We start from the raw sequence: 57,671 nt of genomic DNA, 5'->3' as shown, positions 1-57,671 counted from the left end.
CTGTCTTAACGCTTCATAAATTAAGATCGCTGCTGTGTTCGAAAGATTTAATGAACGAACATGCTCTGTCATTGGCAGGCGCAAGCATCTGTTCATATTTGCCTCCAGCAAATCCTTTGGCAGTCCGGTTGTTTCCCGTCCGAACACAAAGAAATAATCCTTTTCAACATCACTATAATCAAATGTTGTATGTGGCTGCTTGCCGAATTTTGTTAAAAAGAAAAATTCTGCATCCTTATACCCCTCAAATAATTCATCTAAAGAATCATGATAAATCACGTTAACAAATTCCCAATAATCCAATCCGGCACGTTTTAACATTTTATCATCTGTTGAAAACCCTAACGGACGGATTAGATGAAGAGTTGTATTTGTTGCTGCACAAGAACGAGCAATATTCCCTGTATTTGCAGGAATCTCTGGTTGATATAAAACTACATGTAAAGCCAATTTTTTCACCTCATCTACATTATGTGGAAAGGGGGATGAGCGCATGCTTTAAAGCTCGCTTCGCTTGCTCCACCTTTGGACGTTTAAAAAGCAAAAGTCTGCTTATTATTGTTACCAAATGAAATTATACCATTGTTATTTCGAACTCGTATCATCTATGATACGAAAAAATGTATATTTTATATTCGGGGTATAAGCGGTTGAATCCTCATAGGCCCAATAACGCATCCGGCTATTATACGTTTGTGCATTCACCAGCGGCATATTTCCCTGATCCTTTGCGACAACAAAGGTTGTGTGATCATAACGGCCATCACCCTGAAAATCATAGCATATCACATCACCTGGCATTAATTGTTCTGCTGAATCAACAACCTCTGCCCTTAACCCAGTTTTGGAATGGAGAAAAAAGCTCCTCATTGAATTTGCCACTGACCAACTAAAGCTCCAATTATTCTGCTGCATCCACCAGCCGGAGGAGCGATTTGGATAGCCGCGCATTTGTGCTCCGCCTGCATGAAGACACTGAGAAATAAAATTTGTGCAGTTGACATCAAAATTTTTATAAGCTGGATTTGCACTATTCCACCAACGCTCCGCATACTGTACAGCTGCAAGCCTGTCATAAACAAATGATTCCTTGCTTCGCTGGTCGTCGGCAGAAGGTGCTGGCTCATTTCCTATCTCATTAAAATCAACGATCCGATCGTCAACAAGCTCATCGCGATAAAAACGAGCTTTACGATGCTCGATTCGTTCTTCAAGAAAAAAACGGTCATACTGTTTATTTAACCATTTATAGTGACATGTATACAAGGCATTCTTTAAATCCATAGATTGGTCTTCAATCTTTGTAATTCTTACTGTGGTGCTCCCCTTTACAATTTCAGTTTTCCTTTTATCATTTGATTGAAGCCTTCTCTCGAACGCATGGAATTCTTCATCATTCCGATCATTTTTAATCGGTTTTTTATTGATAAGCATTTGAAGCTTCCTCTCATGTAACTCAAAAAGCTTTTGCTTCATGATCTCACCACCATCCTTATTTACTAAAGGGTATGTGAATGCTGCTGAGAAATTCGTTAAAATCATTAATAGGTAACAATCAGGTTGTCCTTATCCTTTTTTACCTTTATACTAGGGTCGGAATAAAAACTAGAGGTGAATACATATGTTACAGGAATTTAAAAAGTTTGCACTGAAAGGAAATGTGTTGGATTTAGCGGTGGCCGTTGTTATTGGGGCGGCGTTCGGTAAAATTGTTACCTCCCTCGTAGAAGATATCATCACGCCAACTGTTGGGCTATTAATGGGCGGGATTAATTTTAGCCATCTTTCCTTAACAGTAGGAAAGGCTGCTATAAAATACGGGGAATTTATTCAGTCAATCGTCGACTTTCTCATCATCGCCTTTTCGATCTTTTTAGTTGTTCGATTCTTTAACCGTTTTAAAAAGAAAGAAGAAAGTGCAGCACCGGCAGTTCCGGAAGTAGATAAGAAAGAAGAGCTTTTAACTGAAATTAGAGATCTTTTAAAAGAAGAAAAGAAATAAATAAAAGGTGGCGTCTTTGCCACCTTTTTATTTTTCTTCAACAAAGGCTAAGCCTTTCTTGATTTCTTTTTTTACATCTTCATCCATCTCTTTTTCATAAGCTTGATGCAATTCTTCAGCAACATCATTTCCGCCTATTTTTCCAATAGCCCATGCTGCCGTTCCGCGAATGACTGGTCTTGGATCTTCATGCATTAATTTGATGAGTTCCGGAAGTGCCGTTGTGTCTTTAAAATGAGCAAGTGCAAGGATCGCATTGCGTTGCAGCGGTTTTTTCCCGCGCCATGCACCAGAGATATGGCCGAATTTTTCTTTAAATTCCCTGTTGCTCATCGTAAGCAGCGGTTTTAATTTTGGCTTGGCGATTTCCGGATCCGGTTCCATTTCCTCGTGAAAATGAAAATCCTTCCCTTTATTCACAGGGCAGACGGTTTGGCAAGTATCACAGCCATATATCCGATTCCCAATTTTCGTGCGATATTCATCAGCTAAAAACCCTTTCGTTTGCGTTAAAAATGCGATGCATTTTGTAGAATCAAGCTGGCCGCCTTGAACAAGAGCGCCAGTCGGACAAACATCAAGGCATTTTCTACAGCTGCCACATTGATCCTCCATCGGTGTATCAGGAGGGAAAGGAAAATTCGTAATCATTTCTCCTAAATAAACATAGGAACCAAATTCGGGCGTGATAATCGAGCAGTTCTTCCCGCTCCAGCCGATTCCCGCCCGTTCTGCAACAGCCCGATCTGAAAGCTCACCAGTATCAACCATTGATTTCACCTGGATATCCGGCACTTTTTCCTTCAAAAAGCTTTCCAGTTTACTTAACCGATCCCGTAAAATCGTGTGATAATCCTGCCCCCATGAAGCACGGCAAAAAATTCCGCGCCGATCCTCTCTCGTGCTTTTAGGAGCATTTTTCATTTTAGAAGGATATGCAAGAGCAATGGAAATAATCGAACTTGCTTTTGGCAGCAGCTTAACAGGTGTGACTCGTTTCTCAATGTCCGGCTCCTCAAAGCCTGATTGATAGCCCAACTCCTGCTGTGTGATAAGCCGCTGCTTCAGCTCCTCAAACATATTGGCACTTGTAAACCCAATTTTATCAATGCCGATTTCTTTACTATAAGCAATCACTTCTTGTTTAAATTGCTCTATATTCATTCCTTTCCCTCCTTTCTTTTAGTTGATGCGGATCAGACGATTCCTTCCTCTCATTATGGTAAAATAACTACAGTACCATGTGGAGGTTAAAATAATGGAAATTCAAATTAGTGATGAAGTAAAGCAAGTAATACCTGATTTTAAAATTGGCATTGTCCGTTATCACGATATTCAAGTCTCTGACTCTCCGCAAATGCTAAAAGGCAGATTGCGATTATTTCAAGAATCCCTTTATTTTGATTATGCAGATAAAAAAGTCACTGACATTCCGGCAATAAACGAATGGAGAAAATTGTTTAAATCTGTTGGCACAGATCCAAATCGCTACCGACCATCTAATGAAGCATTATATCGCCGTGTACAGAAACAACAATTTTTACATAATGTCAACTCAGCAGTGGATCTGAATAATTTTCTTTCTCTGCAATATCAAATCCCATTAGGCATTTATGATGCCGATCAGCTTGATGGAACTATCCTGATTAAAATTGGAACTGAACAGGATTCATATATAGCGATTAATGAACGCGAGGTTTCCTTAGCAAAGAAACTCTTATCTGCTGACCAGCAAGGACCGTTTGGAAGTCCATATGTTGATTCAAAACGATCCGCTGTGACCGAAAACACACGTAATGCGCTTCATCTCATTTATTTCCAGCCATCTCTTCAAAAAGACGAGGCTAACCAGCTATTACAAGCATTGTCAAGCATGTTCACGCAAATACATGGCGGCGAAGCGGTTTATGAGGTTCTTGGGTAGAATGCATAGTAAAAAGTATTTAGGAGTTTGTGTCTAGCTCCGAAGCACAGGACGTGCAAGTGCAGTTAGTGCGACAGGACGTCGCGTTTTTAACTGCCAGCTCTAGCGACTAATGAACTTCCCCCTCCTCGCATGAAGCGCCTTGCTCAGCGACGTAGAAAAAAGAGCACTCCGTATGAGATAAAGCGAGACTACCATCAGTAGTGTTTTTCCTACTGATGGTTAGCGAGACTTATCGGACCTTTACGGGCAGTTTTAATCAATATTTTTCTAAGGCATACACTCTTACTGCCCGTTAAGGTGCGGTAAAGGAAACACGAAGAGCGATAGCGATTCGATGTTGACTTCTTCCGCTTTTCTAAATTAAAAAACGCAATGCCTCGTTTATCTGAGAAACGAAACACTGCGTTGCACACGATTATTATGTATGGAGCGGGTGAAGGGAATCGAACCCTCATCATCAGCTTGGAAGGCTGAGGTTTTACCACTAAACTACACCCGCAAGAACATGATCTATTATAACAAAAAAAGAAAGATAATTCAACAATCTTTTTGATAAAATTGTCGAAGCATGTCGATGACAGTCGGAAAAGTTACTTAATTAGTATATAATCTGTTCACAAAATTATCAAGGGGTATTTTGAATTTTCTTTTTCAAACTGTCGGGGTAAAGGGCGAAAGTCTTATTTCGTTTAAAAAGGTATGCTTTTCCAAGCTTTTTAGCTTAAAATAGAAAGGTAAAATTTCTAAGGAGGCCTATAATATTGAGCAGAGAACCACTTTTTTTTAATCCAATATTTAAAGATCGCATTTGGGGTGGAACACAATTAACTTCCTTTCATTATAATATCCCTTCAGATACTACTGGTGAATGCTGGGCTTTCTCCGCACATCCAAACGGACAAAGCGTGGTAAAAAACGGACAATATGCAGGAGTTTCCTTAGGCGAACTCTGGGAAAAACATCGTGAATTATTCGGAAATATTGAGGGAGACCGCTTCCCGCTATTAACGAAAATCCTTGACGCCAACCAGGATTTATCTGTCCAAGTGCATCCCAATGACGAATATGCTAAGGTCCATGAAAATGGTGAACTAGGAAAAACAGAATGCTGGTACATAATTGATTGCAAAGAAGGCGCGGAAATCATTTACGGTCATCATGCACAAACGAAGGAAGAGTTAGTCAACATGATTGAAAAAGGAGAATGGGATCAGCTATTACGTAGAGTAAAAATCAAGCCGGGCGATTTCTTCTTCGTACCAAGCGGAACAATCCATGCAATTGGAGCTGGTACGATCATCTTAGAAACACAGCAAAACTCTGACACAACCTATCGTGTTTTTGACTTTAACCGTAAAGATGCAGAAGGAAACCTGCGCGAGCTTCATATTGAGAAAAGCATTGAGGTAACAGAAACACCATCCTCACATACTGAAGTATCACCAAAAACCGAACAAATTGATGATGCAGCCATCACAACATATGTAGAATGTCCTTATTTTACCGTTCAAAAATTGAGCCTATCCGGTACAGTTTCACTAACTCAGGACAAACCATTTACATTAGTTAGTGTCATTGAAGGCGAAGGTGAATTAACGCACCAAGGATCAACCTATTCCTATAAAAAAGGCGATCATTTCCTATTACCTAATGGCTTTGGTGAATTCAGCCTAAAAGGGAATGCTGATTTTATCGCTTCTTATCTATAAAAAATTTGGGAAAGTCCCCCTTGTTATTGGGGAACTTTCCCTTTTATTATTTCGACATAACCGATACCCTATATTCATTCGGCGTCAGTCCGACAATTTTTTTAAATACTTTACTGAAATATTTTTCGTTTTGGTAGCCGACTTTAAAGGAAATTTCATATATTTTCAAATGCGGATTTTCCAGGAGCTCCTTGGCCTTTTCAATTCGGATGGTTGTGAGATAGTTTGTGATTGTTTCATTGTATTCGGATTTAAACCTTCTTGAAATATATTCGCGGCTTAAATAAAAGCGATCGGCGATTTCTTGTAAGGTGATATCACGCTCATAATTGTTTCTGATATACGCTTCGATTTCTTGAATGCTGTTTTTTTCTTTTTGGTATTTAACACGAAATAAAAAATGAATAAGTTCATGAAATTCCTTTCGCTTCTCATCCTTAAACTTCTCAAACGAAAAGGAGCCGTCCTCTTCCCAATAGTCCTTGCTATGATAGAAGGAAATGTCCTCGTTAATTTGATATTCCTTTAACCAATTCTTTCTTAATAAATCAAATTGATTTTCCCACGCTTGTATTTGCTCAAGGGAGATAATATGGGCGGTTTGAAGGGTTGTAAAGATTTTGTTCAGCACCTGATCCATTTGCTCAATACTTCCGCTTTGTAAGGCCCACATGATTTCCTGCGTATAATCTAATAGATGAAGCAATGAGCTTGAGCGAATCTCTTCATAAGAAACAATTCTCTTTTTCGCAGCTGACAGCAAATCATGCTTCAGCATTGTTTGCTGAGCAGATTGATACGATCCATGTAGCTGCTGTGATGAATGACCTACTGCAAATATAACATTCATCTGACAACACGTTAAAATACATGTTTGGATTTTCTGAAGTAATCCCTGCTGATCTGTTTGCTTCCACAAAACAATAACAATTTCATCTTCCTTATTAACATTTCTGAAGGATACTCCACTGCGATTGGACCAAACGATTTCATTGCATATATTTAAAATAGTAAAAAACGCCAAATCCCTATCCCCAGCAAAGCTCTTTGATATAATCGGATGAATGGAACCCAATACGGTGGTGAAATTTTCCTTTGTAATATCAATTCCAAATTCTTTTTGAACCCTTTCCCTCGCTTCAGAAGGAATCGTTGGTTTATTGATCATCCCAGTGAATAAATGATCCCAATATAATGGTTTGATCTCATTCATTACCTTTGTATTTTCTAATGTGGATTCCCTCATCAGGGCTTGCTTCTTCCAGTCCTTAATCGCCCTTTCCAAGGTTTCATTTAAAATTTCCGGTTCGATCGGCTTTAAAATATAATCGAAGCTTCCATACGTAATCGCATTTCGCATATAATGAAAATCATCATAGCCGCTTACAACAATAATTTTGCTCGTAATTTTGGATTCATGCAGCCATTTTAAAAGGCTGGTTCCATCTAATTTTGGCATATTCATATCGGTAAAGATGATTTCAGGTCGCTGCTCTTTAATCATGATTTTCGCTTCTTCCCCATCTTTCGCCTCAAAAATTTCATGAATGCCAAGTCGTTCCCATTCTCCCAGCAGCTTAATGCCGTCTCTTACATGGTTCTCATCATCAATAATAATTGCTTTCATTTAGTTAACCTCCCTATCAACTGGAAGTTTAATTGTCACGAAAAGCCCTCCGCTATCAAGATTTTGCAAATGAAATTCAGCTCGCTCATCAAAATACAATTTTAGACGAAAATAAACATTTCTTAGCCCAATATTTGTTCCCTTGTTATTCATCTTTTGTTTTTCTTGGTTAAAGGACTGATAGATTTCTTGAAGCCGGCTATCACTTATTCCTTTTCCATTATCACGAACGGCTATAATGAGTGTATCACCTTCTACCCTTCCGATGATCCATAATTGGCCTTTTGTATCATCGCTGCCATCAAAGCCATGTTTAAAATAATTTTCTATGATTGGCTGGAGAATCATCTTTGGAACCTTTATTGCCAGGGCTTCAGGTTCGATCTGTAAGGAATACTCGAATTGCTCCCCAAACCTTTCCTTTTGTAATAATAAAAACGCCTTTATATAATCGATTTCTCTTTTTAAAGGAACAAAATCCTCATCCATATTCATGCCATATCTCATAATTTTCGAAAGATGTGTAACAAGGGTATACACCTGAGGTACATTATTCTTTAAGGCCAAGGTGCCGATTGATTGCAATGAATTATATAAAAAATGCGGATTTAGCTGTGATTGCAATGCCTTTAATTGATTTGTCTTATTTTCAATCTCAAGCTTATATTCCCGATTAATAAGGTGATTGATTTTACCGATCATTTGGATAAATCTATCCCCTAACACACCGATTTCATCATTTCCAAGTGATTCAAAGTGGACATTCATATTGCCTTCTTCAACCTTTTTAATATTTTGAAGCAATACTCGAATCGGCGAAGTGATTTTAAAGGAAACAAAAAATGTCGCCAGAATGACAAGAATTAACCCAACAATCCCGAACATAATATTGATTTTGGCAACACTCAAGGCGCTTTCAAACACCGACGTATACGGAATGCGCTTGACCAAAATCCAGCCTCCCGATGATTCAGCAATCTTTTCATAAATCATCAAGCCCCGAAATTTATCTTTTTGCCATTCCATTGTTCCATTTGGCTGCGACATATTAATTAACTTTGTAATCCATTCTTCATTTTCCGATACTTCGGAATTAGAGCGAAAAATAAGCTCTCCTTCCGGACTTAAAATATAAAATTCCTCTTTGTCTTTTACATATAATTTCTCACTTATTTCCGAAATTTTATATGGTGCGATATCCAATGAAATATAGCCTAGCAAATGATCTGAAGGAACATCAATTAATGCCCGGTGCAAGGTAAATACATCCCTTCGCTGTTTTTGATCTTCCTCAGTACGATCGGCTTGCAAAATATGCATAGGTTCGATATAAATATAATTCGGATTATTTCTTGCCTTTTGAAAATTTTCTCGATCCCCGTTTTTTAATGAAGAAAACACGACACCAGATCGTTTTGAAACAGACACATTTTGGCGATCTTCCTCAATTGCTATATTCACTCGATTAATATTCTTTTCGGCATAAAGCATGGTTAGCATCACATTTTTGACACTTTCCTTTGCCAAGTAATCATCTTCTTGACCGGGATTTCGCAGGTAACTCATAAAATCTACATTATTATAAAACGATATGGTTAGATTTTTTAATTCCTCAATATAGCCTTCCAAATTTAGCTTTCCCTGATAGAGAAGATTGACATTTTCCTGAACAAACTCATCTTTTAACGACTCTTTCGTATATAAATAGGTGATGACAATTGAGGTTCCAAATGGAACGATTGTAATGAGTAGGAGAAGAACAATCAGCTTTTTGCGTATGCTCGTTTTAACCATGAAGAACCTCCTTATCTTCAGAATGGCATGATAAGCTTTTATTATCCTTATTATAGCTAAAAAGCATGCCCATAAAAGACATGCTTCCCAACATTCACTTTACTTCATATTATCCCAAGTTGCTTGGAATTTTTCTAATGCTGTTTCATAATCGATTTTACCTGCTGCATATTCTTGAATCGTTGCTGCAAACTCTTTATTTGCACCATCCGGCCATTGGAACCAAGTCCAAGGAATTGTTTTTTCCGCTTTTGAATAGTCAAGGATGGATTGACCTAAATCACCTAATCCGGATGCTTCAATATTATCGAATGCTGGGATAAAGGCAAATTCTTCTGTGATATAGCGTTTACCTGTTTCAGAAGAGACCATCCAATTTAAGAATGTTTTTGCTTCTTCAAGGTGCTCAGAGTTTTTATTAATTACCCAGTTATTAGGTACACCTACAGGTAAAACATCTGCATTCGCATCATCATTAAGCGGAATTGGCAAGAGTCCCATATTGATTTCAGGATTGATTTCATAAATCATATTTTCTGTCCAGTTACCTTGTTGCAGCATCGCTGTTTCACCGGAAGCAAATAGGGTTACTTGTGTATTGTAATCTGTTGTTAATGGGTTTCCGTTCGCATATTTAACTTCCATATCAATGATATCTTTGAATTGCTTAAATTGCTCATTTCCAACAAATGAAGCGGAACCGTCATACAAACCTTTAATAAATGCTTGTGGATCATCCTGCTGTGCAAATGGGATATTTAATAAATGCTGTCCAATAACCCACCATTCGCCATAGCCTGCGGAGAATGCTTTAATTCCTGCAGCATCAAGCTTTTTCACAGCGTCTTTTAACTCAGAAAGAGTTTTAGGTGTCTCAGTAATACCTGCTTTTTTAAATAAATCCTTGTTATAAACAAATCCATATCCTTCAAGATTCACTGGCATTCCATATAACTTGCCATCTTCATCTGTCATTGGAACTTTACCAATCGGGAGGACATGCTCAGCCCATGGCTCATTTGATAAATCAGCTAAGTGCTCCTTCCAAAGATCAAGTTCTTTAAATCCGCCATTGTTAAAAATGTCCGGCTCTTCACCTGAGGCAAATTTAGCCTTTAACGCTGCACCATAATCCGCTCCACCGCCAACACTTTCAAGCTTTACTTTAATGTTTGGGTGTTCCTTTTCAAATTCATCGATCATTGCTTGAAGCTGATCTGCGATTTCTACTTTAAATTGGAATAAGTTTAGTGTAACAACCTCTCCATCACCTGAACCAGAATCTGCATTTCCGCTTGTGTTTTCCTGTGTTTTATTTGATGCACATCCTGCCAATACCCCTAATACTAACAGCATTGACATACATAATAGAAAGAACTTCTTCATTACGTATTGACCTCCTTAGTCTCTATGCTTTTTTCTATTTTTATATAAACGGGATTGTCTCATTCGTATTGAAACAGCCCCATTTTATATCCCTTTTGATGACTCCTATTTAATCGAACCTGCTGCAATCCCTTTAATAATATGCTTTTGCAAGAACAGGAAGAAGACAATGATGGGCGCAATCCCCAGCACCAATGCGGCCAAGCCCATATCCCATTGTTTTGTGTACTGGGCAAAGAACGAGCTCGTTGCTAACGGAATCGTTCGTAATCCTGCATCCTGCAGCACAAGCAGCGGCAGTAAGTAGTCATTCCAAATCCATAGCGTATTTAAAATGATGACGGTTACAGTAATCGGTTTCAATAATGGGAAGACAATTCTCCAAAATACGCCAAACTGGCTGCAGCCGTCAACTCTAGCAGACTCTTCAATTTCCTGCGGGATTGTTTTTATAAACCCGTGGAATAAGAAGAGTGATAACGAAACGCCAAATCCAAAGTACATGATGATGATTCCCGGTATACTGTTCATAATTCCAAGCATTCCGCCAAGCTTCATAAGTGGAATCATAACGGTTTGGAATGGAATAACCATTGCTGATACGAAAAGGATAAATAAGAATTTGCTCGTTTTTCCTGGTGTTCGAACCATTTTCCAAGCGGCCATTGAACTGATCACTACAATTCCCGCAATACTAAAAACCGTTATGATCAAAGAATTAAGGAATGCGTCTTGGAAGCTAATAATCTCCCAAACCTTGGCATAGTTACTAAACAAGATTTCCTTAGGCAATGCTGCTGCATCAATTAAAATTTCCGAAAACCCTTTTACTGAATTGATGATCACAAAGTAAAACGGTACAAGGAAAAGTAAAGCAAGAATGATCGCAAAAATCTCAAGGAGGAAGGTGCCAGCCGAATAGTTCTTTTTCATTATGCTTCAACCTCCTTCTTCTTCGTAAACATAACTTGGCATGTTGTAAATACTGCGACAATGATAAAGAATAGAATGGACTTTGCTGTACCTAATCCATATCGATTGTTCATAAATGCTTCTTGATAAATATTAATCGCTACCGATTCTGTTGAATTAAATGGCCCGCCGCCTGTTAAAGAAAGGTTCAGGTCAAATATTTTAAATGCCATTGAAATTGTTAAGAAGAAGCAAATGGTAAACGCCGGTAAAATTAACGGAATAATGATTTTCCTTAAAACAGACAAGTTTGATGCTCCATCCATTTTTGCCGCTTCAAGCAACGAGGTATCTACACCCTGCAAGGCTGCAATATAAATGACCATCATGTAACCGCTCGTTTGCCATGCAAACACAATGACAATTCCCCAAAATGCAGTTGCCTCATCACCCAGCCATGGCAGCTTAAAGAATCCTATGTCCGTTAAATTCCCTATTGATGCAAAGCCTTTTACAAAAATGAACTGCCAAATAAATCCTAGTAAAAGTCCGCCGATTACATTTGGAATAAAAAAGACTGTCCGCAAAATATTTTTCGTTTTTAATGCTGCATTTAACATTAATGCCAGCCCAAAACCAATCACATTACTGATGATAACTGCTGCCAGCATAAATTTTGTCGTGAATAGAAATGAGTTAAAAAACTTAGGATCATCGGTAAAGATCGTCATATAGTTTTCTAAGCCAACCCACTCTACGACCGAGCTAACACCATTCCATGATGTAAACGAGTAATAAACCCCCATAAAAAACGGAATAATTTGCACGAATAGAAAAAATAAAAGTGCTGGTCCTACGAAAGCTGCATAAGACAAGATCTTATTTAGCTTTACCTTTCGTTTTGCTTGCATTTCTACATTTACATAATGTTCCTTTGTATCTAGTTCATTCGTATTTAATTTTGTACCCACTTCATTGACACCACCCAACAACTAATTTGCAAGCGCTTTCCTACATCTAATTATATGGCCCATCAGCAAATGTTTGGATCAACTGTGTTGACTAAAAAGGTGCACATTTTTGACCTTTGACTTTCTCTTAAACAAACAAGCTGTGATTTTCTTTTATCGATTTGAAGTACGGATCGTCGGAAATATGATGGGAAAACAGAAAAACGCTTCTAGCTAATGTAGTGGGTTTTATTCAATGATACTTTTCATCTATTCATTATGGGGGCGGCATTTAGAATCGCTCTATTAGACATTTTCTTTTTATTCAGTGCCGGATTTGTCCTTTATGCCTGCTCTATTAGACAATTTTCACCCATTCATCGAGAGAGTTGTCTTTTAGAACCGCTATATTAGACACTTTCCATCTATTCATCGAGGGGATTGTCCTTTAGAACCGCTCTTTCGGACACTTTCCATCTTTTCATCAAGGGGATTGTCCTTTAGAACCGCTCTTTCGGACACTTTCCATCTTTTCATCAAGGAGATTGTCCTTTAGACCTGCTCTAGTGGACATTTTCAATCTTTTCATCGAGGGGATTGTCCTTTAGACCTGCTCTATTGGACAGCTCCTAGCCATTTATCAAGGGATTTGTCCTATTAAAGACTCTTTTTTCCATTATCAACGAATTCTTTCTTTTGAAAATTTTTCGGGAATGTTGAGAATAAGGTACTTTTTACCCTGATTTTATCCAATTAGTTTGTAAGGCTGGTTGTCCCTTTGGCAATAAATTTAATAAAAAAACACCTTTGAATTTAAGGCGCTTTTTCCTATTTATCTAGTAATTTCGAACAAAAATAATAATAGCCAGTAGTAGACAAAGTGTTGAAGGAATAGCCATGGCAAGAGCTTGGCGTACTCTAATAATGTGAGTATAGATCGCTCCAAGCATTAACACGATGATAATTGAACATCCAATAAGTGCGTAATAACGATTCCAATAACCCAGTATTAATGCAAGAGAAGCCATGATCTCCATTATGCCCGTCACCGTCATAAACCACATTGGGTATTGATAAAGACTCCAATGTTCAATCTGAAAAGTTGGTTTAATGATTTTGATTACTCCACCCAGCCCTATAAACACCATTAATACAAGTTGAAGGATCTTTATCGCCATATTCCTTTTCACTCCTTGTTCAAATTATGCTGAGCCAAATTCCATCATGCCGCTCATCACCAACTTCACAACCTCTTCCGCTAATTTTTTGGGATTGCTCTTATTTTTTAATAAACACTGAAAAATTAGTTGCTCAATCATCCCAAAAATACAGACAGCTACGATCTCCATCGACAATTCTAAACGAAATGTTCCTGAACGCTGCTCAAAGTGTAGGTTGTCCGCAAGTAATCTTATTAGTTTTTCTTTAAATATCTCTGAATCAGGGGCGAGTACTAGACCAATTCGGGTTAAATTTGGGTCCTCAGCAAAAAATTCAAATAATTTTTCTATAGATGCAGTCATTTGCTTAATAAGTTCATCTTTTTCCATTAGCGGAGATAACCGCTGGGTTTCAATTAATTTCCATAGCTTCGTCCGAAATTCATGAACAAGCTCATTAAAAATGGCATCCTTACTAGAAAAATAGAGATAGAACGCAGGCTGTGTTAAGCTTGCCCGCTTCACAATGTTACTGATTTTTGTCTGATGAAATCCATGTTTAGCAAACTCACAGGCGGCGGCTGCTTTAATCCGTGCTTTACTCTCTTTTCCTTTTAATCCTTTTTCTTTGGACATACGAGCTCCTACTTTCATATTACTTACCAATAATGTTACTCATGAGTAACATTGTATAATTTTATAGTACTGGTAAATAAATACAACGTCAATATTTTTTCCAAAACTTAACTTTATAAAAATACTCGTAAATACAAAAAACGACCTAGCTTAATCGCTAGATCGCAGAATAAAATAACTCAATTATGCTTTCGATTGATCTCCAGCACTCAGTTGTGCTTGTTTTACCTTCTCCAAGCTATCCCAAATTCCTAAAATATACATAATGCCAAGGGCACGATCATAGAGTCCGTAACCAGGACGGGCCTGTTCACCCAGATCATCCGTCCGTGATCAGGACGAATATAGCCAGTAAATCCGGTATCATGCAATGCTTTTACGATCTCTTAGAGGTGAGAGCTTTCAACAAAATCACCATTTTCATAGATTTTCACTTTGCGAATATGGGCGAATGAAATCCGTCCCATTGCTGAAAAATGCCTCATGATCGAAGGAATGTCATTCTCCGGATTGGCCCCAAGCGACCCTGAGCATAAGGTTAACCTATTGTATGGACTATCTACTAGTTTGACAATTCGTTCTAGATTTTCCTTACACATATGGCGATCCTTGGTAAGCCGAAAATGGACCATGGCGGATCATCTGGGTGGATTGCCATTTTGACATCATATTCTTCCGCAACCGGGATAATTCGTTCTAAAAAGTATCGCAGATTCTCTAATAAATCTTCCTCGGTTACATCTTTATAGAGCTCAAATGCGCGCTTTATGTTTTTAATGCGCTCTGGTTCCCATCCTGGCATTGAAAAGCCTTTTGACGAGTTTTCAATTTCTTTTATGATAACCTCAGGGTTAACCCCCTCCACCTTTGCTTTTTCATATGCGAGAACAGTAGATCCATCTGGTAACTCCTTAGCAAAGCTCTAATCTCGTCCAGTCAAATACAGGCATAAATTTATAACAAATAACCTTGATACCAGTTTGTGCCAAATTCGATCGTTTCCTGATAATTTTTTATATAATAGTCGCGAGTAGGAAGTCCCAGCTTGATATCCTCATGGACATTGACACTTTCTATTACTTCCAAATTCAACCCTTTGTCTTCAATCTCTTTCTTTAAAGCAAGTATTTGATCAAGCGGCCATATTTCCCCGGTAGGAATATCATGCAGACCACTAACGATCCCATCCATCCCAGGGATTTGCCTGATTTGATCGAGTGTAACGGTATCATCTTGATTGCCAAACCATCGAAATATGATTTTCACATAAAAAAACCTCCCTTTCTTTTGATAAAGGTTAGTCTGCAATGTTGAAAAGTGATCTTTAAATAAGTTTTGGTAAATCTCCAGTCATAAAAATTGAATAGGATGCTTTTCAGGAATAAAGTGAATTGGAAGGCTTGGAAATAAGGATTTCATTCTTTCTGCAAGATGCTTCATTCCTGGTTCCTCGCTAGCGGCATGCCCAATAAGAATAGCTGCATTTTTTCTGTTTTGAACATGCGCATCCCGAATATATTCAGGAGTCTCCCACTCAGGCCCCTCACCGTAAATAATCAAATCAAGATGTTCTTGCTCAATTAATGGTATGGTCAGGTTCCCTCCACCTCTGTATCCTGCTAACAATCCGATTCGAGTGCATCTTAATGACAAATCGCCAATTACACGGACAAACGGAATTCCAAGTTTTCCTTTTATATACTCAGCAATTTCTTTAACGGTCATTGAAGGTATGACCAGGATCGTAGATGTTGGATGATTTTTTTCAATTGATGCATTCCAATCTAATGCTTGAAGGAGACCCTCCATAATGCCGTCTGGCTGGTATTTATGCACATAATCGTGAAACCGGTAAATCGCAGTACCCGATTGCTCAATAAGCCTTCTTTTTTCCATATATACCGGATCATCCTTCAAATGCTCAACATTTTCATGATGACTGTAAAAAATTCCTTCATGGCTGATAATTAAATTTGCCCCCAAATCAATTGCATGCTGCAGAACATAATGTGAAGCCACGAATGTAACGATGATCCCTTTCACTTCTGTGGAGGGATTCCCAAATAAAAGCTTATCAACGGTTGTTTCAAGCTTTTCAACAGGTTCAGTTAGTTTATCCAGCACATCTTGAATCAAGATGGTCATGCCGCTCAACTCCTAACAGATGTACTTTGCTTTGCTAATTTTCAGAGCCTTTCTTTAAAAAATTCATTTCTATGTCCTTGAGCATTTCTTTCATATTCAGCATCATAAGGAAGGCAATAATACTTGCTGTAAAGACAATGAAAAAATCAGTCGTCATAACTGATAGAAAAGCGACGATAAATAGGATCAGCAAATTCCCAATCGTATGTTTAAATTTCATAAAGCTATAATAGACGGACAGCTTAAAAACATCCCTGACCCTGAACTTATAACGGGAATTTATGATAAGAATGTTTAAGCAGAGCATCGTCCATACGATTGTAAGTATGAAAATAACAATGGATAAGATTTGACTTGTTTCAGATGCTGACTGGCGGAGATATTGTAAGTCTACTAATAAGATGAAGTAGACAATGAGTATTGGCAGCCACACAGAAAAAGTATCTTTGATGTTTTTTCGATAACCATAGAAAAAATCACGTGTCGGTGATAGTTCTTTTGTTCGTACAAGCTTTTCCATTGAATAACAAAGGGATGCAAGCGCTGGCCCCGTTGGGATTAACGCTAAAAAGTAAACAATAATATTAGAGAAAGAGGGTTTTAATGTCATAAAGAAAAAGATAAACAGGCTATTTGTTAAGATGAAATAAAGATTGGTTACTAGCAGCCAATAAATGTAGTTTGTCGCAATAAATAGGATCCCTTGACCAAATTCTTTTTTTTCTTCCATGATCATTCCCCCTCTTTTCCTTACTAGTAAAATCAGGCTGTCCCTTCACTCTCGAAGGGACAACCCTATCTGTTCATGCTTACTTAGACTTTTTATATTCTTGGTACGTTTTATTCGCAATATCCAAATATTGCTGTAATCCTTGACCTTCTAATTCTTTTACAAAGGCATCAAATTCACTTAAATCACGCTCACCTAAGATGAACTTAAGTGTATTTTGATCTGTGTAATCTTTTAGCGGTGTGCTTAATAATGTAACCTGTTCACGATCTTCGATTGTATATGGAATTGGCGGTTCAGCTGGAATCGTTGTTTTTGTTTTTGCCATATCCTCTTGGAATTTGATTTCTTCTTCACTAAACATGGAGTGTAAAAGCTCAGTTGTACCACCGTAAGCAAATACACCGCCGGAGAATCCAAAGTCAACACGTAGATCCTTCGTACCAGCCGGGTTTAAACCATTGTAATTGATATCGTCTACTAATTTTCTTACCCCATCAGTTTTTGTGAACGTTTCTCCTTCAACACCCCATTTTGCAAATTCTTGCCCTTCATCACTGTAATATAACCAGTCAATAAATTGCAGGATCGCTTCGAAGTTCTCACTTTCTTTAGCCTTTGCAGAGATCATCACGCCATTTTCTAATCGCGAACCTGACATAAGCTGACCTGCAGGGCCGCCTGGGACCGTAATTTTTGAAATCGAGTAATTTCCTTTACCTAAGTTTTTATCCATGTCCGCTCTGTGTAAAACAACTGTTTGTGAATTACCGTTAATAATAAACGATTTACCAGTAACAAATTTTTGAATCGCCTGATCATCTTCTTGTGTGAAGCTTTCTTTATCTAATAGGCCTTCCTCTACTAACTTATTAAAATACGTTAACATGTCTTTATATTCATTCGTTGTAGCGGCATAGACAAATTCATCTTTTGATTCATCATATTTTAAACCATTTCCAAATCCCCAACCAGCTTTTGTGCCAAATCCGGTAGCAGCGATATTAAGAGTACTAAGGAAAGTGAATCGATCGGAGAACGGTGTCACATCCGGATATAATTCTTTTAATTTTTTCATCGCTACATATAACTCATCCCACGTTTTTGGAATCGCTATATTATGCTTTTCAAAAATATCAGTACGGACAATTAGGGTATAATCTGGCCAAACCTCTTCATGTAAACCTGGAAGCAAATAGAATTTACCATCATTTTGACGTAAGCCCTCTAATTCATCTTCCAGCTTCCATTTTTCCACTTTATCTTTAAAATGGGGCATTTTATCAATATAATCACTAATTGGCAGAATAGCTCCGGAAGAAACAAAAGCTGACTCTTCCCCAGGGTAGGTTTTCGGGATGATTAACGGAGCGTCACCTGAACTAATTAATAAACTTCTTTTTTGTGCATAATCACTCATTGGGACAATCGTAGGTTTTAGTGTAACATTAGTGGTCTCCTTGATTTTGTCCCATAGCAGCCAATCTTTTTTATATGGATAAGTTGGTTGATCCATATATAGAATAGGTAATTCAAAAGCTTCCTCTGCTTTAAAGGTATCCCCTACACCATATGATTTCATTGCACTTTTGGATGGCTTAATTTCTGTGCTTTCACTCCCAGTTTCGTTGCTGGAACAGCCTGCAATAATCATTACAAGTACAACTAGTAAAGTAAAAAAAGACATCAACCTTTTAGAAGCATGTTTCATTTCTCTTCCTCCCCTTTGTTTCTATTATTTATTAGAAAAGCGTTAGCTCCATTTCAGCATCTGTCAACGAAAATCACTATACGCTTATCCTCCTGAGTATCATTTACCCCTGACTTTACTTAACAGATCCCAGCATGACGCCTGATACAAAGTACTTTTGCACAAACGGATATACGGTTAAAATCGGTAAAATCGTAAGCACCATCGTAACCGATTTTATGTTTGATGAAATTTGGGTTAAGTTATCTGCAGATGTTGCGCCAGCTGAGGTGCCCCCAGTCACACCGGCAATCAAGTTTCTAAGATAGATGGTCACTGGAAATAACTCTTTTTGATCGAGATATAGGAAGGCTGGAAACCATGAATTCCAGTGTCCTACTGCATAGAAAAGGACCATTGTGGCAAGAACTGCCTTACTGAGCGGCAAGATGATTTTCACTAGAATGCCATACGTATTCAAACCATCGATCGATGCGGCTTCTTCCAGCTCCTCAGGCATATTTTCAAAGAAGGATTTCATGATGAGCATGTTGTAAATGCTGATTGCACCCGGAATTACGATGGCCCACATTGTATTATCAAACCCTAAGCTATTAATCAATACATAGTTTGGGATCAAACCGCCATTAAAGAACATTGTAAAGACAGCGAACAGTGTTAAAAATCTGCGGCCAACCAATCGTTTTTTTGATAAGGCATATGCAAAGATCGTTGTTAAAAACATGGAAATGACTGTTCCAACAACTGTATAAACCACTGTATTTTTATAGTTGATCCAAAACATTTTATCTTCGGCTACTGTTTTATAGGTTTCAATATTAAAGCCCTTTGGAAGCAGGTTAACCTTGCCGGCATTGATATAGGCTTCACTACTAAAAGATTGGGCAATCACATTCAAAAATGGATAGAGCGTACAGAAGACGATAACAAGTAAGATAATTGTATTGAACACCTTAAAAATCTTATATTGAACAGATTCCTGCATGAAAGCCACCTCCTACCATAGACTTCTTTCTGTTAGCTTCCGCGAAATACCGTTTGCAGTTAACACCAAGATCAATCCAATAATAGACTCGAATAACCCAATCGCTGTCGCATAACTGAAGTTACTTGATTCAAGACCGACACGATATAAATAAGTAGAAATAACATCTGACGTTTCATAGGTTAATGGATTATACAAAAGCAAGATTTTCTCAAAGCCTACAGCCATAAAACTGCCGATATTTAAGATTAACAATGTCACAATGGTTGGAAGGATCCCTGGAATGGTGATATGTAGTGTTTGCTTCCAGCGATTCGCGCCATCCATTTTTGCAGCTTCGTAGAGGGATTCATCAATCGTTGTTAGCGCTGCCAAATATAAAATCGCTCCCCAGCCCATTCCTTGCCAAATCTCTGAGCTAATATAGATGGTTCTAAACCATTCAGCTTGCTGAATAAAGTTAATTTTCTCTCCTGTAAAGAACTCAACAATTGCATTAATCGAACCATTGATTGCGGTCAATTGAAGAATCATTCCGGCAACAATAACAATCGATAAGAAGTGCGGCAAATAAGATGCGGTCTGAACAAATTTCTTGAATTTTTTCGACTTCACTTCATTTAACAATAAAGCAAAGATAATTGGCATTGGAAAGCATAATAATAGGGTCAGTCCGCCAATCACGAGAGTATTTGTGAATACCTTCCAGAACGTCGGGTCATTAATAAACATCTTGAAATAGTGAAAGCCAACCCATGCTTCTCCGTAAATATTGCCTCCGGGAACAAATCGCCTAAAAGCAATGACATTTCCAATCATTGGACCATATTTAAAAATCACCAAATAAATCATCGGCAAAATCAACAATGAGTAAAGCTGCCAATCCTTGCGTATTAAAGTCGCCATTCTTGCTAGCTTACTTGTCTTCACTTCTTTTAATACTTGAGCATTGCCAGCCTTTTCGATTTTAACTTCCCCCATATTAACCCCCCTGACTTTCATTCATAATAAAATCTTGCATTTTATTTCACCCTGTTAAAACGCTTACATATTAGGGGTAAAAACATGTTGTAAAGAGCTGAACACCAGAAAAAATGAACATATTAGTATGGTAGTTTTCGTTGCAATAAATATTTACTTTTCCCTTTACATATAGTAGTTTAATAACTAACAGTTGCACATTAGATGTACTAGTATGGTAACTATGTTTATATATTAAACTAAGTTTTCTTTTTATTCAATACATTTCTTTTACTTTTTTTACAGAAATGACACAACATGGCGGAAGTTGTCAAATTTATGTTTATCAACTCTGCTAAATTAAAGAGGTGATACATGAAGAGAAAAACCAATGTTCAACGTTTTTTCTAACAATGAAATACCCCAATAAATCATCAATGTCAGTCTTCATAGACTATCTTTCCCAAAATAAACGAGAAGAAAGCGAGATACAAAATATGAATAAAAAAATCCTTTTTAATGATGGCTGGGAATTTGCTAAAAGCAGTTTAGAAGAGACAGATTATACAGCTTTGACATTTGAAGCTGTGGATATCCCCCATGATTGGCTCATCTATCAAACAACAAATCTATATGAGAACAGCATTGGCTGGTATCGTAAGCGCTTTACCCGTTCTGAAGCAGCTAAGGAAATTCTGTTGTGTTTTGATGGAGTTTATATGGATTCCTCTCTATATGTAAACAGCGAATTTATTGGCGAATGGAAATACGGCTATTCCTCATTTGAACATGACATCACAGATGCACTTGTTGCAGGGGAAAATGAAATACTAGTAAAAGTCGTGTTTCAAAGCCCTAATAGCAGATGGTACTCAGGTGCAGGCATTTATCGGAATGTCTGGTTAAAAACTCGGGACAAAACTCATATTGCAACAGATGGGATCTACATTTCAACGACCCAGCAGGATGGCGGGTGGCAGGTAGAGATCGACACCGAAATAAACATCAATGAAGAAATACAGCTATCACACTCCCTCATGTATAAAGGCCAACTGCTCGGGACTACTGCAGAGAGGGTGATTCCAGGAGATACTCCCCTTTCTTTTAACCAGCAAAAGCTTTTTATAGAAGACCCTTTGTTATGGAGTCCTGATGATCCTGCACTTTATCAATTGATAACAAAGTTGGATATAGTCGATCATAAAGAAATTGAAACGATCACACAAAATATCGGCTTCCGAAAAATTACCTTGGATCCAAAACAAGGCTTTCTTTTAAATAATAAAAAAATGAAATTAAACGGTGTGTGTGAGCATCATGATTTAGGTGCCTTAGGAGCTGCATTTAATAAGACAGCCTTAAGAAGAAGATTTGAGATTTTAAAGGATATGGGTGTGAATGCGATCCGCACCGCTCACAATATGCCGGCAAAGGAACTGATGGATTTAGCAGATGAGATGGGGTTTCTTGTCGTTTCCGAAGCATTTGATATGTGGGAACGCTCAAAAACACCATATGATTATGCAAGATTCTTTAAGGATTGGGCCCATCTTGATGTAAAAAGCTGGGTGATGCGTGATCGAAATCATCCAAGCCTGATTATGTGGAGCATTGGAAATGAAATTTATGATACCCATGCAGATGAAAGAGGTCAAGAGATCACTAAACTGCTCATGGACTTTGTACGGCAATATGATCCGAAAGGAAATGCAAGCGTTACTATCGGTTCCAACTATATGCCATGGGAGAATGCGCAAAAATGTGCGGATCTTGTGAAGGTTGCCGGCTATAATTATGCCGAAAAATATTATCAAAAGCATCATGAGGAGCATCCTGATTGGATCATCTATGGCAGTGAAACCTCTTCTGTCGTACAAAGCAGGGGCATCTATCATTTCCCATTTGAAAAATCGATCCTGGCAGATGATGACGAGCAATGCTCTGCACTTGGGAATAGTACGACAAGCTGGGGGGCAAAGTCAGCTGAAGCATGTATTCTAGCAGAAAGAGCTACCCCTTTCTCTCTCGGACAATTTCTTTGGACTGGCTTTGACTATATCGGTGAACCGACACCTTATCATACAAAGAACTCTTATTTTGGACAAATTGATACAGCTACCTTTAAGAAGGATTCTTATTACATTTATCAAGCAGCCTGGACAGATTACAAAACAAAGCCAATGGTGCATATTTTCCCTTATTGGGATTTTAATAAAGGGCAAATGATTGATGTTCGCGTATGTTCAAATGCACCAAAAATTGAACTGCAATTGAATGGGAACACAATCGGAACCTATGATATTGACCATGAACATGGAGAACAGCTTGTTGGCTGGTGGAAGATCCCTTATGAAGAAGGCGAATTAACAGCGATCGCCTATGATGAAAATGGCAGCGTGATCGCAACTGATCGTAAGAGATCCTTTAAAGATGCAAAGAAGATTTGTTTGCAGGCAGATAAAGAACAACTAATTGCAAATGGCCAGGATTTACTTTTTGTCGAAATCACGATGAAAGACGAAGCTGGAAATCCTGTAGAAAATGCCAATAACCGGGTACATGTCAATGTGACTGGGGCCGGCCGTCTTATCGGTCTTGATAATGGAGATAGTACCGATTATGATCCATATAAAGGTTTGTCCAGACGATTATTCTCAGGCAAGCTTATGGCGATCATTGGGGCAACCTTAGAACCAGGTAAGTTTCAAATCGAAGTATCTTCTAAAGGATTGGAAAGCCAAACCGCTGAATTTGAGTCCCTTCCAGCAAAGGATTCTATAGAAGGCATTACGGCACATATCGAAAATCAAGATTTACCATGTGTGATGGGAAGCAAGGAAGAAATCCCGCTTCGCAAAATCGAATTGATCAGCGAGACAGGACAACTATTTAATGAAGCAACAACCGAGAAGTATGTAAGCGCAAAACTACATCCAGAAACGACGTCCTATCAAGAGGTTGAGTGGAGTGTCGTCAATGATGCAGGGATTGAGTCCAATATCGCCAAGGTCGAAGCAATAGGTCATATGGCGAAAATAACGGCACTAGGTGATGGTGAATTTCGACTCCGCTGTACGAGTAAAAATGGCAGCGACAAAACCAAGCTTATCTCCCAATTAGAATTTCAGGCAGTTGGCCTTGGTACAGCCTACAAGGATCCATATGGATTTATTTCCGCAGGATTGTATGAATATAGTAAAGGTGAAGTCGGCAACGGAAACGAAAGAGGCGTTGCAACAAGCAGAGATGGCGAAACGCAGGTAGGCTTCCGTGATATCGACTTCGGTCCATATGGTTCTGATACGATCACCATTCCAATTTTCGCCTTAACAAGTGAAGCGTATTCTTTGCAAATTTGGGAGGGCATGCCTGATGAAGACGGAAGTGAATGTCTGGCAGATGTGATCTATCAAAAGGAATCAAAATGGAATGTGTATCAGGAAGAAACGTATCGTCTATCAAAAAGGCTTAAGGGAATTACCTCGATCTGTTTTATCCTTCAGCAGAAGGTTCATATTAAGGGCTTTTCCTTTGAACGAACAAATCGAGCCTTTGCGCAAAATAATGCAGCTGACTGTGACCACATCTATGGGGACACATTTAAGCTGAATGAAAACCGTGTTGAAGGAATAGGAAATAATGTTTCGTTAGAATTAGAAGAGATGGACTTTACAAGCGAAGGCGCTTCAAAGCTTGTACTATTCGGCCGATCGCCTATTGATAAAAATACGATTCATATCCGCTTTGCCAACCAGGAAGGGGAAACAAATCAACTGATTGAATTTACGTACTCAGAAGAATACGAAGAGCGTGTCTTTGAACTTGATAAAATAACTGGAGTCCAAAAGGTAACGTTCATCTTCCTGCCAGGCAGCAACTTCGATTTTGGCTGGTTCCGGTTTGAGAAGTGAAGTATGTAGAGTTAACATACAAAAAAGATTGTTTTCGTAAAAATTGTTGTTTTGAAGACAAGAAAGTGTATTCTTATCGGCGTTTTTTCGATTTTATCAGCGTCTTTCCGATTTTATCGGCGTTTTTTCGATTTTATCGGCGACTTTCCGATTATATCAGCGTTTTTTCGATTTTATCGGCGACTTTCCGATTATATCGGCGACTTTCCGAATATATCAGCGCTCTTTCAATTTTATCGGCGATTTTCCGAATATATCAGCGTTTTTTCGATTTTATCGGCGACTTTCCGAATATATCGGCGTTTTTTCGATTTTATCGGCGTTTTTCCGAATATATCAGCGCCCTTTCAATTTTATCCGCGATTTTCCAAATATATCGGCGTTTTCGCTCTCTTGCCATGAACCTACAAAAAAAGATCAAGCAACCCTTCGTTTCAGGTTTGCTTGATCTTTTTTAAATGATTTTATTGAACAAGTTCATCAACTGATTGCTTTTCATGTACCCGTTTGATTGCTTCACTGATTAACGGAGCAACAGAAAGTTCAACTAGCTTATCAATTCGCTTTTCTTCAGGAAGTCTAATGGAATCTGTTACAACTAGCTCCTTAATAGTAGAGTTTTTGATGCGCTCAATGGCAGGACCAGATAAGACCGGATGTGTACAGCAAGCATAAACCTCTTTTGCGCCATTTTCGAAAAGAGCATTTGCAGCTAATGTAATCGTTCCTGCTGTATCGATAATATCATCGATAAGAATCGCCGTTTTTCCTTCGATATCCCCGACAATGTTCATCACTTCAACCACATTTGGTCTTGGACGTCTTTTATCAATGATTGCAATCGGTGCCTTTAGGCGATCAGCCAATTTACGAGCACGTGTTACCCCGCCATGATCTGGAGAAACAATCACGATATCATCAAGCTGCTTATTTTGGAAATAATCCCCTAAGATAGGTACACCTAAAAGATGATCGATAGGAATATCAAAAAATCCTTGAATTTGCGGTGCATGCAGATCCAAAGTGATCACACGGGTTGCACCAGCCCTTTGAATAAGATTTGCCACAAGCTTTGCTGTAATCGGCTCCCTTGCTCTTGCTTTACGATCCTGTCTTGCATAGCCATAATACGGAATAACGAGGTTGATTGTTTTCGCTGAAGCACGCTTTAAGGCATCGATCATAATTAAGAGTTCCATTAAATGTTCGTTTACCGGATCGCTGATCGATTGAACAAGATAGATTTCGCTGCCACGAATACTTTCCTCAATATTGATTTGGATTTCTCCATCACTAAAGCGCGAAACAGAACTCTTCCCTAATTCAACCCCAAGAATTTCACTAATTTTTTTGGATAATTCCGGTTCAGAGTTTAGCGTAAAAAGTTTTAAATTAGAATCTTCATAGTGATTAGGCATAATACAGTGAAAACCTCCATAAGGATTTTATCGATTATCATACTACTAGTTTACACTATAAGCAGAACGTTCAATAGTGACTTCTTGATAAATTAAAGATAAAAATGAAAATATTTTTTTCAAATTATTAGATACCATATTTGGTTTCAGATCATTTTTCAAAAATAAAATAATGTTACTTTAGTTATTGACCACTCCAATTATTCACATTATCATTAATATAAATATTAACATATTAATAAATTTATAAAATAGTTGGATAATGTCAGAAAAAAAGGAGGTTTGAAGAAGATTATCCGGACATTTATCTAATTGAACACTCAAAATTGAAAGCGTTGACAAAAAAATAAAGAAACGAGGAATAAATATGATCAAACGAATGATCCCTATATTATTAATACTTTTATTAATCATACCAAATCATAGAATCGGTCATGCGATCACTAACAAAGGGAATCCTGTGATTAAAGATAGCTTTAGTGCTGACCCTGCTGCCTTGGTACATAACGGGAAAGTTTACTTATATGTTGGTCATGATGAAGCAGCCACCAACGACAATTTTTTTGTATTGAAGGAATGGAGTATTTATTCTTCTACTGACATGAACAATTGGACACGAGAAGGAACTGTTCCTAGAACGATTTTTGAATGGGCGGACCGTGATTCAGCATGGGCCGGGCAAGTCATAGAAAGAGACGGAAAATTTTATTGGTACACAACTGTCTATAACCCTGATCCGAATGAAAAGGGGTATTCAATTGGGGTAGCGGTTTCCGATAATCCTGTAAAGGGCTGGAAGGATGCGATCGGAGGTCCATTAGTTAGCAAAAGTATGACACCTAATCCGGAAAGTATGGGTGAAGAGCCTTGGGATAATATTGATCCAACCGTTTTTATTGATGATGATGGTCAAGCCTATTTATACTGGGGAAATACCCATTTATATTATGCAAAATTAAAAGATAATATGGTTGAACTAGACGGAGAGATTCATCAAGTGTCGATTGTTGGAATGCAAGGGTCCTACACAGAAGCTCCTTGGCTGCACAAGTATAATGGAAAGTACTATCTCTCCTTTGCTATGAATTGGCCAGAAGAGATTGGCTACGCGATAAGTGACAGCCCGGCTGGACCTTGGACCTTTGCCGGTAAATTAATGGACTCAACAGGAGGCTCTGGCACTAATCACCAATCCATTATTGAATACGCTGGACAATGGTATTTCATTTATCACAATGCTGCCTTGCCTACTGGTGGAGATTATCGACGATCGGTATCGATTGAGGAGCTGAACTATTATCCTGACGGTAAGATCAAGAAGATGAGACCTACTGCTTCAGGTATTAACGATGAACCTCGCTTACTTCAAGTAAAAAACGAAAATGGATATGTCTTTCATTCTAATGATGAAATACGGATCAGCTCGCTCTCTGGAAATCGATATAACTACCAATGGTATCCTGTCCCTGGATTGGCAGACAGTGGAGAAGCGTATATATCATTTCAAGCTGAAAATAAACCAGGATATTATTTAAAAAGAGACGGTTCGACTATTATCCTAGCAAAAAACAATGGAACTCAAGAATTTAAAGAACAAGCCACATTTAAAGTTGTTTCTGGCCTAGCAGATGATGCATTCTCTTCTTTCCAGGCATATAACGCAGAAAACTTATATCTCTTTCAAAAAGAGGATCATACGTTAGGATTATCTGCAACAAACTTGATAGGGGATAAAAATAGCGCAACATTTCAATTAAAAGAAGCAAATGTTAATGGGATTGAGCTTAATATTCATTCAGAAGTCTTAAAGGAAGGTACAGAAACAGTGTTAACAGCAAAGACTCTTCCTGATGATGCATTGTTAAAAGATGTCAAATTTTTCTCATCAAACCCAGATGTCCTTTCTGTATCAGGCTCGCCGTACATTACACCTGAAGGGGAAGTCAACGTGATGTTGAGCGCCCATTCTAAAGGACAGGCCACATTAACAGCGATTACGGAAGATGGACATTTTTCTTCAAGCGTTAACCTTGAGGTAATTGAAAATAAGAAGAAGCCCCAAAAGATGAAAGACGTAAACGTAACGTTTAACCCTTCTACCAAAGAAATACTTATAGAAGGACAATTAAAAAAGAAAGAAGGAAGATTAGTAGCTGCAAGAATCGTAGATCCAAGCGGAAATTCTGATTATATCAAACAGACCCTGACTGGGGAAAAAGGCAAATTTACCTTCAATTATAAATCTGCTAATGTTCACAGTGGTGAATATCATGTAGAAATCTTTAGTGAAGATCCGCTTGCAGCATTTCAGACAAGCTTTACCATGTCACCTCAAGTAACGGCCCATTATGAATTTGATGGTAACCTCTATAACCGGACAGGTACCTTTGGTTCAGGAACCGTAACAGGTAATCGAATCAATAATGAAGGCGGTAATATTCCCCACAATGATGGCATACTGGGTGAAGCTGCATTATTTAATGGTGAATCAGGTATTAAGCTGCCTAACGGGTTGATTAAAAGTCACACATACAGCGTCTCTTTATGGCTTAACCCTGAAGAACTAACACAATTTACAACAACATTCTTTGGTGCTAGAGATATGAATAACTGGGTCAGCCTTGTCCCGAAAGGACCAGGAGCCGGAAATACAATGGTCTGGTCAGGAACGAAATGGTATGATGCTGATACAGGTGTGGCGATTCAACCGAATCAATGGACACATCTCGCTTTTGTCGTAGACAACGGAAAAATAAACATATATATGAATGGAGAAGAAACGTTCTCTGGTACTAGTTTCCCGGATGTTTTCACTTCTGCAAGCTCCGTCTTTGGCTTAGGTGTAAACTATTGGGATACCCCTTACAAAGGATTAATGGATGATTTAAAAATCTATGACAATACGGTTCTTTCAGAAGAAGAGATAAAGAATGAATATAACAACGGTATACATCCTTTGAAAGAAGATCCTTCTTAAAGTGTTGGAAAATGAATATACAGACCCTATATTAGAGGAAGACACTGGGTTCGAAGTGATAGCTTAGGCTATCACTTCTACTTTTATCCTTTATTCCGCCACCCTTAAACATATAAGAGATTGATATTATACAATTTATCCGACCATTAATCTAATGGCTTTCCCATAATCTGCTATTCTCTCAATAGTATCGTTCTTAAACCCAATTCCGATTGATAACAGGGGATACTTTTTAAGTACCCCCTGTTTCTTACTTCTTACAAGATAATTTTAATATTAAGTCTCCTACCCGATTCATCTGATCTACATCAAATATCTCATCAAACTCCAATTTTCTCTTGCCATATTGAATGCGAAGACCTCTTTCAAGCAGCCCATCTTTGAACCAATTAACATTTATGATTGTTTGGTAGCGAAACTTTTCCATGTAATTTAAATCCTTTGTTAAGAACAATACTCTCTTATTTGTAACAATTAAATATCCTTTAATTTCCTTCTTGCTGGATTTGTCATATTCGCAAAAAAGAAAAGTAAGTCCTTTCTCATTTGACTCGAACACTCTTTCGTATAATGCAGTAAAAAATTGCTTATTTCTTTTTATCTCATTGAATTCGTACTGTGTATAATTCATGTTATCTGTGTCAACAACTTTTGCTAATAGTGTAAGAATTTCTTGTTTTTCTTTAGCTTCCTTCTCTTGTCTTATTCTTTCATTATCCGCTCTTTTTTCTTCTTGCTCCTTTTTTAACTTCTCCATTTTCTCAGCACTTTCTCTTTTCTTACGTACTTTTTCTGCTTCTTTTTCAATTCTATACTTTTCTACCTTTTCTTTAACTTGCTCAGGTTCTTGCTTTTTAGTAATTAATTTTACGAAAGCATCTTCAACCTTATAACAAATTGATCTATAGACTCCCATACTATAAAACCTCCTTATCCAACCATTTTTTTAGCTACATAAAAACGGCGAACTAACCAACCAACAATAATAAAACCTAATCCGCCTAAAGTAGTTGCAGTATCCTCTTTTTTCTCTTCTTCATAGTTTTCATAACCCTGTTCATAAAAGTGTTTATATATCACTTCAGACTTCAAATAGGATTTAGGAATAGTATATTTTTCGCCACTTAACCCTTGATTGTATGCGGATTCTTGAATACTTTTAATCTCTTTGTTAGACTCGAAACCTTCTTTATACCATTCTATATACTTCTCATTCTCATATTCTGGTGCTTTGTATTCTAACATTGTATAAGCAGCTTCATATCCCTTTTTAATATAACTTTCCTTTAACTCATTTTGACCTTTTTCAAAACCAGATTGATAAGCCTTTATGTAGATATCTTTAATATCTTTTGGATCATTATTTATATCTTTTTTTCCATCATTATAACCTTTGTTTTCATACTCTTTTTTCTCTGCTTCTTCTCTAAATGAAACCGCTTTATTAAATCCTTGTTCAAAGGCTGTTTTTAGTTGTTCATTCTCCTGATAATTTTCCGGAATTATTATTTTATCCTGCTTACTTCCTAGTTTCTGTCCCGCTTCATTAGCCTTTTTCTTTTCCGATTCAAACTTCAGAATTCCTTCTTTATAACCCTTTTGATAACTTACTTTATAGCTCGCAACATAAGCATCTGAGCCAGTTACGTTTACATTTTCCTCATTTCCGTTCGAACCATCAGTTAAACCAGCTGCATAGCCTTCGCTTCCACCTTTTGCACGATCCTTTTCTGCAGCTACTTTAGCTAATTGTGCATCACTTCCATTAATCTTAGATGTGTCATATCCACTTGGAGCTTCACATGGTATTCCATCATCAACAGCATTTCCCCAACCATCTAATTTTTCTGGATCATTTGTTTTGCTATACCCTTTGGAATTCCAATACTCGACTACATCTTCATATGTACTAAAATCAGAACAATCCTTATCCCAAGATTGAGTGGTTGCAGGTGTATTTGATGTAGAACTACTACTTGATGATGAGGTTTCTTCACCACCATTGTGGTAATGGTATCCTGTACATAGCCCTTTTGCTTGTGACTTTTCGCTGCAGTTATGACCTCCAGAACTATCGGTACGGCCAGAATGAGCTTCGGCAAAGTTTTGAATTAAAAATGATGACAATAAGACCAATAAAATAGTGAATTTTTTCATTTTAATCCCCCTTTTTATCTGTTTTTATATGGTATATAGACTATTTTACTACCTATTTACATAATTTAGATATAGAAATGTAAATTTTCTGAAAATAGTACATTTGTATCATACGAATAATAAGACTTAGAATATGTTAGCGGTTTCACTTGTTAGATCGATGAAATTTCAGATTTCACTCCATCCGTGCTTCTTCTATCTGTATTTTTAATTGAACGGCAAGCTGATTCAGCATTTCTTCAATATGAACGATACAGAATGAATAAAACTCGTAAAAAATATTGGCGAGTTTCTTTATGTGAATATCTGAATTCCTTTTTTTATGAAGCCAATAGTAAGAAGCATTTACTAGATTAAATAGCATTTAAAAAAGTTTGAATAAAGGAGATGCTTTTTTACAATAGTTCTCATTATTATAAGATTAAATGCATGCAAATGGATATAAATTGAAATAAAAAAACCCCAGTCCGAACACCTTTCAGCTAGGTTCTGTTAGGAATTTCCTTTTTTCAAACGTAAAGACCGTTTGCCAAGTGTTTGTTCTCCTAAATGGTTCAGTCTTTCCCAGGCGGACATATAAAAAGCACTTGCAATAGAGGTCAAAGGGTTCCAATTTGAGACGCATATTCAAAAAAATCTGCTTAAATGACCGTTTTAATAGCTTAGAAATTGGCAAGGTAAATGTTATAAACTCGTCAGTCTTTGACGAGTTTATACTTATACTAACGAGCCGCATTTAGTGAAATAAGAAAAGTTGAAGTATCTTCATAAAAAAAGAGGCAGTCCATAGAAAATGTTATACAACAATTTTCGGGACAACCTCTTTTTTATTAATATCTAATCATTCATCGAGCTTTTAATCTGAAAAAGCTTTTGAATAATGAACCACACCTTGAACATTTTTAAGAGAATGATGTGTTAATTCTAGAGCCATAAATACTTCATCTGGCACCTCAAATGGGGCTTGTATATTCCATAAGCTAGCTGGTTTAAAACCAAACTTAGGATAAAAATCTTTATGCCCTAAAACAATTACAGAACTAAACCCGCGGTCTTTTGCGTTTTTTAACGCAACGTGAATTAATTGACTTCCAATTCCTTTTTTCTGATACTCAGGAGTAACAGAAACTGGAGCAAGCGCCAAAGAATTTACTGTGTTATCACCATCTACAATTTTTATTTTAGATAGAAGAATATGACCTATAACATCTTTACCTTGATTTAATGCGACTAATGAAAGTTCAGGAATGAATGCATCTGATTTTCTAATCCTATTTACAAGTAAATGTTCTTTCTTGTCGCTATATTCTTCATTCAAAAATGCTCTTTTAATAATTTCTTCAGTCGTATTATATTCTGTAGTGAGTTCTTGTCGAATTAAGATATCCATTTATAGTCTCCTGTTCTTTTAATAAATTTTATTTTTCATCCTATAAATGGCACTTTCTTTATGCACGAAGGCATTAAGAAAGTGTTACCCCCCCAGCTCTAAACATAAGTTTAACAAACAAAAACCTCCAATTTAGTATGTTCCTATTTTATAAAGTTATGTTGTAGTGGTCAATATCCAGTATATTACATCCTTATTATATTAACTGGTGATTTGCTTTAATAAGAAGCAAGACATTTTTCATATTCACTAAAGCAGCTGTCAGCTTAACAAGGATAATATCTCTTTCTGTGACTTCGATAGAACAATCATTACTTGAAGAACATATTCTTCATCTTGAAAAACAATTAATGACAAATGGTCATAGAGTATTTAATGAGTATCTCGCAGATGATTTTTTGGAGTTTGGAAGTTCAGGAACCACATATGATAAAAAGGCACAGCTTGATGCTGTTAGTAACAAAACTACAATCAATTCTATAAAAATCACAGTAACAGATTTTACTATTAAATTGTTAGCTTCAGATGTTGTATTGGCAACGTATCGAACATTTGTGCATCACAATAGTAAATATGCATTAAGAAGTTCTATTTGAAAAAAAACGATGGTAAATGGCAAATGATATTCCATCAGGGAACCCCTACCAACTAATATCTCCAAAGCATAAAAGGAATTAGTATGTGAGGTATTTTACTTATAGTAAAGAGTTCGTTGATCCAGAAAGGATCAACGCCTTTTTTGCTGAAATCCTACCTTCTTAATCTAAAGAGCAGGATAGTGGATGGTATAAAGTGCCAAGGATATAAAAAGACCAGAATTAAAAACTCATACTTTTTTTGAGGAAAATAAAGTCTTATCAGTATACTGTTCAATAATCAAATGAGAAGAAAGAACTGCCTTAATCAGCAATCCTACTTAAACTCAAGCACCCATGAGTTCAAAACCGACGACTATTCATGTATTATTTTCCATTGTACTTAAAGACTTTTTCGTGATTTCCCATCATGATAGTCTTCCCATAGTGGACCGATGTATTTTTCTAAAGTTTTAACAATAACATCTCTTTGGATTTCTTCGATATTTGCAATATCATTTGCAATATCATTTCTTACTCGTATAAGCACAAATAAAGGGGGTAAATTAGTCTCACGGAAAGCCTTAATCAGGGATTCTTCTTGTGGTGTAATATTCATTAAGCATTCTCTTCCTTTCCAGTTAGATTTTTAATAAGGATTTGGTTGTTAATATGATGTTCCATATGTTTAAGATAATCTTTTACGAGCCACTCTAATGTTTTTTGTTGATTATTTCCTATATCACAAAGATTTGATAATCTCTCTTTTGGAATATTCGATACAGTATTTATGATTTGCTTATTTAATGCTAAAAAAAGGTTTAATATCTCATCAAGTGGTTTTTCTTGATAATTCTGAAGTATTACCCACTGGTTTTGATTATATGATTGGATAACAAATGGTTGTTCTTCGTACTGAATCTTTATAAACCTATTAATATTATTTATTGCAGAGTCGCATAGATGTCCTAAAATCTCTTTTTTGGACCATTTATTTGGTAATGGGCGATTTGATATTTCTGTTTCTGACATTGAGTTATATATCTTCGGTAATGTTTGTATCCAGTGGTTTATTCCATTAATTATATCCTCCACACGACTTCACCCCTTCAATATGTATCTAAAAAACAATATTCGTCTAAAGACATTAATATCCCTTCTTAAACTAAAATGCACCGTTGGTTCAATAAGGAAAAGCCGCCAAATGGCAGCTGGATCTTCAACATTAGCACCCGTTCGTATTATAAGGTTAGCCAGAAAATATTTCTGGTTGACCATTTTTTATATCGATATATGATAAGCGTAGCCGGGGTAGAACGTAAGCACCCGTGGGGCATTGATCCCGTCAGCTAAACCGTTCGCCCCCTACTTGTAGAAACATGTTTGAGGCTGGTTGGGACTATGATCTCGCATAACAAGCGAAGCTATGATACTACAAGAGAAATTATAGGTAGCCGGTAATCTATTATTTGGAGGAGGAATTTAGAATGAATCCAGTCGTAGGCCTGGATGTTTCAAAAGGGGAAAGTGAAGTTCAAGGATTTTTAGATAAAGGAAATCCTTATGGTAAAAGCTTTAGTATCCAGCATGATCTCGAATGGCTAGGTTTATTACTTGAGTTTCTTAATGAAATAAAGGAGATGACCGGTAAGCAACCTCCGGTTGTGTTGGAATCTACAGGGCATTATCATACTCCGGTTGTTCAGTATTTGGAGGAACGGAATTATTTATTAATAATCGTCAATCCATTGATTTCTCAAAGGGCCAAAAGTTCAAGTTTACGAAAAGTGAAAAGTAAGCCCGTATTCAAACAACGCATATAAATAGAGCAGCACCTCCTGGTATGATAAACCTATCAATTTAAGGAGGTGCTTTTCTTATGCCACAACAAAAACTTACTATTGTCCCCGTTATATTACATACCGAAACCGAAAATACTTCTGCAACAAAACCGGCAGCGCTTTCCTCAAATCCTACTTGCTCGATTAAAACTGGCAACGTTGAAAATTCCTTGTTCAACGGCGTAGATGAGCACATCATTCAAACGGTCATGAGGGAGTTGATAAATCGGTGAAACACGATTATACAAATGTGAAAAACATTTATATCATTTGCGGTAAAACTGACATAAGAAAAGGAATTGATGGACTGGCAACACTGATTCAAGTGGAAAAGCACCACAGCCTCCCATTCAACGAAGCATAGCAAGTCCTAGCGTACTTGCCAAGGTGATGTATGATAAATTTTCACAATTCTTACCCCTTTACAGTCAGGTAAAGGAATGGGAACGTTATGGCCTGAATGCTAATGATAAGAACCTTTCGAATTGGGTCATTCCTGCATCACACGATTGGCTAATGCCTATTTACGAACGAATGAAGCATTTGATGATGGCTAAATCGCTTTTACATGTCGACGAAACGTATGGACAAACTATCAACCGATCCGATGGAAAATCTGGTTAAACCAATGCCTATAATTGGGTGTATCGAAGTGTGCCTAGCCAAGGGCCAATAATGACTCTCTTTCAGAGTTCATTATCACGGGCTCGTTCTGTCCTTGAAACTTTTCATTGAAGGTTTTTCTGGAACGATTATTTGCGATGGTTATTCTGCCTATGATAAGTTGGAAGGCGTTACTTTCGCAAATTGTTGAGCGCATGTTCGTCGTTATTGGCTGAAGGCGGACAGTAAAAATGGGCGAATTGGTGTGAGCTTTTGTGACGATTTATATCGACTCGAAAGGAAATTTAAACATTTGTCACCGAGTAAACGCAGGAGAAAAAGACAAAAATACTCGAAGCCAATTGTAGATAAATTCCTTGAATGGGTTGAAAAGTCACCATTCTAAGGGAAAAATGCTCTTGCGAAGGCAGCTGAATACACATTGAACAGGGCAAATGGACTGAAAGCATTCCTGAATGATGGGCGGATTGAAATTGATAATAACCCAGCCGAAAATGCCATTCGCCCCATTGTTATATGAAGGAAAAATTGGCTCTTCAGTGTTAGTGAAGCCGGTGCAAAAGCAAACGCCATTTGTTTGAGTATTTCAGAAACCGCCAAAAGTAACGGCATTGATTTTTATGAATACATAAAGAAGCTTTTGACGGATCTACCGAATCTCGGCATTCATCAAAACCCCGAAATACTAGATCAATACATGCCCTAGTCAAAAATGATTCCGTCAGAATGTACTAAATAAATGAAACAGCTGTAATTCGATTAAAAAAATCAGAATTTACGGCTGTTTGTGATGCGGACCGAAAGGTGCGCTTTTTTTATATTTCGGGCTTACAGACAACAGGAAGCAATTGCGAGTGTTTCTTCTCAAACCAAACTACAATTGCAGTCTCTATTGGATCAAGTGTTTCCAGAATATCGAGGTGTTTTTGGAAATTTATATTCCAAAGTCTCTTTAAAAATGCTTGAAACATTTCCTACTTCAGAGTCTGTTTTAAAGGTATCTAAGACTGATTTAATCGACATTATTTCGTCACTATGTAAAAGTCGATCGGATCAGTTGGCAAGAGAAAAAACTGAGAAACTTATTGAAGCGGCTAGAAGAAACCCATTTCAACAACATATGTATGATAGTCACATCTTTAATCTGAAAATATTAATTAACATGGTTCTTCAATACGAAGAGCATCTATCGAAGTTAGCAGCAGAAATAGATGCCCTCGCAAAAGAAATTAAAGAATATGAGATTATCCAATCTATCCCTAGTATCGGAGAGAAGATTGCAGCAACAATCATCTCAGAAATTGGGGAGATAGAAAGGTTTAATCACCCAAAAAAGTTAGTTGCATTTGCAGGAATAGATCCTAGTGTTTATTCTTCTGGCAGATTTAAAGCTACTCAAACCAAAATCACCAAACGAGGGTCTAGTCGATTAAGACGAGAGTTATATATGGCTGTACGGTGTGGAATTCGTGATGCCAGAAAGCAAAAGACGACGGATGATATTATCGCAAGAAATAAGAAACTACGTGAGTTTTATGATAAAAAGCGCGATGAAGGTAAACCCTTTAGAGTCGCCGTCATTGCCTGTGTAAATAAGCTTATACACAGGATCTATGCCTTATTAAAAAGTAATTCAACCTTCCAAGATATGGTTTAAGTACTAATCCAACCATAAAATGAAAAACCTTCCAAACGTGTAAATTAAGGAAGGTTATTTGACATGAACATTTTTAGTATAGCACGAAGAAATATAGTTTTTTAATGAAAAATGTTGACAAACTATTAGCTGGTTTTATTGAATAATCAATAATACTCCTATAAAATGATAAAAGTCCTTACTCTCTATTTTTTTATTACTCCAAGAGTAATTTTCATACTTGGAGCATAGGTTAAAGAAGAATTAATATTAAATACTTTAGAAAATTGACGTTCTGAATTATATTGAGCCTCTGCTTCACTACATGCAGCCCTCGATTTATTAAACGTTCAATGAACTCTTCCTTTTGGTAGGAACCGTACCTAATCCTTCTTCCCGCAGAGAATCATACAATTTTTGTTTGTCTGGTTGTTTCGTATTAGAGTCAAGAATGTTAACTTTATCACTAACTCGACAATCAATATGTTGTACACCTAATTCACTTAAGTATATTGGTAATTTGATTCCAATATTTCCGTCTTTTCCATTTCGTTTTGCATCCTCTTCATACAAGTTTTGAAGAAAACCAAGATTAATAATTTCTGATTGATTATAATTGTTTAGGTTGTATGAAGACATATTGGAAATCCAATGTGGTTCAAAACATATGATATTTCCTTCCTCTATGATTGAATTAATCATTTTCTGCAACATTTTTTTGGGTCAGCCATATGCAAGGTAAATGCATGACAAACTGCTATGTTGTACTTACTCTCTAATTCAATTTCAGTAACATCTGCGACAATGTGTCCGACTTGCAATTGAAACTTTGGGACAAAAACTACCACAAAAACATAGTTGAATATATTATTTATGCTCCTGGCGTTGGAGTGGCTCTGAATGCATTTACAGTCTTGTCCATAGCAACCTGTGCATCACTTCCCGAATCAAGAATCGTATTTTGAAGCGATTCTTTTTCTACCAATACTGTTGTTACGGTAAGCGGCTTTGATGCTTCGGTAGTCAACAAAGCGTCGACTTGCGCAGAGAAACAAGAATCACTTATCTTGGCATGAACCTCCGTGGCAACAACATGATTATTAGAAATATAATTTCCATTACCCGAAACAATACGTATGATTACAGGTGTTGCACCTACCGGCTTGATGTTCTGAGTATTAATTACTTCAGAAAAGTGATTAGCAATTACAGAATTATTATTGCCACTGATATAGAGGAGACCATACAAATCATCTAAACCATTGTCTATTCCCAGAAAAGGAGTCCAAGGTTCATGGTCACGTAAAAAGTGATTTGAAGAAACCAAGTTTTCCGAACAATTTTCCCTGAATACCACCATTCCTGGATAAAATGAATGAAGTCTATTATTTGTGATACTGGAGCGTGTCACACCATCAAAATAGATACTGCTCGCACCTCGTGGAAAAACATTATTCGCTGTAATCAAAAGTCCACCAAAATTTTGAGCGTAAATTGAATATCCTTTAAAACCGGCTCCTATCAAGTTATCGGTTATTTTTGAAGCCTGTCCCCAACCTCGTAGTTCTATACAGTTACCACATTCAGCTATGAAATTATCATGTATAGTCAGTGCATCTGCATGATATATAGTAATTCCATGTTCTAAATACACAAACCCCATGCCTGTAATCCGAAATGAGTCACAAGCACTTGCAACATAAATACCCGTTTTCCCGTTAGTGTATGTGTTTTCCGGATTTGTTTCTCCTGAACCATCTTCAATAAAATGCAAACCATCAATACAAAAGTCAGAAAACTCTACCGAACTTATTCGGGGATTTCCACTTCGTTCAACATAAAATGCAGCTCCTTTATATTCCTCGTCATTTACTTCTAGGGGAATATCTACGAGTATGCGACTTCCTCCAGGCCACAATTCATACAAATCCGCCCATTCATTCTCAGAAGTATTAAAACGAATACTCGAAGATGTAAACCCGTGTCCAGAACCCATAATTTTAAGATAACTGATGTCTATAACTACTTGACTGCCAAGATGATAATCTCCCGGTGGAATATAGATAACCGCACCCGGCTTTCCGCCTTTATTCACATCAGTGTCCGTTTGCCTACTTTTAATATCTGCTATAATGCTATTGATTACCTCACCAATATCCTCATACGGATTACCGACAGGCCACTCTGTTACGTCGTAATAATTTTTACTAGCCATAAATAAATTCTCCTATCAATTTAGTGTGTTTGTTCATAAACTACTTTTTCCTTGATATAGCTGGAAGTAAAGCCTTACGAATTCGTGCTTTTCCTGCAGCTTTTCTGATTATTTTCTCTCAGAAGGATTATTGCTTGACAAGAAAAATCAGTATTTTCCTAAAGACCATCAGATTCTTCATAAGACTTTATGAACTCACTCAATTCTTATCCACCTTGTGTCATTACCCAAATAATATCAAAGGAACGTGCCGCATCAATGATACGAACAACTAAAGCACTCAATAATACTGGCTGAAGCCATGTGGAGCTTCTTTGAATAGTAATCGAGACAATGGAGCTAGACCTGTTCTGGTTAGGTTCACTGTATTAGATAAATCAATTAACTAACTTCTAGTAAAATCATTTTTCGTTCCTAAATTTACAATGGAATATTCTGTGTTTCTGCGATCTAAGACCATTACATTTCGACTTTTATTAAAGGTCAGTAATAGTTTTTCATTTTCACCTTTGAAAAATTCTGTCGTAAACTTATTACCCTTTTGCATATCAAATTGGACTTCCATTTGTTGACTTCTGCCATCCATACTACTATTCTCGTAATCTCTACTTATGGTGAAGTTTTGAAACCCAACTTTATTTATTTAAATACGTTTCAATAGTATGATATGGCTTCTGTATAAGCTTTCCATCTATCACTGATAGATCTCTCGGTAGTGTCATGGAATTATTCCGTACCTATAGGGTACTTTTTACTGTTTATAGGAACTTTTTAAAACCTTATTGCGGTCTATGACAGCTACGATGTTATTGCACCTAATTTTGGTTCTAGGTAGTGTAAGGAGTTATGTGATTTCTTTCATTAGCCACAGGGAAATAAAAAAATTGGTAAACAAGAAGAGATCTTACGAATAAAAAGCTATCTCTCCTAAAATAACACCGATCTTTTAGAAAGAGACTGACTTATTTTTGCGAGTCAGTCTCCAGGTGATTAGTTGTGACATTTAGTCGTAGTATTTCCACATTTGTTGCAACGCTTTTTGTGTTGGTGATTATTATGCCTGTGTTCATCACAATCATCATTATGGTGGTCTTCTTCGTACTTATTGCCACGTTTTTTATGATGGTGACAATCCATCCTTGTCCCTATCACAATGTCTGTTACATTTCTACATGTCCTGATGGAATCCCCCATAGTTTAGGGGCATTTTTTATTCCTTCATTTTTTAACCTTGTTTTTTACATGATTAAACACAACAGTTGAATCCCAAACATTTAGTCCAAAGTATCCCTCTTTATAGGTTTGGTCGTTTTTGTCAATGACAAGCTTGCCATCTAAATAGGCCTTAATGCTTTCACCTGCGGTTACTACTTTGAGATGATAGCTTTTATTTGCTTCCAGTTTAAGCTTTCCATCATTGTTATAGGTGCCAAGGTCATGACCAACACCATTAACAAACTTGATTAATTTGACAACATTATGTTTTACATCAACATTGACAGCATACGCATTTTTCCCTTCTGAATCGGAACGAAAAACTAATGCACCTGCACCGACTAAGTTACCAACTCTATCTTTATTAGGATCATTTGGATGGGAGTCCGTATCAAGAATTTTTATGTCTGCTTCATACTTAAAATTGCCTCCCGCTTCATTCGATAAAATAAATGCATCCCCACTGCTTTGTCCCTGTTTTCCTGCAATTGTATCTGTCCACCTGCCATTTATTGTTTTCCAACCAGTTAAGGTTGATATAAATCCGCTTTTTTTCCAGATGCTCTTTAATGGATAGATATCCAAAGTTTTTAATGTTACATTTCCATCCTTACTATAAATCTTAACTCCTTTGCTTGTTGGACTAGGGAAGATTTGATCAGTAATAACTGTCTCTCCATTGTTGCCAAACACTTCAACAGCAGAACGATCGACAAAGATATGCATTTTCACTGTTCCATCTGACACAGATAGAGGACCTTCATGCATCTCTAAAACATCGCTGCCATAATCAAAAGAATCCGATTTCGTTCGGTCAACAAATAATTGCTTGTTCGCAACGTCATAGCCTATTTTTGTATACTCATCTGCAGAGCCTTTACGCACTTCAAATCCAAATTCAGTTGACTTTGTATTAGAGACATCAAATTCAGCAATCATTTCAAAAGCATCTCCCGAAAAATCATCTAAAAGATTGCTCTTATTTGAAATCACTTTATTTTTATAAGATACTTTCTTGCTCTTGTCACGAATTGAATTGATCGAAACCGGCGTTTGTTTTAAACGCACACCATCTTCCGTTTGAGTAAGCTCCATCTTACGAGGCAAGCTCATTGAACTTCTCCAAGATGATGTTGGTGTATTGTTGGCGTAGTGCCAGTTGCTCATCCAGCCAAGCCAATATTTCTCGCCATTCTCGCCCTGGGTTCCGCTCCATTCAACTGCAGCATAGTAGTCTGCTCCGTAATCAGTCCATAATACCTGATCAGACGGATTCTCATTTTTGAATGTTTTTCCGTCAAAACTGCCGACAAAATATTGCATACCAGACCCGCCAGCAGGGGCTCCATCATTTAAACTTACTTGCAGCACCCACTTTGTTTTTGTCGGATCGCCATCAATTGGCAATTCAACCAAAGCAGGACATTCCCAAATACCGCCGTTGCTGCCCTGTGTAGAAGGAATCCATTCACCTGAAACAGCCGTCCAGTCTGTAAGGGTTCCGCTCTGCTTAATTTCAGCTTCCATAGGTTCTTTTGCAACATTGTCAACTTCTGCAGGCATAGGGCCCTCATTATAAACATGAACATCATCTAAATTTATATGACCCCAGCCGCCTTCAGCTTGGTCAACCACTTTCATATAAAGCACTTCACCGATATAATCAGAAGCATCCCATACGTATTTGTTATATTTTTCATCATTAAATTTCGTATTTGCCTGACGAATTAATTCTTTATTATCAGAGGCTCTCACTAATGATACATAGCGATTGCTTATGTCATTGCCACCGCCTAATAAGAAATTAATTTCACCAGATCCACCCAGCTTAAAGTAAGAGGAATGCAGTTCACCTGTTGCATCGTCTCCACCCTGAAGATCTGAAAATCCCCATAAATGATAGTTTCCTTCATGGCCAAATGGACCGCCCCAATAGGATGCTGCATCTGTCACATGATCATTTGTAAATGCATTTCCTTTAATTATATTCCAACCAGTTAAATCATCTGTTTCGAAATCATGGTTTTTGATTTCCTTCTCATTTGTTATGATATTCTTATTTAGTTGAACATCTTGAAAATTCGTTGAGGAATTCCAAATGTTCAAGCCTACATATCCAGATGAAAATGTTGTGTCATTGATGTCATGAATGAGATCACCATCTACATATACTTTAATGTTTTCTCCATACGTACTAACCTTTAAATGGTATTTTTGGTCTGTATCAAGATTCATTGCTTTTTCAGTTAAGACTGAAATCTGTCCATTTTCAATTTTCATTAGCTTGACCACATCATTTAATGCATCAATATTTGCAACATAACCATTCTTTGCATCAGCATCTGCGCGGAAAACGAGTGCGCCTGCTCCATTTCCTTCTTTATCTCCAGAAATCATGAGATCTGCTTCATATAATAAGTCATCAGCCGTTTGACCGCTCATAATAAACGCATCGTCCGCAGAGCTCCCATTTTTCCCTGCTAACGTATCTTCCCATGAGCCATTTACGACCTTCCATTTTGACAGGTTCGTCACAAAATTTGATTTATTAGTAAATTCAACATTTCTAAAAGCTGCTGTAGAATTCCAAGCAGATAAACCATAGTAACCGCTTTCGAAAGTTGGATCATTTGCTTCAATAACAAACTGATCGTTTACAGCAACTTTGATTTGGTCCCCATTGGTATCTATCTTTACTTGATAAGTCGTTGAGGTTTTTAGAGTTATTTGTTTGCGAGCAATTTCTTTCGAAATACCATCTACATTTTTACTTAATGTGACAACATCATTTTTTGCATCCAGGTTGGCCACATATCCATTCTTCGCATCCTTGTCAGCGCGAAAAACAAGACCGCCAGCGCCTTCTCTCCCATTCTTTTTGTTAAGGGTGATATCGCCATTATAGCTAAAAGATCCGCCTGCTTGCGAAGACATCGCATAAGAGGTGCGATCAAGACTATTTGCCTGGATCCCGCCATCTGGACCAAATTCACTGGCAAACTCCCAGTCTTTTAAATTCGGTGACGTATAAAACATGACCTTATTTTTTGCTGCTAATGACATGACCCACTGGCTTGTATCTTCATGCCAAAATACCTTCGGATCTCGCCAATCAGGTATCGGAGGATTAGGCATAACAGGATTGCCTTCATACTTTTTCCATGTTCTGCCTTTATCAAGGCTGTAGGCAAGACTTTGGACTTGGCCTTTTTCCCCTGAATGAGTAAAGATGGCAACCATTGCTTCCTTTCCAAACCCTGCTGTATTGTTCCAATCGATCACAGCGCTTCCTGAGAAAATGTCACCGTTTTCATCAGGTGATAAGGCAATCGGCAAATGCTTCCAATATACAAGATCTTTACTTACTGCATGACCCCAATGCATCGGTCCCCATGTGGTCCCATAAGGATGATACTGATAAAACAAATGATATTCACCGTCATAATAAACCATTCCATTTGGATCATTCATCCAGTTTGCTTCAGGGGAAAAATGAAATTGATTACGAAAAGGTTCTTGATAATACCCAGAATCCTCTGCAGCAGAAACACTTGTAAACGGACAACCAAGAACAGTTAAACTGATTAGAAGCGCAGAAATCTTCCTTTTTATAGACATTTTCATATAAACTCCTTTATCATTAAAATAACAAGGTGAAGTTCATGCTGCACTGCTTCCTCTTAAACGGTCTAATAATACGGCTGCTACAATCACGCCGCCTTTTACAACCAACTGCCAATAATAATTCACATCCATTAGTGTTAACCCATTACTGATAACACCCATAATTAAAACCCCGATGATCGTTCCTTGTATTCTGCCTTTTCCTCCAGTTAAACTTGTTCCGCCTAAGATAACTGCAGCAATGGCATCTAATTCATACATTTGCCCTGCAGTCGGCTGGCCGGAATACAATCTTCCAGCTAATACGACACCGCCTAAGCCAGCTAATAAGCCGCTAATGGAATAAACATTAATTAATGCCTTTTCAACCTTGATTCCTGTTAATCGTGCTGCTTCTTCATTTCCGCCGATTGCATAAATATGGCGGCCAAACATTGTATACTTAAGGACAAAAAACATCACGCCATACACCAAAAGCATGATATAGATCGGGGTAGGCACTCCAAAAATAGCCCCGCCGCCAATGAATTTAAAGGTTTCATTTTGCAAAACAATTGGATAGCCGCCACTTATGACATATGCAAGACCGCGAACATATGTAAAGCTTCCTAATGTTACGATAAATGATGGCAATTTCGTTTTTGCTGTAAAAAAGCCATTGATTAGACCTACTGCATAACCTACTGCTGCACCTGATAACATCGCAAGTATCGGGTTAACTCCTGCAGCAGAAACCATAACTGAGATAACACCAGATAAAGCAACTGTAGAACCAACTGATAAATCGATTCCGCCTGTTAAAATAACAATTGTCATTCCTGCAGCTAATATCGCAATAATGGAAACCTGCTTTAATACATTTAACATATTGGCAGTATCTAAAAAGTTTGGTGCTGTGAATGAAAGGACAACACATAATAGTAATAGAATCATAATCATCCCTAAACGATTCCATAGACCATGAAGGATATTTCCTACTTGCAGGCTTTGTGGTGGTGAAGCTGATTGAATATTTTCCTTCATTTTCCTTTACTCCCCTCTAGTAGCTAAATACATAATTTTTTCTTGTGTCGCTTCTTCACTCGAAAGTTCCCCAGTTAATCTTCCTTCGCTCATGACAAGGATCCTATCACTAATTCCTAATATTTCCGGCAGTTCAGATGAAATCACCAATACGGCTAAGCCTTCATCCGCAAGCTTTGAGACAATTTTGTGTATTTCAGTCTTTGCCCCGATATCAACCCCTCGCGTTGGTTCATCTAGCAGTAAAACCTTCGGCGCAATGGATAGCCATTTAGCGATAACTACCTTTTGTTGATTACCGCCGCTAAGGTTCGAAATCTGCTGTTCAGGTGAGGCAATTTTTATATTAAGGTCTTTTATAAACTGATCAGCACTCGCATTAACCTGTTTCCAACGGACTATTCCTGACTTTGAATGCTTTTTTAATTCTGCCATTAATAGATTTTCTTTTACTGACATCGATAAAAATAAACCTTGTTCTTTCCTGCTTTCGGGCACATGGGCGATTCCATTTGCAATCGCATCAATAGGCGATTTTATGATGACAGGCTTGCCATCTACGTAGATTTCTCCGCTTTTCAGCTCCGATGCACCAAATAGCGCCCTAACCAGCTCTGTTCGACCTGCCCCTACCAGTCCTGCTAAACCAACAATTTCACCAGGGTAAATGCTAAATGAAACACCTTTTACAATCGTATGATCTGAAATATTCTTCAACTGTAGAACAGGGGCAACCGGATATGTGCTTGTTGACTCAGCTGCTTTCGTTCGATTAAATAAATCTTTTAAATCACGACCTACCATTAGCTTTACGAGATGGTTAGGATTTGTCTCTTCAATCGGCCCGCTTGCAATCCACTCACCATCGCGTAATACAGTGAATCGATTTGAAATCTTAAAGATTTCGTCCATCCTATGTGAAATATAAACGATCGCAACTCCCTGCCTTTTCAAATCCTCAATAATTTGAAACAGCTTCGTAATCTCTTTATCTGTCAATGAGGCTGTAGGTTCATCCATGATCAGCACCTCTGCCTTAAAGGATAATGCTCGTGCAATCTCGACCATTTGCTGTTGTGCGACACTCAAGGTTGAAACAAGTTGCCGGGGGTTCAGGTTAGATCCCATTGAATCCAGCACCATTTGTGCACGTTCATGTACCTCATCCCATTTGACCATTCCTAAGCGATTTCTCGGAAAGGTTGAACCCATTAAAATATTTTCACTGATTGTAAGATTAGGAGATAAATTTAACTCCTGGTGGATCACACTTATCCCTCTATTCCTTGCATCAACCGGATCCTTCCATGATATTGGCTGACCCTTTAAATAGATCTTCCCGCCGTCTTGATCAGGAGAAAAGATTCCTGCAAGGATTTTCATAAAGGTTGATTTCCCGGCGCCGTTTTCTCCCATTAATGCGTGTACTTCACCAGGATAGAGCTCTATTCTCACATTTTTTAACACCTTTATACTTGAGAATGTTTTACTTATCCCTTCCATATTCAGTACCGGCATTTTCATCATGTTTTGTTTTTTTGATAACAACTCTTTAACAGCCATAAGTCAATCCCACCTTTTACTTATTTGAAAGGGGCTGAGTAAGGGGATGGACACTTATCAGCCTCATTCATCAGGGAGGCTTACCAACCCTTGTAAGAATCTAATGTATCTTGAGTAACTAGCTCAACAGGTACTTTAATAAGCTCTTCAACGTCTTCACCATTTTTCACCTTCATGCCAATTTCAACTGCTTTTTTCACCATTTCACTTGGTGATTGAGCAGAAGTGGCCATAATGGAGCTTCCTTCTTTAGACATTGCTTCTGTCGCTTCAGGAGCACCATCAACACCTACAATGAAAAACTCATCTTTTCTTCCCGCTTGCTCTTGAGCAATTTCCACTCCGATTGCTTCAGGGTCATTGATCGCAAATACAGCGTCAATTGAGCCAGATGGATTCGCTTGCAAAATGCTTTCCATAACGGATAATGCTTTTTCACGGTTACCTTCACCATTTTGCTTAGCAACTACTTTAATTCCAGATTGTTTAATCACATCCTCAAATCCTTGAATACGATCTGTTACAGCTGAAACTGGCGGTCCATCGATTATAACAATGTTTCCTTTTCCATTTAATTGTTCAACTACATATTCACCAGCAAGCTGACCTGCTTGGTAGTTATCTGATGTAACCGTTGCATCAACACCGCCCTCAGCATTTGTATCAACTGCAATGACTGGAATGCCGGCATCCTTCGCTTGTTGAACGGCTGCAGCAATCCCCTTCGAATCAACTGCATTTAATAAAATCACATCGACCTTTTTGGTAATAAAGTTTTCAATTTGCGAGGTTTGTTTTGCAAGATCATATTCGGCGCTTTCGACAAGAACCTCTGCGCCTAATTCTTTCCCGGCTTCTTCAGCACCCTTTCCCATGGCAACGAAAAATGGATTTGCCATAGTACCTACTGTTAATCCGATTGTTAATTTATCGTCACCGTTTTCTTGTCCATCGCTGCCACTTGAAGATTCACTTGCACTGGTGCATGCAGTCATTAAAGCCATTACAAGGATTGAAACTAGCACAAATAAAGTTTTTACATTCTTTTTCATTGTGAGCCCCCCAGGAATTCATTTAATTAATAAAAAACGATTTTCATAGCAAGAAAAATATTGAAGATTACAATTGTAAGCGCCTACAAATATGTGCTGCATCACCTCCCTTAAGACGTTCTATTATGAGTCATTTTCCTTAAAAGATGTGCATAAATCATTTTGATTAATCTTGTTGATAGGAACTTCTATTTGTTAGCATCGACATCGTTCCTCTGAATTAGGATGTTGGAATGTCCTGCTCATATTTCCAATTTTTCATCCACCCGAGCCATAAAAGGCGGTCCATAGGACTTTACTTCGATCACAAATAAACTGATAAGAGTTGAGGCTAATAATGATAGATTCAACGCCTCAATTCGTTCCTTTCATATTTAGCAGCTGATTAAACCACATTTGACATAAGTAATAAATTGTATAGGCTGTGAAACTTCCAATGAATAAAATGGTAACTGGATAAAAATAGAACAGAGCAATCCCTGCTCCTACAATGATCAATAATAGAACAGTTAAGACCGGGTTCATAAGTGAAAAAAGAAAGGCATTTCGAATCACGTGCTTCCAGCTTAGTTCAAAATGGACCATAATCGGAAATAGATAAATAGAGGTCGAACTAAAAAGCAAAATGCCAATGGCTAGGATGATAGAAAGAATGAGCTGTACAACAGAAGTTCCTGGATAAATAAGACGATAATCTAAAAATAAAAAGACGGCCAACAAAATCCAAAATATGGATATTATTAAACTTTGTTTAAAATTCTCCTTAAACATTTTCAAAAAGCTCTTTAAAATATCGTCCGTTTCCTTTTGTAAGATTCGGTTACGGACAACGCCAGACATGGCTGCTGTTGCAGGAAAAAAGGTAACCAGGGGGAGCGACGCAATAACCCATAGTAAATTTAAAAGAAATAAATCTACGATCGTATTTAATGCTGAATATAATCTATTATTTAAACTATTCATCCTGTCACTCTCCCTTTTACCATTTCACTGCTTTATCTCCACGCGGATTTTAACGTATAAAGCTCTAACGAATTCAACTTAACTTTTCCATTTTTTGCATAAAGCTCAATTTGCTTACTTTCTTGATTTGGGAAGATTAAGTCTGTAAGAACCGACACTCCATCGTTTCCGAATAATTCTACAGACGACTGATCCACTAAAACATGTAAGGTGATCTTATTATTCTCTGGCAGTAATTTGCTCTCATGTTTTCCACCGAAGTCCTCATGGAAAACAGCCTCTCCCGAATGGGTTCGATCTACAAATAAGGTTTGGTTTTCTAGGTTATATCCAATAATCGTTTCTTCATTGGTACCCTTGCAAACCTTGAATCCAAATTCCTTGGCCTCTCCAATTTCAAACCCGGCAATGATTTCGAATGTGTTACTTTTTACATTTGCCAAAAGATTTTGACCCGGTACTACTATTTCGTTTTCTATTACTATCTTTTCATGACGAAGACTCTGTAATTCACGAATCGGCTTTTGTACGATCCGGACCCCTTCTTCTGTTTTCTTCAACTCTAATACTCTAGGAATGGTCATCGCACTTCGCCATTCTTTTGTAGGGGTAACATTGGCATAACGCCAGTTACTCATCCAGCCAACATAAATTCTTCTGCCGTCTTCAGCAGATACATCGGACCAGCTGACACCCGCATAATTATCACGTCCATAGTCAATCCACAGAGCCGTTTCTGGGGTGTAATCATTAATAAATGATTTACCATCAAACTCTCCAATAAAATATTGAGTTCTAGATCCTTCTGGATATTCTGGATTATCGCCTATGCTGACAAATAATACCCACTTTTTCTGATCAACATCTCCATTGATTGGTAATTGAAAAAGATCGGGACACTCCCAAACTCCTAAATGTGAGCCATGCCCTTGTCCAAACTCACTCGCAAACTCCCATGAAATTAAATTCTTTGAAGAATAAATTCTAACTGTTTGACCTGCAGCTACCACCATAATCCATTGATTGGTTTCATGGTGCCAGAACACTTTTGGATCACGAAAATCAGTAATACTTTCTTCCTGGAGAACTGGGTTTCCCTCATATTTTCTCCATGTACGTCCGTTATCTTTACTAAAGGCAACACTCTGCCTTTGTCTTGGACGATCAGAATCAGGGTATGTATCCGCATGGGTAAAAATCGCTACTAACCCTGATTTTCCTTCAAAGAAACCACTAGTGTCGTTCCAATCTACGACGGCACTTCCCGAGAAAATTGCCCCATGCTCATCCGGAGCCAAAGCAATCGGGAGGTGTTCCCAGTGAACAAGATCTTTACTTACCGCATGTCCCCAATGCATCGGACCCCATGTGTTTCCATTGGGATGATATTGATAAAATAAATGATATTCCCCGTTAAAAAACACCATCCCATTCGGGTCATTCATCCAGTTTCTCTCTGGGGTGAAGTGATACTGCGGACGGTATTTTTCTGTATAATATTTTTGTTTTTCCAAGAGGTTTTTCATTTACGTTCTTCCTTTCTCAGGAATTCTTTTTTTAAAAACTTTTCAACTTGATCCTTTGTTGGAATGCTGGGAATACCACCTTTTCCTTCTGTCGTTAATGCACCTGCTGCATTAGCGAAAGTGACCATTTCTTCAAAGTCTGCTCCCGTTAAATCATCTAAAGGTTTATTCCTTTCAAGGATTTGATACAATACTCCGCCAACAAAAGCATCCCCTGCTCCTGTTGTATCAACAACGTTTACATCGTATCCTTCTTTTCGGCCATATACATGTCTGCTTCGATAAAAACAGCCTTCTGGACCTAGAGTTATAAATATAACAGCTGTTCCATATTGTTCCTGTAAAACGTCCGTTCCTTTTACCACATCACGATAACCAGTTAAAAATTCCAGCTCTTCCTTTGAAATTTTCACAATGTCTGCATATTCAAATCCCTTTAAAATCTGCCGCTTCGCTTCATCAAGTGACCTCCATAAAGGAATTCGCAAATTAGGATCATAAGAAATGATAACCTTGTGCTTTTTTGCATATTTCAATGCAGTAAAAGTAGCTTTAGCTGCAGGTTCATTCGTTAATGATAAGGAACCGAAATGAAAGATACGGGATTGTTTAATCGTATCCACATCAATTTCATCTTTCTCCAGCATGATATCGGCTCCTGGATTACGGTAAAAACTAAAGGAACGATCCCCTTTTTCATCTAGATGAACAAAAGCCAGTGTAGTATTGACAGTTTCCGAGACCAAAAGATTGCTTGTATCAATCTTTTGGTCTTTCAGGACACACTTGAGCAGATGACCAAATTGATCATTGCCCACTTTTCCAATAAACGCCGTTTTCTTATTTAATCTGGAAAGTGCCGCAAGGACATTGGCCGGCGCCCCGCCAGGGTTGGTTTCAAATAATACATGCCCCTTTTCTGAATAACCGTAGGGGGTAAAATCAATTAATACTTCGCCTAAAGCCGTGACATCAAACATGTACATCATCCCATTTTTTATTTTTTCAAAGAAAAGCCAGATAGTTAAGGAGGTCTGGCTTAATATCAGGATTATTGTTTGTTATAGCGGTCTAATCCTTTTTGATAAACTTTCATTAATTTATCGAGTCCCATATCATTTAATTGCTTCACATACGAATCCCATTCTTTCTCAATTCCGCCCTCGATCAGCCATTGCGCTTCTTTCTGTTTAACAAATGCTTTAATTTCAGGTTCAATCGTATTAATCACTTCCAGTTCTTCAGGGCTAAAGAAGATGGATGGGTAATTTTCCTGTACCATATGAGGTCTGTAATACTGATCAAGAATTTGTAATCTTTCCTTCGCTCTTGGTTCCATGTCTACCACTTTTCCAAAGTGGTCTTTTAGAACGGCAAACGGACCGCCTGGAGCAACCTTTTGACGCAATTCACCCATAGCCACGCCAACAGGGAGTTCTTTATTGACTAACATGCCATTTGCATCTTCCTCGTAAATGTCACCGATTGGTCCCCAGTTAATTTGCGCAGACATTTTTGGCTCATACAATTGGTCAACCCAACGCATCGTAATCTCAGGATTTTTATTCGCCGAGGTAATGACAAAAGCATCTCTACCATACTCGGAATAATTGGAACGTCCAATGACGATTTTTCCATCTTTCCCTTTCAATGGAGGCATTACGACGTAGTCTTTCACCCGATCAGCACCCACTACTTCCGTATTTTCCCACCAAATGAATGAGCCTAGTGTTGGATCCTGTGTTTTCCCTTTTGCAAATAGCTGCTCAGTCTTTTGCGTTACAACCTCAGGGTCAATTAATCCTTCTTTTACCCAGCCGTTATAATATATAATTGCTTCTTTAAACTCCGGCTGAACCGCTGCATAGATTACTTTTCCATCTCTCACAACACGGTGATCCGCTTCAAAAGGTGCATCCGGCAGGCCAAATAATCCAATTAAATCTCCTTCATTACCGCACCAGCCGTTATACCAGAAAGTAAGACCAATTTCGTCTTGCTTTCCATTTCCATTCGGATCTTTTTCCTTAAATGCTTTTAACACATCATGGTATTCTTCTAATGTCGTTGGCATTTCAAGGCCAAGTTTATCCAACCATGTTTTATTAATGAACATTATGTTAGGCATTCCGATAAGATCCATTTCTTCCGCACGTGGCAGGGAATATATATGTCCGTCAGGTGCGGTTACAATTTTTTTCAAATCGGGTCTTTGTTCGAACAGCTTCTTCAAATTAGGAGCATATTTGTCAATTAAATCCTCTAAAGGTATAATCGTTCCGTTTTGGCCATATTGGACAAGGTCGTGATCACTAAATCCAGAAGCATAAAACGCATCTGGCAGGTCACCGCTTGCCAGCATTAAATTTTTCTTTTCTTGATATCCATCGCCAGGGATATTATTCCACTTGATTTTTACGTTCGTTGCTTCTTGAAGTCTTTCAAAAATGACCATTTCTGAATAGTCAGGTGCTAAGGGTGCCTTTGGTGAAACAATGTTTAACGTAACTTCTTTGTCAACAATCGGTAAGCCTGTTTCGTTAAAGGCAGCCTTTTCTGCTTTATCTGTGTTAGCGGATTTGTTGTTAGAGCATCCTGCCAATGCCAATGAGGCACTTAACCCAAATACCAATGCCATGGAAACCTTCTTTTTGTTACCCTTCATTCTTTTCTTCATCGATTTAAGCATTGATTTTCCCCCTCGTTTAATAAAAGTTTTCTATTAACCTTTAATTCCGCCGATCATAACACCTTTCACAAAATACTTTTGGACAAATGGATATACGATTAAAAGCGGAATAGAAGCTACAATAATCACACCGTATTTAATTAACTCTGAGACTCTTTGCTTTGCAGCCAATGATTCCAGGTCACTAATCATCATCGTGGATGCTTCATTTTGAATTAAAATGTTTCGTAATATTAATTGAAGTGGATATAAATTTTCATTATTTAAGTAGATTAATGCATCAAAGTAAGAATTCCAGTGTCCAACTGCATAGAATAACACCATTACTGCGACAATTGGTTTGGATAGCGGCAGGACAATCTTCCAGAAAAACTTGACATCGGAACAGCCGTCCATTTTGGCAGCTTCTAGCAGCTCGTTAGGAATGGAAGTTTCAAAAAAGGTTTTCGCTACAATCACATTCCATACAGCAACAGCCTTCGGTAAGATTAACGCCCACATTGTATTAAGTAAGCCTAAATTTTTTACTACAAGATAAGTAGGGATTAACCCGCCTGAGAAAAACATCGTCATTAGAAACAAGAACATAATCACATTTCTTCCATATAAATCTTTTCTGGATAAGGCATAGGCTGCCATTAAGGTAAAGGAAACATTTACGATTGTTCCACCAACTGTATAGACGATAGAATTCTTATAACCCAGCCATATCTTGCTATCTCGAAAGATCCGATCATATCCCTCGAAGGTAATTTCTTTCGGCAGCAGCCATACCTTGCCTTCGTAAATCATATTGGGATCACTAAAGGAAGCAATAACAATAAAGTACAAAGGATAAACTACCAATATTAAGATGATTGCAACTAGGAAGAAATTAATAATATCAAACACTTTATCTTCCTTTGACCTTCTTGTAATTTTCTTATTTTTCAAAGCTAGTAAACTCATTTTTACTGCACCTCCCTTACCATAAGCCTGTACCAGATAATTTCTTAGCGAACTTATTGACTGCCACTAATAAAATTAAGTTAATCACTGAATTGAACAAACCAACTGCAGCAGCAAAACTATATTGCGCCTGCTGTAAACCCATCTTATAAACATAGGTTGGGATAATTTCTGCTGCCGGCTGGTTCATCGGTGTTTGCAAAAGGTAGGCCTTTTCAAATCCAATATTCATAATGTTACCCACTGATAAAATTAATAGAATAACTGCCGTTGGCATAATGGCTGGAATATCAACATGAAAGATCCGCTGCCACTTATTTGCTCCATCCATCACTGCAGCTTCATGCAGCTCTGGACTGACTCCTGCTAACGCTGCCAGATAAATAATGGCAGCCCATCCGGTCTCTTGCCAAACACCAGAAGCAATATATAATGGTTTAAACCATTCCGGTTTTGCCATAAATGATATCGGATCTCCGCCGAAGATCAGGATTAAGTTATTAATAAGGCCATTGTTTGAAAAGAAAACATAGATCATACCAGCCAATACAACCACTGAGATAAAATGTGGTGCATAAACCACGGTCTGAACAAAACGTTTGTATTTTTCACTCCTAATTTGGTTTAACATAAGAGCAAGAAAAATCGGAAGCGGGAAACCAATGATTAATTGAGTAACGCTAAGACCAAGCGTGTTTTTGATAAGGATCCAAAATTGATAGGAATCAAAAAATCGATCAAAGTGTTTAAATCCAACCCACGGACTTCCAAAAATCCCTTTTGTTGCTACAAAATCTTTAAAAGCAATTAATACTCCATACATCGGGACATAATGGAATACAATAAAATAAATTAATGCAGGTAAAAGAAATAAGTAAAGCTGATAATTACTCAAGATTTTTCTTAACTTTGCTCTTTTTTTACTTTGGATAGGTAAATCGATCACATGATTTGTCTTCCTTGTCACTTCCATATCTTTACCTCACTTTCATTTAACTTTAGGTTAATATATAACTAAGATTTGATAGATCCCTTGTTTGCGTTTCAATTGAAACGTTTCCAAATAAAGAAAAAAATTTTTAAAAATTCAATTGAAACGTTTCCAATTAAAGCTAAAAAATTTTCCGGTTCCAATTGAAACGTTTCCAATTAAAGAAGAAAGATTTGAACAGTTATGTCGTTTCTCCTTCTCTGTACATGACCGGGATTCGATAAATCTCATGTTCTAACCTCTCTCCTTCAACCTTTCTTAATAGAAGTTTCACAGACATTCTGGCCATCTCTTCGACCGGCTGTCGAATCGTTGATAGAATCGGGTGAAACAGCTTATTATCTTGAATTCCATCATAACCAATTACTTTTACATCCTCGGGAGTTCGTATTCCATATTGTTTAGCTTTATCAATATATTTGGCGGCTAGTAAATCAGTATTAGCAAATACGCCGGAAACATTAAGATGTTCTTTTATTTTAAAGAAATCTCCGAAAAATTTATCATCATTATAAACAGCATCATTCTCCTCATAAATGATATATTCAATCCCTTGAGCATTTGCTTCCTCGATAAATCCTTTTTTCCTGAGTTCGACCTCACTGTAGACAGAACTAGTGATTCCCAGATACGCCGCTTTTTTTGCTCCTGCCTTTACAAGTTCTTTTAAGGCAATGCGGCCGCCAATATAGTTATCTGAAGTTACACATGTGATTTTTTTCCCAAAGTGACGGTCAATGCTGATAATCGGAATATCGGTGTTCACGCTATCCTCGATGTCATTATAAGTAATTCCAATAATCCCTGCTACCTTATTCTGGTTGAGCATATCGAAATAATGAAGCTCTTTATCAGGTCTTCCTCCACTATTGCAAAGCATCAATTTATAACCTTCCCGATCAAGCTCATCTTCGATATAATAGGCCAGTTCCGAGAAAAACGGATGCCAAATACTAGGGAGTAATAACGCAACCATTGTTGATTTTTGCATTTTAAAGTTTCTTGCAACTTCATTAGGTGTGTAATTTAATTGTTTGATCGCAGCATTCACTTTCTCCCGTGTTTCGTTCCTTACATTCGGATGATTGTTAATGACTCGTGAAACAGTGCCAACTCCAACTCCTGCCAGGTCTGCAACATCTTTTAAACTTGGCACTACAACTACCTCCAATATTAAAGCGATTTCATAAATTTATGATATCACTAGTTTGGAAACGTTTCAACGGTTTTTTAAAATTAATATTTATAAAATGGGTGAGGATATTCTCCTTAACCATTTTCCCTATCGGACATGCTATTTTGAACCTTTGGCCGCCCCTCTGCCGCATCACTAAGATTAGAATTGTAAATACGACCTACATTTTTTTCCTCAACTATATCTCCGTCTACCAAGAACTTATGCACCTACACTCAATCGATGTAATTGTTCTTCAACAGGAATTTCCGTTCCGGAGACACCTACGACTCCAATCGAGAGACTAGAGAGTTTCTCCGTGGTCCCTTTACGGAAAGTCTGTTCAATCCTCATCTTATATTCCGAAAATTCCTCGTTCTCTGATAAGTTAGCATCCCAAACCTATATTTCAGGACCGGCAACGCTGACGGACGTAACTTCAGTGAAGTTTCCATCCCCATTAACCCATCTTGCTATTATGCGACCATCAAGGAGCATAATGGCACTGATTGCCGGAAAATTGCTATCCAACCAGAAAATCCCTTGAAAAGATCTTCATCCGATTCATCATCAAAAGATGAAAAACTGGAAAATTCAGTTTGATGACTATGAATTTTTAAAATCACCATTTTTTTACGTTTCGCTTCACCAATCAAAGCCTGTAAAATTTCCGTTGACCAAGTCACCCGTCTGCCTCACGTACAGAACAAGCATGTTCGATTTAGACAATTAAATATTCTGAAAACTAAAGGAGGAAAAACAACAATAATGAAAAAATTATTCACTAAGCGTCCAGAAACCATTGATTTTAGGACCTTTTTATTCTAGTGGTTCACCGGAATACGTTTCCGCCAAAAAGAAGCTAAATGAACTATTTAAGCAGCACCAACAAAATAGCATCAACAACCGCTGTACGATTACCGCTTATTCCCTCGCTATTAATCCACAAACTTATTCGATATTCATTTTCTTTTAGCAGCTAGCTGGCTGTGTCGTTCTTGTGGGGTTCTTTGATAAGAAATTAGCCGAGAACGGCGTTATAAGCCTTGCCGCTATATTATCTTGAGCCTTGAAAATTGGCTTTCATGCTGTCGCTTTCATCTCTATTCTTGTTCTCATTTCTAAATTAGGGATGTTCTTATAACTCACATAAATATTGAGGTCAGTAAAAGAAAAAGGGGAAAAGGAGCAAGTTTTAACTTCCCCTAACCCTATAAAGTTAGGGTGTGAGTTACTTTTTTACGTATAGGGGGCCAGAGCAAAAAACGAGAATTTTGTATGTTAAGCAAAGTTAAGGACTTAAAAAAGCTGATTCCTCACCTTATTTTAAGGAATCAGCTTTTTATATTTATTAAACAGATTCGTATACCTCATTTTTTTCTTCTTTAGTCCTTTGCTGTCTTTTATAAACAAATTTAGATAAGCTGATACTACTTTCATATAAGAGTAATAAAGGTATAACCACCAGAATATCTGATAGAAAATCTGGAGGCGTAATCAAAATTGAAACGAAGAATAACAGAAA

44 protein-coding genes, 1 tRNA gene and 6 pseudogenes (2 of these 51 only partly in view) are annotated in these 57,671 nt (G+C 37.6%); 11 read left to right on the top strand and 40 right to left on the bottom strand.

The window, feature by feature from the left end; translation table 11 throughout:
* On the bottom strand, positions 1-459 hold the 5' portion of the coding sequence (gene trmL, locus ACSVDH_RS04070; protein ID WP_439249130.1) for a tRNA (uridine(34)/cytosine(34)/5-carboxymethylaminomethyluridine(34)-2'-O)-methyltransferase TrmL. The gene continues 24 nt to the left of window position 1, outside the view; only the first 459 of its 483 coding nucleotides appear in the window; it begins with the start codon at positions 457-459; its stop codon lies beyond the left edge, outside the window.
* 126 nt (positions 460-585) lie between these two features.
* Positions 586-1,476: an amidase domain-containing protein gene (locus ACSVDH_RS04065; protein WP_439248534.1), complete on the bottom strand. Its 891-nt coding sequence runs from the start codon at positions 1,474-1,476 to the stop codon at positions 586-588.
* A 145-nt stretch (positions 1,477-1,621) separates the two neighbouring features.
* On the opposite strand from ACSVDH_RS04065, the gene mscL reads away from it, so the two are divergent.
* Positions 1,622-2,002 (top strand): large conductance mechanosensitive channel protein MscL, encoded by a 381-nt coding sequence (mscL, locus tag ACSVDH_RS04060; RefSeq protein WP_439248533.1) that lies wholly within the window; start codon positions 1,622-1,624, stop codon positions 2,000-2,002.
* 27 nt (positions 2,003-2,029) lie between these two features.
* On the opposite strand, the gene queG is transcribed toward mscL, so the two are convergent.
* A complete protein-coding gene (gene queG / locus ACSVDH_RS04055; RefSeq protein ID WP_439248532.1) occupies positions 2,030-3,166 on the bottom strand; it encodes a tRNA epoxyqueuosine(34) reductase QueG in 1,137 nt (378 codons plus the stop codon).
* Positions 3,167-3,260: 94 nt separating this feature from the next.
* On the opposite strand from queG, the gene ACSVDH_RS04050 reads away from it, so the two are divergent.
* On the top strand, positions 3,261-3,926 hold the full coding sequence (locus tag ACSVDH_RS04050; RefSeq protein ID WP_439248531.1) for a B3/B4 domain-containing protein: 666 nt from the start codon (positions 3,261-3,263) through the stop codon (positions 3,924-3,926).
* A gap of 428 nt (positions 3,927-4,354) precedes the next feature.
* Here the strand turns inward: ACSVDH_RS04050 and ACSVDH_RS04045 are convergent.
* Positions 4,355-4,428: transfer RNA gene (locus ACSVDH_RS04045), tRNA-Gly, on the bottom strand.
* A 262-nt stretch (positions 4,429-4,690) separates the two neighbouring features.
* Here ACSVDH_RS04045 and manA point away from each other — a divergent pair.
* Positions 4,691-5,638 carry a mannose-6-phosphate isomerase, class I gene (gene manA, locus ACSVDH_RS04040; protein ID WP_439248530.1) on the top strand — a complete coding sequence of 316 codons (948 nt, stop codon included), beginning with the start codon at positions 4,691-4,693 and terminating at the stop codon, positions 5,636-5,638.
* 46 nt (positions 5,639-5,684) lie between these two features.
* Here manA and ACSVDH_RS04035 read toward each other — a convergent pair whose 3' ends face one another.
* The 13 genes and pseudogenes from ACSVDH_RS04035 to ACSVDH_RS03975 all read right to left on the bottom strand — a co-directional run bounded on the left by ACSVDH_RS04035 (position 5,685) and on the right by ACSVDH_RS03975 (position 20,655).
* On the bottom strand, positions 5,685-7,265 hold the full coding sequence (locus tag ACSVDH_RS04035) for a response regulator transcription factor (RefSeq protein ID WP_439248529.1): 1,581 nt from the start codon (positions 7,263-7,265) through the stop codon (positions 5,685-5,687).
* The gene (locus tag ACSVDH_RS04030) at positions 7,266-9,059 is read right to left on the bottom strand and encodes a sensor histidine kinase (protein ID WP_439248528.1); all 1,794 of its coding nucleotides are present in this window, start codon (positions 9,057-9,059) and stop codon (positions 7,266-7,268) included.
* Positions 9,060-9,158: 99 nt separating this feature from the next.
* Positions 9,159-10,445: an ABC transporter substrate-binding protein gene (locus ACSVDH_RS04025; RefSeq protein WP_439248527.1), complete on the bottom strand. Its 1,287-nt coding sequence runs from the start codon at positions 10,443-10,445 to the stop codon at positions 9,159-9,161.
* A 105-nt stretch (positions 10,446-10,550) separates the two neighbouring features.
* Positions 10,551-11,378 carry a carbohydrate ABC transporter permease gene (locus tag ACSVDH_RS04020; RefSeq protein ID WP_439248526.1) on the bottom strand — a complete coding sequence of 276 codons (828 nt, stop codon included), beginning with the start codon at positions 11,376-11,378 and terminating at the stop codon, positions 10,551-10,553.
* Complete coding sequence (locus ACSVDH_RS04015; protein WP_439249129.1) at positions 11,378-12,268, bottom strand: carbohydrate ABC transporter permease; 891 nt, start codon at positions 12,266-12,268, stop codon at positions 11,378-11,380. Before ACSVDH_RS04015 ends, ACSVDH_RS04020 begins: the two co-directional genes overlap by 1 nt.
* Before the next feature lie 875 nt (positions 12,269-13,143).
* The gene (locus tag ACSVDH_RS04010; RefSeq protein WP_439248525.1) at positions 13,144-13,485 is read right to left on the bottom strand and encodes a DoxX family protein; all 342 of its coding nucleotides are present in this window, start codon (positions 13,483-13,485) and stop codon (positions 13,144-13,146) included.
* A gap of 24 nt (positions 13,486-13,509) precedes the next feature.
* Positions 13,510-14,103 (bottom strand): TetR/AcrR family transcriptional regulator, encoded by a 594-nt coding sequence (locus ACSVDH_RS04005; RefSeq protein ID WP_439248524.1) that lies wholly within the window; start codon positions 14,101-14,103, stop codon positions 13,510-13,512.
* 183 nt (positions 14,104-14,286) lie between these two features.
* Positions 14,287-15,369, bottom strand: a pseudogene (gene uxuA, locus ACSVDH_RS04000) (mannonate dehydratase).
* An 84-nt stretch (positions 15,370-15,453) separates the two neighbouring features.
* The gene (locus tag ACSVDH_RS03995) at positions 15,454-16,248 is read right to left on the bottom strand and encodes a Nif3-like dinuclear metal center hexameric protein (protein WP_439248523.1); all 795 of its coding nucleotides are present in this window, start codon (positions 16,246-16,248) and stop codon (positions 15,454-15,456) included.
* Between the two features lie 34 nt (positions 16,249-16,282).
* Positions 16,283-16,978, bottom strand: coding sequence for a YesL family protein (locus ACSVDH_RS03990; RefSeq protein WP_439248522.1), 696 nt, complete (start codon positions 16,976-16,978; stop codon positions 16,283-16,285).
* Between the two features lie 79 nt (positions 16,979-17,057).
* Positions 17,058-18,689 carry an ABC transporter substrate-binding protein gene (locus tag ACSVDH_RS03985; RefSeq protein ID WP_439248521.1) on the bottom strand — a complete coding sequence of 544 codons (1,632 nt, stop codon included), beginning with the start codon at positions 18,687-18,689 and terminating at the stop codon, positions 17,058-17,060.
* Between the two features lie 115 nt (positions 18,690-18,804).
* Entirely contained in the window at positions 18,805-19,674 is an 870-nt protein-coding gene (locus ACSVDH_RS03980; RefSeq protein ID WP_439248520.1) for a carbohydrate ABC transporter permease, read from the bottom strand.
* Between the two features lie 12 nt (positions 19,675-19,686).
* The gene (locus tag ACSVDH_RS03975; RefSeq protein WP_299090511.1) at positions 19,687-20,655 is read right to left on the bottom strand and encodes an ABC transporter permease; all 969 of its coding nucleotides are present in this window, start codon (positions 20,653-20,655) and stop codon (positions 19,687-19,689) included.
* Positions 20,656-21,131: 476 nt separating this feature from the next.
* On the opposite strand from ACSVDH_RS03975, the gene ACSVDH_RS03970 reads away from it, so the two are divergent.
* Positions 21,132-24,545, top strand: a complete 3,414-nt coding sequence (locus tag ACSVDH_RS03970) for a glycoside hydrolase family 2 TIM barrel-domain containing protein (RefSeq protein WP_439248519.1) — start codon at positions 21,132-21,134, stop codon at positions 24,543-24,545.
* A gap of 464 nt (positions 24,546-25,009) precedes the next feature.
* On the opposite strand, the gene ACSVDH_RS03965 is transcribed toward ACSVDH_RS03970, so the two are convergent.
* Positions 25,010-25,963 (bottom strand): ribose-phosphate diphosphokinase, encoded by a 954-nt coding sequence (locus tag ACSVDH_RS03965; protein WP_439248518.1) that lies wholly within the window; start codon positions 25,961-25,963, stop codon positions 25,010-25,012.
* 367 nt (positions 25,964-26,330) lie between these two features.
* On the opposite strand from ACSVDH_RS03965, the gene ACSVDH_RS03960 reads away from it, so the two are divergent.
* On the top strand, positions 26,331-28,940 hold the full coding sequence (locus tag ACSVDH_RS03960; protein ID WP_439248517.1) for a family 43 glycosylhydrolase: 2,610 nt from the start codon (positions 26,331-26,333) through the stop codon (positions 28,938-28,940).
* 250 nt (positions 28,941-29,190) lie between these two features.
* Here the strand turns inward: ACSVDH_RS03960 and ACSVDH_RS03955 are convergent, their stop codons facing one another.
* The 3 genes from ACSVDH_RS03955 to ACSVDH_RS03945 all read right to left on the bottom strand — a co-directional run bounded on the left by ACSVDH_RS03955 (position 29,191) and on the right by ACSVDH_RS03945 (position 32,487).
* Entirely contained in the window at positions 29,191-29,856 is a 666-nt protein-coding gene (locus ACSVDH_RS03955; protein WP_439248516.1) for a PH domain-containing protein, read from the bottom strand.
* A gap of 14 nt (positions 29,857-29,870) precedes the next feature.
* Positions 29,871-31,097 carry a YHYH domain-containing protein gene (locus ACSVDH_RS03950; RefSeq protein WP_439248515.1) on the bottom strand — a complete coding sequence of 409 codons (1,227 nt, stop codon included), beginning with the start codon at positions 31,095-31,097 and terminating at the stop codon, positions 29,871-29,873.
* Positions 31,098-31,953: 856 nt separating this feature from the next.
* Complete coding sequence (locus ACSVDH_RS03945) at positions 31,954-32,487, bottom strand: GNAT family N-acetyltransferase (RefSeq protein WP_439248514.1); 534 nt, start codon at positions 32,485-32,487, stop codon at positions 31,954-31,956.
* A 290-nt stretch (positions 32,488-32,777) separates the two neighbouring features.
* Between ACSVDH_RS03945 and ACSVDH_RS03940 the strand changes: the two genes are divergently transcribed.
* Positions 32,778-33,083, top strand: a complete 306-nt coding sequence (locus ACSVDH_RS03940) for a DUF4440 domain-containing protein (protein WP_439248513.1) — start codon at positions 32,778-32,780, stop codon at positions 33,081-33,083.
* Positions 33,084-33,465: 382 nt separating this feature from the next.
* Here the strand turns inward: ACSVDH_RS03940 and ACSVDH_RS03935 are convergent, their stop codons facing one another.
* Together ACSVDH_RS03935 and ACSVDH_RS03930 are read right to left on the bottom strand one after the other, a co-directional pair.
* Positions 33,466-33,681 carry a hypothetical protein gene (locus tag ACSVDH_RS03935; protein ID WP_439248512.1) on the bottom strand — a complete coding sequence of 72 codons (216 nt, stop codon included), beginning with the start codon at positions 33,679-33,681 and terminating at the stop codon, positions 33,466-33,468.
* Positions 33,681-34,157: a DinB family protein gene (locus ACSVDH_RS03930; protein WP_439248511.1), complete on the bottom strand. Its 477-nt coding sequence runs from the start codon at positions 34,155-34,157 to the stop codon at positions 33,681-33,683. Before ACSVDH_RS03930 ends, ACSVDH_RS03935 begins: the two co-directional genes overlap by 1 nt.
* A gap of 392 nt (positions 34,158-34,549) precedes the next feature.
* On the opposite strand from ACSVDH_RS03930, the pseudogene ACSVDH_RS03925 reads away from it, so the two are divergent.
* From ACSVDH_RS03925 to ACSVDH_RS03905, 5 genes and pseudogenes are all read left to right on the top strand, one after another.
* Positions 34,550-34,882: pseudogene (locus ACSVDH_RS03925) on the top strand (IS110 family transposase); the annotation flags it as partial.
* Between the two features lie 59 nt (positions 34,883-34,941).
* Entirely contained in the window at positions 34,942-35,136 is a 195-nt protein-coding gene (locus tag ACSVDH_RS03920) for a hypothetical protein (protein ID WP_439248510.1), read from the top strand.
* Positions 35,133-35,267 carry an IS66 family insertion sequence element accessory protein TnpB gene (locus ACSVDH_RS03915; RefSeq protein WP_439248509.1) on the top strand — a complete coding sequence of 45 codons (135 nt, stop codon included), beginning with the start codon at positions 35,133-35,135 and terminating at the stop codon, positions 35,265-35,267. The genes ACSVDH_RS03920 and ACSVDH_RS03915 overlap by 4 nt, the downstream gene beginning before the upstream one ends.
* A pseudogene (gene tnpC, locus ACSVDH_RS03910) lies at positions 35,231-36,233 on the top strand (IS66 family transposase); the annotation flags it as partial. The gene ACSVDH_RS03915 and the pseudogene tnpC, both read left to right, overlap by 37 nt.
* Positions 36,234-36,359: 126 nt before the next feature.
* Positions 36,360-37,184, top strand: a pseudogene (locus tag ACSVDH_RS03905) (IS110 family RNA-guided transposase); the annotation flags it as partial.
* A 185-nt stretch (positions 37,185-37,369) separates the two neighbouring features.
* Here ACSVDH_RS03905 and ACSVDH_RS03900 read toward each other — a convergent pair.
* The 17 genes and pseudogenes from ACSVDH_RS03900 to tatC all read right to left on the bottom strand — a co-directional run.
* Positions 37,370-37,969: pseudogene (locus tag ACSVDH_RS03900) on the bottom strand (class I SAM-dependent methyltransferase); the annotation flags it as partial.
* A gap of 65 nt (positions 37,970-38,034) precedes the next feature.
* A complete protein-coding gene (locus ACSVDH_RS03895) occupies positions 38,035-39,378 on the bottom strand; it encodes a NosD domain-containing protein (protein ID WP_439248508.1) in 1,344 nt (447 codons plus the stop codon).
* A 385-nt stretch (positions 39,379-39,763) separates the two neighbouring features.
* Positions 39,764-39,964, bottom strand: coding sequence for a hypothetical protein (locus ACSVDH_RS03890; protein WP_518617474.1), 201 nt, complete (start codon positions 39,962-39,964; stop codon positions 39,764-39,766).
* A gap of 632 nt (positions 39,965-40,596) precedes the next feature.
* Positions 40,597-43,128: a GH32 C-terminal domain-containing protein gene (locus tag ACSVDH_RS03885; RefSeq protein ID WP_518618273.1), complete on the bottom strand. Its 2,532-nt coding sequence runs from the start codon at positions 43,126-43,128 to the stop codon at positions 40,597-40,599.
* A 30-nt stretch (positions 43,129-43,158) separates the two neighbouring features.
* Positions 43,159-44,205: pseudogene (locus ACSVDH_RS03880) on the bottom strand (glycoside hydrolase family 32 protein); the annotation flags it as partial.
* Between the two features lie 48 nt (positions 44,206-44,253).
* Entirely contained in the window at positions 44,254-45,240 is a 987-nt protein-coding gene (locus ACSVDH_RS03875; protein WP_518617472.1) for an ABC transporter permease subunit, read from the bottom strand.
* Positions 45,241-45,246: 6 nt separating this feature from the next.
* Positions 45,247-46,803, bottom strand: coding sequence for a sugar ABC transporter ATP-binding protein (locus ACSVDH_RS03870; protein ID WP_439253842.1), 1,557 nt, complete (start codon positions 46,801-46,803; stop codon positions 45,247-45,249).
* An 80-nt stretch (positions 46,804-46,883) separates the two neighbouring features.
* Positions 46,884-47,855, bottom strand: coding sequence for a substrate-binding domain-containing protein (locus ACSVDH_RS03865; protein WP_518617469.1), 972 nt, complete (start codon positions 47,853-47,855; stop codon positions 46,884-46,886).
* A 354-nt stretch (positions 47,856-48,209) separates the two neighbouring features.
* A complete protein-coding gene (locus ACSVDH_RS03860) occupies positions 48,210-48,818 on the bottom strand; it encodes a YesL family protein (RefSeq protein WP_439253807.1) in 609 nt (202 codons plus the stop codon).
* 32 nt (positions 48,819-48,850) lie between these two features.
* Entirely contained in the window at positions 48,851-50,344 is a 1,494-nt protein-coding gene (locus ACSVDH_RS03855; protein WP_439253808.1) for a glycoside hydrolase family 32 protein, read from the bottom strand.
* The gene (locus ACSVDH_RS03850) at positions 50,341-51,324 is read right to left on the bottom strand and encodes a PfkB family carbohydrate kinase (protein WP_439253810.1); all 984 of its coding nucleotides are present in this window, start codon (positions 51,322-51,324) and stop codon (positions 50,341-50,343) included. Before ACSVDH_RS03850 ends, ACSVDH_RS03855 begins: the two co-directional genes overlap by 4 nt.
* Before the next feature lie 71 nt (positions 51,325-51,395).
* Positions 51,396-53,033, bottom strand: a complete 1,638-nt coding sequence (locus ACSVDH_RS03845) for an ABC transporter substrate-binding protein (RefSeq protein WP_439253811.1) — start codon at positions 53,031-53,033, stop codon at positions 51,396-51,398.
* 33 nt (positions 53,034-53,066) lie between these two features.
* Positions 53,067-53,981: a carbohydrate ABC transporter permease gene (locus ACSVDH_RS03840; RefSeq protein ID WP_439253813.1), complete on the bottom strand. Its 915-nt coding sequence runs from the start codon at positions 53,979-53,981 to the stop codon at positions 53,067-53,069.
* A gap of 16 nt (positions 53,982-53,997) precedes the next feature.
* Positions 53,998-54,954: an ABC transporter permease gene (locus ACSVDH_RS03835; RefSeq protein ID WP_052737699.1), complete on the bottom strand. Its 957-nt coding sequence runs from the start codon at positions 54,952-54,954 to the stop codon at positions 53,998-54,000.
* 199 nt (positions 54,955-55,153) lie between these two features.
* Positions 55,154-56,128, bottom strand: coding sequence for a LacI family DNA-binding transcriptional regulator (locus tag ACSVDH_RS03830; RefSeq protein WP_439253814.1), 975 nt, complete (start codon positions 56,126-56,128; stop codon positions 55,154-55,156).
* Between the two features lie 494 nt (positions 56,129-56,622).
* Positions 56,623-56,832, bottom strand: coding sequence for a hypothetical protein (locus ACSVDH_RS03825; RefSeq protein ID WP_439253817.1), 210 nt, complete (start codon positions 56,830-56,832; stop codon positions 56,623-56,625).
* A 665-nt stretch (positions 56,833-57,497) separates the two neighbouring features.
* Positions 57,498-57,671 carry the end of a twin-arginine translocase subunit TatC gene (gene tatC / locus ACSVDH_RS03820; protein WP_439253818.1) on the bottom strand. 570 nt of this gene lie beyond the right edge of the window, so the window shows 174 of its 744 coding nt (coding positions 571-744); the start codon falls outside the window, past its right edge; its stop codon occupies positions 57,498-57,500.

This window comes from Metabacillus sp. Hm71 (assembly GCF_051842955.2).
GTDB lineage: Bacteria > Bacillota > Bacilli > Bacillales > Bacillaceae > Metabacillus.
Note: the sequence above shows the minus strand (reverse complement) of the source record. Positions and strands in the feature narration are given on the sequence as shown.

Excerpts from the sequence above, each read along its gene's own strand:
- ACSVDH_RS04065 (WP_439248534.1), bottom strand. The coding sequence starts at position 1,476 with ATGAAGCAAAAGCTTTTTGAGTTACATGAGAGGAAGCTTCAAATGCTT.
- mscL (WP_439248533.1), top strand. The coding sequence starts at position 1,622 with ATGTTACAGGAATTTAAAAAGTTTGCACTGAAAGGAAATGTGTTGGAT.
- queG (WP_439248532.1), bottom strand. The coding sequence starts at position 3,166 with ATGAATATAGAGCAATTTAAACAAGAAGTGATTGCTTATAGTAAAGAA.
- ACSVDH_RS04050 (WP_439248531.1), top strand. The coding sequence starts at position 3,261 with ATGGAAATTCAAATTAGTGATGAAGTAAAGCAAGTAATACCTGATTTT.
- ACSVDH_RS04035 (WP_439248529.1), bottom strand. The coding sequence starts at position 7,265 with ATGAAAGCAATTATTATTGATGATGAGAACCATGTAAGAGACGGCATT.
- ACSVDH_RS04030 (WP_439248528.1), bottom strand. The coding sequence starts at position 9,059 with ATGGTTAAAACGAGCATACGCAAAAAGCTGATTGTTCTTCTCCTACTC.
- ACSVDH_RS04025 (WP_439248527.1), bottom strand. The coding sequence starts at position 10,445 with ATGAAGAAGTTCTTTCTATTATGTATGTCAATGCTGTTAGTATTAGGG.
- ACSVDH_RS04020 (WP_439248526.1), bottom strand. The coding sequence starts at position 11,378 with ATGAAAAAGAACTATTCGGCTGGCACCTTCCTCCTTGAGATTTTTGCG.
- ACSVDH_RS04015 (WP_439249129.1), bottom strand. The coding sequence starts at position 12,268 with ATGCAAGCAAAACGAAAGGTAAAGCTAAATAAGATCTTGTCTTATGCA.
- ACSVDH_RS04010 (WP_439248525.1), bottom strand. The coding sequence starts at position 13,485 with ATGGCGATAAAGATCCTTCAACTTGTATTAATGGTGTTTATAGGGCTG.
- ACSVDH_RS04005 (WP_439248524.1), bottom strand. The coding sequence starts at position 14,103 with ATGTCCAAAGAAAAAGGATTAAAAGGAAAAGAGAGTAAAGCACGGATT.
- ACSVDH_RS03995 (WP_439248523.1), bottom strand. The coding sequence starts at position 16,248 with ATGACCATCTTGATTCAAGATGTGCTGGATAAACTAACTGAACCTGTT.
- ACSVDH_RS03990 (WP_439248522.1), bottom strand. The coding sequence starts at position 16,978 with ATGGAAGAAAAAAAAGAATTTGGTCAAGGGATCCTATTTATTGCGACA.
- ACSVDH_RS03985 (WP_439248521.1), bottom strand. The coding sequence starts at position 18,689 with ATGAAACATGCTTCTAAAAGGTTGATGTCTTTTTTTACTTTACTAGTT.
- ACSVDH_RS03980 (WP_439248520.1), bottom strand. The coding sequence starts at position 19,674 with ATGCAGGAATCTGTTCAATATAAGATTTTTAAGGTGTTCAATACAATT.
- ACSVDH_RS03975 (WP_299090511.1), bottom strand. The coding sequence starts at position 20,655 with ATGGGGGAAGTTAAAATCGAAAAGGCTGGCAATGCTCAAGTATTAAAA.
- ACSVDH_RS03970 (WP_439248519.1), top strand. The coding sequence starts at position 21,132 with ATGAATAAAAAAATCCTTTTTAATGATGGCTGGGAATTTGCTAAAAGC.
- ACSVDH_RS03965 (WP_439248518.1), bottom strand. The coding sequence starts at position 25,963 with ATGCCTAATCACTATGAAGATTCTAATTTAAAACTTTTTACGCTAAAC.
- ACSVDH_RS03960 (WP_439248517.1), top strand. The coding sequence starts at position 26,331 with ATGATCAAACGAATGATCCCTATATTATTAATACTTTTATTAATCATA.
- ACSVDH_RS03955 (WP_439248516.1), bottom strand. The coding sequence starts at position 29,856 with ATGGGAGTCTATAGATCAATTTGTTATAAGGTTGAAGATGCTTTCGTA.
- ACSVDH_RS03950 (WP_439248515.1), bottom strand. The coding sequence starts at position 31,097 with ATGAAAAAATTCACTATTTTATTGGTCTTATTGTCATCATTTTTAATT.
- ACSVDH_RS03945 (WP_439248514.1), bottom strand. The coding sequence starts at position 32,487 with ATGGATATCTTAATTCGACAAGAACTCACTACAGAATATAATACGACT.
- ACSVDH_RS03935 (WP_439248512.1), bottom strand. The coding sequence starts at position 33,681 with ATGAATATTACACCACAAGAAGAATCCCTGATTAAGGCTTTCCGTGAG.
- ACSVDH_RS03920 (WP_439248510.1), top strand. The coding sequence starts at position 34,942 with ATGCCACAACAAAAACTTACTATTGTCCCCGTTATATTACATACCGAA.
- ACSVDH_RS03895 (WP_439248508.1), bottom strand. The coding sequence starts at position 39,378 with ATGGCTAGTAAAAATTATTACGACGTAACAGAGTGGCCTGTCGGTAAT.
- ACSVDH_RS03890 (WP_518617474.1), bottom strand. The coding sequence starts at position 39,964 with ATGGATGGCAGAAGTCAACAAATGGAAGTCCAATTTGATATGCAAAAG.
- ACSVDH_RS03875 (WP_518617472.1), bottom strand. The coding sequence starts at position 45,240 with ATGAAGGAAAATATTCAATCAGCTTCACCACCACAAAGCCTGCAAGTA.
- ACSVDH_RS03870 (WP_439253842.1), bottom strand. The coding sequence starts at position 46,803 with ATGGCTGTTAAAGAGTTGTTATCAAAAAAACAAAACATGATGAAAATG.
- ACSVDH_RS03865 (WP_518617469.1), bottom strand. The coding sequence starts at position 47,855 with ATGAAAAAGAATGTAAAAACTTTATTTGTGCTAGTTTCAATCCTTGTA.
- ACSVDH_RS03860 (WP_439253807.1), bottom strand. The coding sequence starts at position 48,818 with ATGAATAGTTTAAATAATAGATTATATTCAGCATTAAATACGATCGTA.
- ACSVDH_RS03855 (WP_439253808.1), bottom strand. The coding sequence starts at position 50,344 with ATGAAAAACCTCTTGGAAAAACAAAAATATTATACAGAAAAATACCGT.
- ACSVDH_RS03850 (WP_439253810.1), bottom strand. The coding sequence starts at position 51,324 with ATGTTTGATGTCACGGCTTTAGGCGAAGTATTAATTGATTTTACCCCC.
- ACSVDH_RS03845 (WP_439253811.1), bottom strand. The coding sequence starts at position 53,033 with ATGCTTAAATCGATGAAGAAAAGAATGAAGGGTAACAAAAAGAAGGTT.
- ACSVDH_RS03840 (WP_439253813.1), bottom strand. The coding sequence starts at position 53,981 with ATGAGTTTACTAGCTTTGAAAAATAAGAAAATTACAAGAAGGTCAAAG.
- ACSVDH_RS03835 (WP_052737699.1), bottom strand. The coding sequence starts at position 54,954 with ATGGAAGTGACAAGGAAGACAAATCATGTGATCGATTTACCTATCCAA.